This is a genomic window from Streptomyces mangrovisoli (assembly GCF_000974985.2).
Classification (GTDB): Bacteria; Actinomycetota; Actinomycetes; order Streptomycetales; family Streptomycetaceae; genus Streptomyces; species Streptomyces mangrovisoli.
In genome coordinates this window covers 57,672-115,342 of record NZ_LAVA02000097.1, presented here as the reverse complement: position 1 = coordinate 115,342, position 57,671 = coordinate 57,672, and the positions used below count along the sequence as shown (strand labels likewise).

At 71.9% G+C, this 57,671-nt stretch carries 40 protein-coding genes (2 of these 40 cut by a window edge); 27 read left to right on the top strand and 13 right to left on the bottom strand.

The genetic code is table 11. The features are described from left to right. Positions 1-2,295, bottom strand: partial view of a hypothetical protein gene (locus tag WN71_RS32905; RefSeq protein WP_052743198.1) — the 5' portion only. It extends 168 nt beyond the left edge of the window; 2,295 of the gene's 2,463 nt are visible here — the first part of the coding sequence; the start codon lies at positions 2,293-2,295; its stop codon lies beyond the left edge, outside the window. A gap of 1,010 nt (positions 2,296-3,305) precedes the next feature. Further along, entirely contained in the window at positions 3,306-3,917 is a 612-nt protein-coding gene (locus tag WN71_RS32895; protein WP_046591881.1) for a DUF4232 domain-containing protein, read from the bottom strand. A 507-nt stretch (positions 3,918-4,424) separates the two neighbouring features. Between WN71_RS32895 and WN71_RS32890 the strand changes: the two genes are divergently transcribed. The 7 genes from WN71_RS32890 to WN71_RS32860 all read left to right on the top strand — a co-directional run bounded on the left by WN71_RS32890 (position 4,425) and on the right by WN71_RS32860 (position 13,166). Further along, entirely contained in the window at positions 4,425-5,888 is a 1,464-nt protein-coding gene (locus WN71_RS32890) for a helix-turn-helix domain-containing protein (protein WP_046591882.1), read from the top strand. A gap of 93 nt (positions 5,889-5,981) precedes the next feature. Further along, positions 5,982-6,701: a hypothetical protein gene (locus WN71_RS42055; RefSeq protein ID WP_167382977.1), complete on the top strand. Its 720-nt coding sequence runs from the start codon at positions 5,982-5,984 to the stop codon at positions 6,699-6,701. Positions 6,702-7,140: 439 nt separating this feature from the next. After that, positions 7,141-7,590 (top strand): DUF6578 domain-containing protein, encoded by a 450-nt coding sequence (locus WN71_RS32880; protein ID WP_046591883.1) that lies wholly within the window; start codon positions 7,141-7,143, stop codon positions 7,588-7,590. A gap of 186 nt (positions 7,591-7,776) precedes the next feature. Then, positions 7,777-11,220 carry a CHAT domain-containing protein gene (locus WN71_RS32875; protein ID WP_079178297.1) on the top strand — a complete coding sequence of 1,148 codons (3,444 nt, stop codon included), beginning with the start codon at positions 7,777-7,779 and terminating at the stop codon, positions 11,218-11,220. Continuing rightward, entirely contained in the window at positions 11,220-12,332 is a 1,113-nt protein-coding gene (locus tag WN71_RS32870; RefSeq protein WP_046591885.1) for a tetratricopeptide repeat protein, read from the top strand. Before WN71_RS32875 ends, WN71_RS32870 begins: the two co-directional genes overlap by 1 nt. Next, the gene (locus tag WN71_RS32865; protein ID WP_046591886.1) at positions 12,329-12,985 is read left to right on the top strand and encodes a DUF6338 family protein; all 657 of its coding nucleotides are present in this window, start codon (positions 12,329-12,331) and stop codon (positions 12,983-12,985) included. Before WN71_RS32870 ends, WN71_RS32865 begins: the two co-directional genes overlap by 4 nt. Next, positions 12,972-13,166, top strand: coding sequence for a hypothetical protein (locus WN71_RS32860; RefSeq protein WP_046591887.1), 195 nt, complete (start codon positions 12,972-12,974; stop codon positions 13,164-13,166). The genes WN71_RS32865 and WN71_RS32860 overlap by 14 nt, the downstream gene beginning before the upstream one ends. 87 nt (positions 13,167-13,253) lie before the next feature. Here WN71_RS32860 and WN71_RS32855 read toward each other — a convergent pair whose 3' ends face one another. Both WN71_RS32855 and WN71_RS32850 read right to left on the bottom strand, forming a co-directional pair. After that, positions 13,254-15,536, bottom strand: coding sequence for a M4 family metallopeptidase (locus WN71_RS32855; protein WP_046591888.1), 2,283 nt, complete (start codon positions 15,534-15,536; stop codon positions 13,254-13,256). Positions 15,537-15,748: 212 nt separating this feature from the next. Beyond that, complete coding sequence (locus tag WN71_RS32850; protein ID WP_046591889.1) at positions 15,749-16,762, bottom strand: DMT family transporter; 1,014 nt, start codon at positions 16,760-16,762, stop codon at positions 15,749-15,751. A gap of 96 nt (positions 16,763-16,858) precedes the next feature. Here WN71_RS32850 and WN71_RS32845 point away from each other — a divergent pair, with 96 nt between their 5' ends. The 10 genes from WN71_RS32845 (at position 16,859) to WN71_RS32805 (ending at position 27,900) form a co-directional block, all read left to right on the top strand. After that, positions 16,859-17,749 carry a LysR family transcriptional regulator gene (locus WN71_RS32845; RefSeq protein ID WP_046591890.1) on the top strand — a complete coding sequence of 297 codons (891 nt, stop codon included), beginning with the start codon at positions 16,859-16,861 and terminating at the stop codon, positions 17,747-17,749. Positions 17,750-17,870: 121 nt separating this feature from the next. Then, on the top strand, positions 17,871-18,860 hold the full coding sequence (locus WN71_RS32840; RefSeq protein ID WP_046591891.1) for an AraC-like ligand-binding domain-containing protein: 990 nt from the start codon (positions 17,871-17,873) through the stop codon (positions 18,858-18,860). A gap of 112 nt (positions 18,861-18,972) precedes the next feature. Next, positions 18,973-19,428: a hypothetical protein gene (locus WN71_RS32835; RefSeq protein ID WP_046591892.1), complete on the top strand. Its 456-nt coding sequence runs from the start codon at positions 18,973-18,975 to the stop codon at positions 19,426-19,428. Between the two features lie 204 nt (positions 19,429-19,632). Continuing rightward, the gene (locus WN71_RS32830) at positions 19,633-20,364 is read left to right on the top strand and encodes a DUF6585 family protein (protein WP_046591893.1); all 732 of its coding nucleotides are present in this window, start codon (positions 19,633-19,635) and stop codon (positions 20,362-20,364) included. Between the two features lie 110 nt (positions 20,365-20,474). After that, positions 20,475-20,642, top strand: coding sequence for a hypothetical protein (locus WN71_RS42360; protein WP_206300202.1), 168 nt, complete (start codon positions 20,475-20,477; stop codon positions 20,640-20,642). 88 nt (positions 20,643-20,730) lie between these two features. Further along, a complete protein-coding gene (locus WN71_RS32825) occupies positions 20,731-21,690 on the top strand; it encodes a formate/nitrite transporter family protein (protein ID WP_052743200.1) in 960 nt (319 codons plus the stop codon). Between the two features lie 63 nt (positions 21,691-21,753). Then, on the top strand, positions 21,754-22,296 hold the full coding sequence (locus tag WN71_RS32820) for a GNAT family N-acetyltransferase (RefSeq protein ID WP_046591894.1): 543 nt from the start codon (positions 21,754-21,756) through the stop codon (positions 22,294-22,296). A 233-nt stretch (positions 22,297-22,529) separates the two neighbouring features. Then, on the top strand, positions 22,530-24,149 hold the full coding sequence (locus tag WN71_RS32815; RefSeq protein WP_046591895.1) for an outer membrane protein assembly factor BamB family protein: 1,620 nt from the start codon (positions 22,530-22,532) through the stop codon (positions 24,147-24,149). A gap of 209 nt (positions 24,150-24,358) precedes the next feature. Next, positions 24,359-26,452: a glycosyl hydrolase family 28-related protein gene (locus tag WN71_RS32810; protein WP_046591896.1), complete on the top strand. Its 2,094-nt coding sequence runs from the start codon at positions 24,359-24,361 to the stop codon at positions 26,450-26,452. A gap of 233 nt (positions 26,453-26,685) precedes the next feature. Continuing rightward, the gene (locus WN71_RS32805; protein ID WP_046591897.1) at positions 26,686-27,900 is read left to right on the top strand and encodes an MFS transporter; all 1,215 of its coding nucleotides are present in this window, start codon (positions 26,686-26,688) and stop codon (positions 27,898-27,900) included. A 43-nt stretch (positions 27,901-27,943) separates the two neighbouring features. On the opposite strand, the gene WN71_RS32800 is transcribed toward WN71_RS32805, so the two are convergent. Beyond that, complete coding sequence (locus tag WN71_RS32800; RefSeq protein ID WP_046591898.1) at positions 27,944-28,582, bottom strand: response regulator; 639 nt, start codon at positions 28,580-28,582, stop codon at positions 27,944-27,946. Beyond that, positions 28,579-29,883, bottom strand: a complete 1,305-nt coding sequence (locus WN71_RS32795; protein ID WP_079178296.1) for a sensor histidine kinase — start codon at positions 29,881-29,883, stop codon at positions 28,579-28,581. Before WN71_RS32795 ends, WN71_RS32800 begins: the two co-directional genes overlap by 4 nt. Before the next feature lie 172 nt (positions 29,884-30,055). Between WN71_RS32795 and WN71_RS32790 the strand changes: the two genes are divergently transcribed. The 3 genes from WN71_RS32790 to WN71_RS32780 all read left to right on the top strand — a co-directional run bounded on the left by WN71_RS32790 (position 30,056) and on the right by WN71_RS32780 (position 34,129). After that, the gene (locus WN71_RS32790) at positions 30,056-31,141 is read left to right on the top strand and encodes an ABC transporter permease (RefSeq protein ID WP_046591899.1); all 1,086 of its coding nucleotides are present in this window, start codon (positions 30,056-30,058) and stop codon (positions 31,139-31,141) included. Continuing rightward, entirely contained in the window at positions 31,138-31,848 is a 711-nt protein-coding gene (locus WN71_RS32785; RefSeq protein WP_046591900.1) for an ABC transporter ATP-binding protein, read from the top strand. The genes WN71_RS32790 and WN71_RS32785 overlap by 4 nt, the downstream gene beginning before the upstream one ends. 316 nt (positions 31,849-32,164) lie before the next feature. Beyond that, positions 32,165-34,129 (top strand): RICIN domain-containing protein, encoded by a 1,965-nt coding sequence (locus WN71_RS32780; protein ID WP_143074901.1) that lies wholly within the window; start codon positions 32,165-32,167, stop codon positions 34,127-34,129. Positions 34,130-34,238: 109 nt separating this feature from the next. On the opposite strand, the gene WN71_RS41605 is transcribed toward WN71_RS32780, so the two are convergent. The 6 genes from WN71_RS41605 to WN71_RS32750 form a co-directional block, all read right to left on the bottom strand. Continuing rightward, positions 34,239-34,874, bottom strand: a complete 636-nt coding sequence (locus tag WN71_RS41605; protein ID WP_143074900.1) for a hypothetical protein — start codon at positions 34,872-34,874, stop codon at positions 34,239-34,241. Positions 34,875-34,885: 11 nt separating this feature from the next. Continuing rightward, positions 34,886-36,658: a hypothetical protein gene (locus tag WN71_RS32770; protein ID WP_046591902.1), complete on the bottom strand. Its 1,773-nt coding sequence runs from the start codon at positions 36,656-36,658 to the stop codon at positions 34,886-34,888. 963 nt (positions 36,659-37,621) lie between these two features. Then, positions 37,622-41,077 (bottom strand): SAV_2336 N-terminal domain-related protein, encoded by a 3,456-nt coding sequence (locus tag WN71_RS32765; protein ID WP_052743202.1) that lies wholly within the window; start codon positions 41,075-41,077, stop codon positions 37,622-37,624. Beyond that, a complete protein-coding gene (locus tag WN71_RS32760) occupies positions 41,074-42,177 on the bottom strand; it encodes an AAA family ATPase (RefSeq protein ID WP_046591903.1) in 1,104 nt (367 codons plus the stop codon). Before WN71_RS32760 ends, WN71_RS32765 begins: the two co-directional genes overlap by 4 nt. Further along, positions 42,174-44,123 carry a VMAP-C domain-containing protein gene (locus WN71_RS32755; protein WP_046591904.1) on the bottom strand — a complete coding sequence of 650 codons (1,950 nt, stop codon included), beginning with the start codon at positions 44,121-44,123 and terminating at the stop codon, positions 42,174-42,176. The genes WN71_RS32760 and WN71_RS32755 overlap by 4 nt, the downstream gene beginning before the upstream one ends. A 45-nt stretch (positions 44,124-44,168) precedes the next feature. Continuing rightward, the gene (locus WN71_RS32750; RefSeq protein WP_052743203.1) at positions 44,169-44,552 is read right to left on the bottom strand and encodes a CU044_2847 family protein; all 384 of its coding nucleotides are present in this window, start codon (positions 44,550-44,552) and stop codon (positions 44,169-44,171) included. A gap of 400 nt (positions 44,553-44,952) precedes the next feature. On the opposite strand from WN71_RS32750, the gene WN71_RS32745 reads away from it, so the two are divergent. From WN71_RS32745 to fxsT, 7 genes are all read left to right on the top strand, one after another. Beyond that, on the top strand, positions 44,953-45,441 hold the full coding sequence (locus tag WN71_RS32745; RefSeq protein WP_046591905.1) for a CU044_2847 family protein: 489 nt from the start codon (positions 44,953-44,955) through the stop codon (positions 45,439-45,441). Next, positions 45,434-47,497 (top strand): VMAP-C domain-containing protein, encoded by a 2,064-nt coding sequence (locus WN71_RS32740; protein ID WP_046591906.1) that lies wholly within the window; start codon positions 45,434-45,436, stop codon positions 47,495-47,497. The genes WN71_RS32745 and WN71_RS32740 overlap by 8 nt, the downstream gene beginning before the upstream one ends. Before the next feature lie 218 nt (positions 47,498-47,715). Beyond that, positions 47,716-48,747 (top strand): AAA family ATPase, encoded by a 1,032-nt coding sequence (locus WN71_RS32735; protein WP_046591907.1) that lies wholly within the window; start codon positions 47,716-47,718, stop codon positions 48,745-48,747. Between the two features lie 21 nt (positions 48,748-48,768). Then, on the top strand, positions 48,769-52,119 hold the full coding sequence (locus tag WN71_RS42050) for an SAV_2336 N-terminal domain-related protein (RefSeq protein ID WP_046591908.1): 3,351 nt from the start codon (positions 48,769-48,771) through the stop codon (positions 52,117-52,119). Beyond that, a complete protein-coding gene (locus WN71_RS32725; RefSeq protein WP_046591909.1) occupies positions 52,116-52,319 on the top strand; it encodes a YxD-tail cyclophane-containing RiPP peptide in 204 nt (67 codons plus the stop codon). The genes WN71_RS42050 and WN71_RS32725 overlap by 4 nt, the downstream gene beginning before the upstream one ends. Positions 52,320-52,531: 212 nt before the next feature. Beyond that, complete coding sequence (locus WN71_RS32720; protein WP_046591910.1) at positions 52,532-53,776, top strand: FxsB family cyclophane-forming radical SAM/SPASM peptide maturase; 1,245 nt, start codon at positions 52,532-52,534, stop codon at positions 53,774-53,776. A 98-nt stretch (positions 53,777-53,874) separates the two neighbouring features. Beyond that, a complete protein-coding gene (gene fxsT, locus WN71_RS32715) occupies positions 53,875-56,835 on the top strand; it encodes an FxSxx-COOH system tetratricopeptide repeat protein (protein WP_046591911.1) in 2,961 nt (986 codons plus the stop codon). A gap of 127 nt (positions 56,836-56,962) precedes the next feature. Here fxsT and WN71_RS32710 read toward each other — a convergent pair whose 3' ends face one another. Further along, a protein-coding gene (locus WN71_RS32710; RefSeq protein ID WP_046591912.1) for a zinc-binding dehydrogenase crosses the window boundary here: on the bottom strand, positions 56,963-57,671 show its 3' portion. 266 nt of this gene lie beyond the right edge of the window; 709 of the gene's 975 nt are visible here — the last part of the coding sequence; its start codon lies beyond the right edge, outside the window; it ends in the stop codon at positions 56,963-56,965.

Here is a 57,671-nt window from a genome sequence, read left to right as displayed (position 1 = left end):
CACCGACTGGTGGATGTCCTTGCGCTTCTCGTACGTGAGTTGCAGGTAGAACTCGACGGACACGGTGACGATCCCGAGCACGGACAGGAAGCCGTTGCAGCGTAGGTAGCCGGTGAGCGAGGCGTCCGTGTCGGAGAGCGAGAAGCGGATGCCCGCCATCACCGAGACCCCGCCGCTCGCGACCCCGAGATCGAGCGCCACGGCACCGCCGAACTCGATGGCACCTTCGATCTGCCGGACCCCTCGGGCCGCGTCGACCAGCAGCGAGAAGTAGCCACCGCCGCCGAACAGGGACACGGTGACGATGAACGGATGCTCTCGCTCGGCGACAGAGAAGCGGAACGTGACGCCCGTCCCGTCGTCGAACGGGATCTTGAGTTCGGCCAGCACCGCGACGTTCGACAGGGTGAAGACGCCGATGCCGATGGTGGGGAGGGTGAGCTTGTAGCCCGCGGTGACGCCGCCGGGACCGACGTCGACGTACGCGCCCGCCCCGAAGACGTCGGCGGGCAGCGCGCTGCGCAGGGTGTTGATGAATTCCAGCGCGCCCTCGAACTTCACCTCCACCCCGTCGGCCGTCACGTCGGGCTTCTTGCCCGGGCCGGTCCTGAACCTGAGGTCGGCGATCTCGACGCGGGCCACGTCGGCGAACTCCAGCGCGAAGTCGCTCAACCGGCCTTCCACGGTGGTCCGGGCGGCGCCGTCCTGCGAACGGACGGTGCGGGCGTCCAGAGTCAGCGTGGCGTTGCGGGCGTCGATGACGTCCGGCAGCTCGCCCTTCTCGGGCGGGGCTTGCGGATTGGCCAGCCGGGTCTTCCACACGTAGCGGAGTTCCTTGCTCTTTCCGTCGGCCAGATCGCGGATGCGCAGTACCGGTACCGGCAGTACGCCGTCCGCGGCGTCCAGGGCGTGCTGGATCTGGTCGTCGGTGTAATTCTGTACGGCGGTGAGGTCGTCCTTCACGAGAGTCCTGAGGACCCGTCCGAGATCGATGAGCCCGAGCAGCCTGGCTCCGGCGAATGCCTTCACGATGTCGCTGTGTTGTGCCGCGTCGACGATGGCGCCGGTCTCGTCCGCCTTGAAGACGTCGGGGACGACGCCGGCTTGGGCGGTGACGAGTTTGAGGGCGGACTTGGGACTGGCGATCCCGCCGGCCTTCTCGGCCCCGAGCGTGAGGTCGACCGGGGCCTGAAGATCGAGATAGGCGCCGGCCGGGTGGCGCTGCATGGTCTGCTTGAGGTAGGTGGAGTTGAAGGTGACGTCGAGGAAGCCGGCGTTCGGGGCGAACTGCTCGACTGCGGCGACGCGGACCGTGGCGGCCCTCACGTGGGGTAGCCCGACCTCCATGTGGTCGCCTCCCGGTTCGGCACCGATGGTCCCGAACCCGAAGGTCAGTGTGTCCACCGCGTGGCAGGTGCTGCCGGGTGCGCCGGCGGGCGGTTGTGCCATGGCCATCGACTGACCGCCCATGGATCGTCTGGTTCGGTCCTTGGCCGGGTCCGGGCTCTGCGGTTTCTCCGCGTAACGGGCCTCCAGCATCGGTTCCTTCACGCCGTGGGGCACGAACACCAGGGGCATCGTGAAGCTGACCTTCCGCCCTTCGTGGTCCGTGCCGATGACCGTGAACTCGTGGTCGTCGCCGGAGCTCTTCAGTGTGACCCAGAAGGAGGCGTTGTCCGGTGGCTCCTCGATCACGGGGGTGGTGCGGTCGGTGATGTGCAGCGTACGGAAGGGCATCTCGCGCCCCTCGTAGGTGAACCCGGCCGATCCGTAGTCCACTTCCGGCTGTTTGAGGACGACGTGATCCTCCCGGTGGAGGTAGGCGACGATGCCGTCGTCCGGGCGGGCGACGAAGACCCGTTTGAACTCCGTGACGCACAGGGCCTCATGACCCGTGCAGAGGCGGCCGGGGTGGACGACATGGACGTACTGATCACGTCCCAGGCCCGTGATGTGGTCGTATGCCGTCAAGCCGGGCAGCGGCCGACCGGCCACCTCGTACGCCGACCTGTCGGTTTCCGGCGCTTCTTCCCAGGCGCCGTGCAGGTGCGCCGAGGCGCCCAGGGCGGTGACGATGAACTGCTCGGCGCGCAGCGGCGCGCTCGGGACGTCGATGGGGGCGCCACCGGGGCCGATGAGTTCGTCCCGGCTGGTGAGGGTGACAAGGTCCTGGAGGTCCGCGGCGCCGAGAGGACTGTCAGGGGGTGGCGTGCCGGCGTCGCCGGCCGTCGCGAAGGCCCGGAGCAGAACCTGGTTGTTGCTGTTGTCGCCGCCGAGCAGTCGCGCGTGCCACAACGCCAGGCGTCCGCCTGCCGGTTGGGGGGGGGCGGGGAAGCCAGCCAGGTCACCGGCTCGTCGTAGGTGATCAGCAGGCGAGTGGGGAACTCGACGACGCTCCTGGGGACGCCCTGGAAGACCGTGGTCCCCGGTGTGTCCGGGGTGTGCATTCCGACCGGCACCGTCAGCGGCACGAGATGCTTCCAGTCCAGCAGCGCGGCCAGCGAAAGGTCCAGGCCGGCCGCGTCGCCCGGTACCGAGAAGGCCAGCCAGGTCGCTCCCGCGGTGGTGGCCGGCACCGAGCCGGGTACGGCGTCGAGCGAGAGCGGAGCCTCTTCCAGCACGTGCTGCGGTGGCAGCCCGGCGAGGACGAAAGCGGGCTTCGCCGGGTCTCGCCGTACCAGGCGGTGGCCGTCGAACCGCAGATTGACCAGGCCGAGGTCGACGACGAGCATGTCCGACGGCCGCGTCACCCGGAACGGTCCCTCCGTGACATCCGCGCAGCCCTGCGCAGGCGCGTCCGCGGGCTTGTCGGGGCAGCGGTGCCTGTCGGTGGCATCGGGAGGGTCATGCGGGCCGTGCGGGTCATGCGGATCATTCGGATCGGCGGGGCCGGGGCCGTCGTGCTCATCGGGATGCGGGTGCTCGCCCGTGAAGGGAGGGCGGTGCCTGCCGAACCAGCCGCCTCCGCCCCCGCCCCAGCCGGGTCCGTCGTCGCCGTGATTGCCGTGGTCGTCGTGTCCGCCGCCGGGATGGTTCCGCAGTTCCTCCCAGGGCCCCGGGACAGAGGGACGACCTGTGTGGAATGACATGGGAAACGCCTCGTCCGAGGTCGTGGATGGGGGCGCGACGTACTCCGCCGCCGATCACCTCTCTTCCATGTTCACGCCGCTCACCGAGGCTCGCAATCGCAGTCCCCTGCGGCGGTCCGGTCGGCGCCGGGCCGACCTCCGGTGGGGCCCAGCAGCCTCAACGGCTTCCGGGCCCTGCGGAGTTGGGCGGTCACTGCGGGTTGAGGGTTCGATCCTTCACTTGGACATGATGAAGTCCAGTGCGTAGCCGGGAGCGGTCGTCCAGTAGGTGACCCGCTGGCCGTCGTTGGCGTACAACGTGTCGACGGGCATGGGGACATCGATCGACTTGCCGGCACTGCTCCCCGGCTGCGGACCCTGGAGGGTGAGCGTGATGCTCTTCGCCTCGTACTCGTCCATGGGGCCGTTGACGAGCAGTGCGGCATACGCCTCCGCACCGGGGGCGAGGGTGACGGGCACCCCGGGGGTCGGGTCGCTCTCCTTGATCACCGGGGCCGTGGTCCGGCCCGCGCCGAGCCGCACCAAGGGGTAGCGGTAGAGGTTGCACGCCCTGTCGCCGGCGTTCTGAACGGTGAGGAGGAGGTGCCTGGCGTCCGTGGCGTCCGCCGGCTCCTTCACGGCGGAGACCCCGAGGTCCTTCTGGGAGCAGGCGCCGACGGTGCTCTTCGCGCCACTGCCGCCCGTGTGGTGGGTGACCGCGGCACGGGCCTTCGCGCCGGTCGTCCGCGGCCCGTCGGCGGAGGCATGGGCCGACACACCACAGCCAAGGGCGAGGACGAGACCCGTGGCCACGGTTACGCGGCGGGCCAGGGCGGACTTCACGTTCATGGATGTCTTCCTTTGCGGTCGGTACGAGGTCGTATCGGTCGGCACGAGGTCGCGCACGCACGGCGTCCGGATCCGAGGACGGGTGCCGTGGCACTGCCGGGCGCTACGGCCCCTCGGCTGCTGCGACGGCCACAGCGTCGGACGCCCCGGGTCCCTGGGACAACAGCCATCCCGTGGCCCGCAACGATGGGACGGTCCCACCCCGCACGACCTGCGGAGACTCGTGAGTCTGGGATGCCGGTGCGGGACGGGCAGCACCGAGGCCGACGGCGGTACACCCGAGGGGACACTCGGCGGGGCGGGTGAGGCGCGACACCACGACCGGCCGACCGGCCGCGTCCCGAGGGCTCAACTCGGGGGCGGGTGACGGAGATCTCGTAGCGGCGGATGGTGCGACCGGGGAACCGCTCCAGCCGTACCGGCGTGCAGGTATGCGAAGTACCTGGCTGCCCGCCCGGAGCGGGCCATGGCGGCGCAGGCCGATGAACGGATGCGAGCACGGACCAGATGGATGCATGCCGCGACGACGTGTCGGAGTTCGCGTTTCTCCTGACGCGTCTGAAGGAGCGTACGGACCGCAGCTACGCGGCGCTCGCCCGTCGTCTGGACATGAACGCCTCGACGCTGCACCGCTATTGCGCCGGCGAGATGGTTCCGTTGGAGTTCGCCACCGTCGAACGGTTCGCCGAACTCTGCGCGGCCTCTCCCGAAGAGCGCCGGGAGTTGCACCGCAGGTGGATCCTGGCGGTCGCGGAACGGCAGCGCCGACGCTCGTCGCGTGCCCGGCGCGTACCGGGGCCTCGCGGCACGACGAGCGGTCCCGCGGACCCGGCATCCGGCGGCTTGGACGGCCTGGGCGGCGTGGACGGTCTGGACGGACAGGTCGGTCCCGACGCCCTGGGCGACCATGACACCCCGGACGCCCGGCGTGAGGCGACGCCCGAGCGGCTCTCGGCGCCCGAGTCGCTGCGGGGACCCACGCCCGAGGCGGACGGACGGCAGCGAGCCCGAAGCCCTCGGCGACTGCCCCTGAGATCCATGGCCATGGCGGCCTCGCTCGTCGTCCTGCCGGCCGGTCTCACCGCATCCGCCGGCAGACCCCCCGTCGGACCCACTGCGTCCGCCGCCTCAGAACCCCTCACCCCGCGACTCTCGGCATCGTCCCGGCCGCGCGCCGGCAGGACCGACGTGCCCGCCGTCCCCTCCCCGGAAGGTACGGAGCCGTCGGCCACCGTCCGGACCTCGGGGAGCCCCTCGGCGCCGGCCGCCCACGGTGGCGGAGACGCGTCGAAGGACCCGGAGAACACCGGCACGGCGCCCTCGGCCGGCCCGCTCACCTGGACGGCCGACTCCCATGTCTGGCGGCTCGAATGCGACCACGACTACGTCATCGCCAAGCCGCCGGAGCAGGTGCCGCCGCCGATGCCGGCGGACGCGGCGGCCTGGGCCTCGTCCCTGGGCGCGGTCCACGGGCGCACCACCGACCTGCGGATCACGGTGCAGGGCAGAGGCTCCGCCGAGGTCGTCCTGACAGCGCTGCACGTGCGCATGGCCGACCGCGCAGCCCCGGCCCGCCAGGGCATCGCCTACTCCATGTACGAGGGCTGTGGCGCCGTCCTGATCCCCCGCTACTTCTCGGTCGACCTCGACGCGCCCCGGCCCCTGGTCCGTTCGGTGCCCGGCAACGACCCGGACAGACCGGCTCCCGCGATCGACTTTCCCTACCGGGTGTCCCTGCAGAAGCCCGAGGTCCTGTTCCTCTCCGCGCGTACCGGCTCCTGCACGTGCGACTGGTACGTCGATCTCGACTGGTCCGCGCAGGGCCGAACCGGCACGGTACGGATCGACGACCACGGCCGCCCGTTCCGCACCACGACGATCGACGGGCTCCCGCACTACTGGTACCGCCGTCCCCAGGGCTGGGTCCCCATGACCACCACTTCGCATGCCGGCCCCGATGCGGCAGGCTGACGAGCTATGAGGGGCTTCCGGATTCGGGGTACTCGGTGGGGCGGCTGGTGGCTCGTGATCGGCGTGGCCCTCGGGGTGTCCACTCTGTCCTGGGTGTCCCGGCTGCTGCCGGGAGTGGTGGGCGGAGCGGTGGTCGCGGTTGGGGCCACGGTGGGTGCGGCGCTGACGCAGCGGGGGCAGCACCTTGTCGAGGAAACGGTGCGTCAGCGCACCGAGTTCACGAGCCGGCTCCTGGTGGACCATCGGGGGAAGCCGCCGCGCGTCGCGGATGTCGACGATCTGATCGAGCTCGGCGTCCACCCGGCCGCGCCGAAGGCCGGCTCGAGGGCCGGGGCGGATCAGGGCGTTTCCGTCGTCCAGGTGCCGCCCTTCGTGCGGCGCGATCGCAGCGACGACCTCGAGGAGGCCCTGCGAGCCCACCGCTTCGTCCTGGTCGTCGGCGAGTCGACGGCGGGCAAGTCCCGGGCCGCGTTCGAAGCAGTGAAAGCCGTCCTCCCGGAGGCGGTGCTCGTCGGCAATCACCCACTCACCCGCGACACTCGTGCTCGGCTTGATCACCCGGACGCGGAGATCTGGCTCTACGACGCACCTTCCTGCTCACCTCGTGTGTGCGGTCGTGGGGACATCGCGACGACGTCCGGGACCGGTGCACGCGGTTCCGGGGGAGGCTGTCGTGCTTTGACCAGGGAGGTCCACAGCCGAGCCGACGCGCAGGAAGCCTACGGGGTCATGACCACTCGCCCCATGGCTGGGCCTGCCCGGTGTCGCTACGCCGACCGCACGCTACCGTGCATCCCGGGGAGGCGGGCATGAACGACCGGGAGCTGCTCGAATTCGAGCCGATGTGGACTACTGAGCGTGATCGCTGGGAGCTCTGGCGCACGAGCCTGGGCTACTGCCGATCTTGAAGAGTGATCCACCCATGGCCGAGGTCATCTGCGATGACGACCTGGCGGACCAAGTGGTCGCGAGGATGCTTGCCGCAGGTGTCGCAGTCGTTTCCCTTTCCGAGCAGTAGTGCTTCGTTAGGTTCGTGTTCTGGGTCCGCTGGTGGTGAGGGCACGGCCAGAACCCCACGGTCGTCAGCTTGGCGGCCCACGCCGACGAGCACCGGAGAGACTGGCCCGGGTACGGGGGAGTTGCACGGAAGCCGGAAGGGCAGCGGTGTCGTTGGTGGCCCTGCGGAGCGTGCGTCGGTGTGACCCGCGCCGACTCGTGGAGGAAGCCGGCTCGGTCCGCTGACAATGGCGGCATGGGTTTGACGATCTGGGTCGACGACTGGCAGATGCAGTGCTGCGGGAAGACCTTTCGGCAGGGGGACGCCGTCTCGTGGACGCTGCTGGAGGTCGATCCGGAGGACTACGCCGACGTCGTGGGCGACGAACGGGCGGCCGGGATCGATTTTCGCGAGGAACATCACGGTCAGGACGAGGGGCACGCGCCGACCCGGCTCCAGGTGCTGGCCATCTCCGAGGTGCACTGCCGCTACGCCACACCGGCCGGCAGTTCGACGAATGTGCTCGCGCCTGTCCCCGGGTCGGCCGTCCTGGTCTCGGTGGAGCAGGGGAACGGGTGGGCGAAGGCGCAGCCGGGCGTCAGCTTCGCGGGCTACCTGGTGACCGCCCGGCCTGCCCCGGACATGCCGGAGACCGCTGGTCGCCGTAGCCGCCGTAGCCGCCGTGGCAGCCAGGAAAGCCGCTGAAGTCGCTGAAGCAGTGGCGACTTTCGTCCAACTGCTTGGGGCGCAGGCCATGTCTCGTGCTGGAGGTGCTGGAGGTACTGGCCCCGCGCTGGACACATACGAAGACCCCCGCGTGAGGCGTTTTGCGGGATCCCGACGTGACTGTCCCCGTACGTCCCTACAGTGAACCGGGGATTGAGGGGGCTGATGGACTACTCGATTCAAGTCCGGCACGGTTGGCGGTGTCGGAGGTGCGGCGAAGACGTCCGGGACGGCACGTACATGGTCGTCGACGCCTTGGCGCGGCCCGACCTCGTGCAGGGAGTGATCAAGGGGGAGGTTCCTGCGGTTGTCTGCCCGCGTTGTGGGGCGAGGAGGCGCCGGCCCTTCCCGCTGCTGGTGTACCGCGCCGACGCACAGCGGCAGTTGGTCTACTTCTGTCCGCCCCACACCTCGTCCGAGAGCGACCAGGCCAACGAGAAGATCTACGTCGAGGCGCTGCTCGACCAGCTCGGGCCGGTGAGCGCGGAGGAGGCCGAGAAGTCCGGTGTCCTGTCCGTGATGTTCGACGCGGCACGCGGACTGCTGGCGCCTGCCGGGCGCCGCGGAGCGGCCGGCGGCACGGGTCCGCGCCGGTACAGGGTCAAAGCCCCGCGCTCCGCACCGCCGCCCGAAGTGCTGCGGATCGCCGAGGAGATGATGACGATCGGACGCGCCGGGCTCGGCCGGAGCTTGAGCGACAGGCCTGTCGCCGCCGAGCTGACACGGCTGGCGGAGCGCGGGCTGGAGCTGCTCGGCGACTGTCACCAGCCAGAGTTGCGCGGCGCCTTCGAGATCGAGTTGGGCAAGGCGCTGAGCAGCGTGAACCGGGGGAACGACATCGTCGGCCTCGAACGGGCCATCGGCCTGCTGCTGCGGGGAGCGCAGCGCATTTCGAGGCGGAAGGAACCGGCGCGCTGGGCCGCGGTCCGGTACGAGCTGGCGCGTGCTTACGGCCAGCGCTACACGGGCGACGTCCACGCCAACCAGAACCTGGCGATCCGGCACCTGCGGACGGTGCTTGAGGAGGCGGGGCACGAGCTGAAGCGCGAGACATGGGCGCGGGTCCGCAGCGAGCTGGCCAAGGTGTTGATCGATCAGGGTACGCAGTCCGCACCCGGCCAGATCGAAGAGGCGATCGGCCTCCTGGAACCGGTCGTCGCCCGGCTCGACCCCGCCCGGTACAAGGACCTGTGGTGCGACGCCCAGAGTCACCTCGCCGGTGCCTACAACGTCCGGCAGCAGGGCGATCCCGCCGTCAACAGCGAGCATGTGGTGCGGCTGTACGAAGAGTTGAACACCTTCGAATCGGAGGAGCTCGACCCCGAGCAGTGGGCCAACACACAGGCCCGGCTGGCGGTCTCGCTCTCCAGGAGGATGCGGGGAGACCGGCGGGAGAACAGCCTTCGCGCACGCGAGCACCTGCTGCGGGCGCTCGCCGTCTACGAACGGGTCGGGGACCGCGCGGAGGCGTCGAGCACCTACGACAAACTGGCCATCGTCGCAGGCAAGCTCGGCGAGTACGAGGAGGAGATCCGCTGCCACGAGGCCGCTCTCGCGGACCGGCCGAGGATCAACGCCCCCCATCTGTGGGCACGCAGCATGTCCAAGCTCGGCTGGGCCCGCCTCGGGCAGGCCGAGCGAGGTGAGGCGGACGACCCTGCCGCGACCGCGCGACGGGGACTGGCGCACATCGAAGACGCCCTCGCGGCCTACGAGGGGCTGCCGACCGGGTTCGAACTCGGTTTCCAGCTGATCTCGTTGGCGGATGCCTGCCGGCTCTGCCGCACGCTGGACCCCTCCCGTGAAGACGAGTTACGGGAACGGGAGCTGTCCGCTCTGCGGGAGGCGATGGGACGGGCGAACGGCCGCTGGGACCTGATGGCATGGGCGGCGGAGAAGCTCGGTCACGCGCTGGCCGAGCGGGGCGACTGGTGCGCGGCGGCCGACGCGTACCAGCGGGCGGTGGAGGCGGACGAACAGCTCTTCCGCGTCTGCCTGGTGACGTCCTCACGTGAGTCCAGGCTGAACACGGCCGGCGATCTGCACCAGCGCGCCGCCTACGCGCTCGCCCGTGGGGGCCGGCCGGAGGAAGCGCTGCTCTGCCTGGAACGCGGTAGAACCCGCAGCTTCAATCTGGTCCTGTCACCGGATCACGACCAGCTCCAGCAGCTGGCGCGGGCGGAACCGGAGGTCCACGCCGGCTATGTGCGGGCCGCCGAGACCGTACACGCCCTGGAGGCCCGCAACCGGGAGCTGGGCCGTGGGGGAGAGCCGGCGGACGGCGGGCGGGAGATCGACTCGGCCGAGTACGAGCTGGGCGGACCCCTCGACGAGGCGCGGGCGGAGCTGGCCGCCGCCCTGGCTCGGGTGAGGGAGGTCCCCGGGATGGCGTCCTTCCTGCGGGAAGCGACACGGGCCGACATCCTGGGCGCCGCGCGGCCCGGTGAACCCCTCTGCTACATCGCGACGACGAACGCCGGAAGCATCGCCCTGATCGTCCGGCACGAGACCGATCCCGGAGCCCGTGTCGAAGCCGTCGAGTCGACGCTCACCGCCGCCGACGCCCGTGTGCTCGCCGACGCCTTCGCCCGGACCGTGCGCGAGAGGGGAGGGGAGCTGCGGGAACTGCTCCCGCGGCTCGGCAAGGAGCTGGTCGGGCCCGTCGCCGAGGCCCTCGGCTCGGCGACCGCGGTGGTCGTGGTGGCCTGCGGTCCCACCGCCCACCTGCCCCTGCACGCCGCGCACCTTCCCTCGACGAACGAACCGCTCCTCGCGACCTGCGCGGTGGCGTACGCACCGTCGGCGCGCCTGCTCCTCGCGGCCAGGCGCCGCGCCGCGGCACCGCAGCCCGAGCCCTTCCTCGTGGCGGCGTCCACCCCGGGCCAGGACGGAGGGCTCCTCGCCGCCGAGGAGGCGGAGACGCTTCGAAGGCTGTTCGCGGCCGGTGAGAGCCGGGACCCGACCGGCAGTCCGTCCGGCAAGGAGGGGTCGTGCACCAGCGGGGACCTGCTTGGCGCGCTGCGCGGCGGCACGCACGTCCACCTGGCCTGTCACGGCGCCTACGACCCCGCCGATCCGCTCGCCTCGCGGCTCGACCTCGGCGGCGAGCGGCTCACTCTGGCCGATCTGCTGAACACGCGTCCCCGGCCGCTGGAGCGGGCCCGGTTGGTGACCCTTTCGGCGTGCGACACCGGACTCGTCGACCCCCGACTGCCGGACGAGGCGATCGGGCTGCCCACCGGCATCCTGCTGGCCGGCGGCGCGGGCGTCGTCTGCACGCGCTGGAAGACGAACGACACGGCCGCGGTGCTGCTGATGATCGCGTTCTACCGGAGGCTCCTCGGCCACGGCATCACGCAGCCGTCCTACGGCAGCCCGTCCGGCGCCATCGAGTCGCGGCCGTACGACGACCCGCCCGGCGGTCCCGAATCACCCGGGCCGGCGCTGCGAGCCGCCCAGTTGTGGCTGCGCTCGGTCACCGTGCCCGAACTGCTCGGCCAGGACTGGCTCCCCGCCGAGATCCGACGGCGGCTGATGTCCCCCCGCGTGCCCCTGCGTCCCTTCCAACACCCCTATCTGTGGGCACCGTTCAGCCTGGTGGGAGCGTGATGACCGAGCCATCCGACACGTCCTGGGCCGATGTCGAGCAGATGCCCGCCTACGAACGGGTCGCACACTTCGTACTCGTCGACCACCCGGCCGTCCGGCAAGACCTCTCGGACGGAGAGGTGGCCGGCACACTCGGTCTGCTCTGTCATGCGTACGCCGAGGAGGAGCGCTACGACGAGGCCGTCACCGCCGGGTTGCGGGCCCTGCGGCTCGCCAGGGAAAGGGCCGCGGACGACTCCGGGCTGCTTGCTCACGTCCTGCTGAACCTCGGGGTGGCCCACAGCCGGAACGGCGATCTCGAGAAGGGCCTTGCCGCGTACCTGGAGGGCTGGACGCACGCCCGCCGCGGCGGCGACGAGCAGACTCTGATGAAGGCCGGTACGAACGCCCTGCTGGCCCTGGAGTCGGGAAGGCCGGTGGGAGATGCCGAGTTCGCCTTCCTCAAGGACTGCGACGCGGTCTTCGAGGCCGCGGACAGACTGTCGGAAGCCGCGCGTGCCTCCCGGCTGTTCGGGGAGGCGCTCCTCGTCCGCGGACACGTGGCGGACGCCATCGCCGTGCTGGACCGGGTCCTGGTGACGACCGAATCGCTCGGTTCGGCCCGGACCTTGAGAGCGGAGACGACACGGCTGCTCGAGGAGGCGGACCGGAGGATCGCGGAGGCGGACCGGCGGCGGCACCCCGCCGCGACGACCGGGCGCCGGGTACCGCCCGGGGACGGCGCAGCCGACTCGCCGCGTCTGGGCCCCGGCGTCCTGCGCGAGGTGCGCGCCCTCGTCGACGACGGTGTGGAGAGCACGTTGCGCCGCATCGTGCCGCGCACGAGGACGTGCTTCTCCCGCGCCGTGACCCTCCTGGAGCGGCGCCGCACGACGCGGGAACGTCTCCTGGCGGCCTTCCTCCTCCTCGTCGGCGCCCGGCTCGCGCACCACGAGGAGGACGAGCCGACGGCGATCGAGCTGTTGAGCCAGGCCGAGAAGGAGCTGGACCTGCTCAAGCCGTCATCGGCCAACTGGGTCAAGGCTCGCGCCCACGACCTGGATCTCGGCGAACTGAGCGCACTGGCCCGGAACGTGGCCGCCGGGGCGCGCGAGGAGGAGAACCGGCCATGACACCGAGCACCGTGGAGCAGTTGGCGATTCTCGTGCTGCTGATCCTGCCCGGCACCTCCTATCTCTTCGCGAGGGAGCGACTGCTGGGCATCCGCGAGGCCGAGCAGGAGGTGAACAACCGCTTCCTGCGCGCGCTCGGCGTCGGAGTCCTGCTCGACGCCGCCTATCTGATCGCCGTCGGCCCCCACCTCGTGCGGCTGCTGCGGGGCGGCGCGAAGGACCGCGCCCTGGCCGGTGTCGCGGACCAGCCGCGGGCGGCCGGTCTGTGGCTGCTGGTCCTCGTCGTGGTCGTGCCGACGCTGGTGGCGTGGGGGGAAGCACGCTGGGTACGGCGGCGCCGTGCCGCCGTGCACGAGGAGACGCCCACCGCGTGGGACGCCCTCTTCCAGGACCGCGGAGCATGCTTCGTCCGGGTCCGGCTGAAGAACGGGGGATGGGCCGGGGGTTGGTACGGCAGACGGTCGTGCGCTTCTTCCTATCCGCAGCCGGGCGACCTCTACCTGGAGTCCCAGTACCGGATGGAGCCGGACGGCACCTTCGGCCCCCGGATGCCCGGCACGGCCGGGTTGTACGTCCGGGCCGCCGACGTCGACCTCCTTGAATTCCACGAACCGCGCCGAGACACCCGAGGAGACACCGATGGCGCTGCCTGACCCCGCCGGCCATGACGACTACGAGGAACTCGACGACGACTTCGCGACCTGGGCGGGCCCGCCGCGCGGCATCCACCATCCCGACCAAGAGGATGTGACGGAGGAGCAGGCCTTGCCTCCGCAGGGGCCGGCCGGCGTCTCCACCACCGCGGACGGGGCCGGGGACACGTCATCGCAGTGACCCGGCTGGGCCGGCCGTCGACGTGCGAGCCGGCCTCTGACCTCGCCCCCGGCAGGCCGCCGGGGGCGAACGATCAGGAGGGGGCGGTCACGGAGTGAGCTGCCACTGCTGGATGTACCCGACGTCGTACGCGGCGGTGTCCTGGACCCGCAGCTTCCAGGTGCCGGTGACGGGCTGGGCGGAGGCGTCGACCGTGAAGGTCTGGTCGACGTTGTCGGCGCTGCCGCCGCTGTGGTTCAGCAGCGAGTAGACGGTCCCGTCGGGCCCGACCAGGGAGACCGTCAGATCCCCGCGGTAGGTGTGGACGATCTTGACGTAGACCTGGGTGGTGGCCGAGGCGTTCCCGGGCTGCCCGGTGATGACGATCGGCGACTCGACGGCGGCCCCGGCGTCGGGGATGTCCACCCTGGTGCCGTTGGCGAAGACGTTCGCCACCCGCCAGGTGAAGGCCACCGAGACCGACGCGCCCGTGGTGTCGGTGACCGTCACGGTCACGGCGCTGGTGCCGAGGGTGGTCGGGACCCCGGAGATCAGCCCGGTGTCGTCGATGGTCAGCCCGTCCGGCAGGCCGGTGGCCGTATAGGTCAGCCCAGCCCCGGAGTGGGTGGTGTAGGCGCTCGTCCGGAGGGAGACCTGCTGCCCGACCCCGCTGATCTGGTCGTCGATCGGGGCCACGTTCACGCCCGGCGCGATCCGGTCGCCGACGTGGATCGCGGCCCAGGCGGCGGCGACGGCGAGGTAGGTGTCGCTGTACGCGCCGAAGAGGTCGGCCGCGGCCTGGAGGGTGGCGGTGCGCGCCCCGGCGTAGTCGGTGCTGGAGGTCATGTACGTGGTCAGGGCCCGGTACCAGATCCGCTGGGCGTTCTCGATGCCGATGCCCGTGACGGGCACGCCGTCGTACGTCGGACTGTCGTAGGAGACACCGTTGACGGTCTTGGCGCCGCTGCCCTCCGAGAGCAGGTAGAAGAAGTGGTTGGCCGGTCCGGAGGAGTAGTGCACGTCGACGCCGCCCAGCGAGGAGTCCCAGTAGTCGCGGGACGCCCCGTCCTTGGAGGGCTGGTCCATGTAGCGCAGCGGGGTGCCGTCGCCGTTGATGTCGATCTTCTCGCCGACGAGGTAGTCGGGGGGATCGGCCGGCAGGTCGGCGTGGAACTCGACCGCGGCGGCGAAGATGTCCGAGGTCGCCTCGTTGAGGCCGCCGGACTCGCCGGAGTAGGCGAGGCCCGCGGTGGCCGCGGTGACGCCGTGGCTCATCTCGTGGGCGGCCACATCGAGGGCGGTGAGCGGGTGCGCGTTGCCCGCGCCGTCCCCGTACGTCATGCAGAAGCAGCTGTCGGACCAGAACGCGTTGACGTAGTTGTTGCCGTAGTGGGCCCGGCTGTAGGCGGCCACGCCGTCGTTGCGGATGCCGTCGCGGCCGAAGACGTCCTTGTAGTAGTCCCAGGTGGCGGCGGCGCCGTAGGCGACGTCCACGCCGGCGGTCTGCCGGTCGCTCTGGGTGCCGTCGCCCCAGACATCGTTGTCATCCGTGAAGAGGGTGCCCGTGCCGGACGTCCCCTGGTTGAGGTCGTAGGTGCGGTGGCCCGCGCGGTCGCCGTCCACGAGCTGGTAGACGGATCCCGACGGTGTGGTGCCGAGCGGAACGGTCCCGCTGTACTGGCCCGTGCCCGTACCGGTGCGCACCGCCTGGTAGTCGAAGAGGGTCTTGCCCGAGGTGGCGTCGGTGATGACGTGCAACTCGCTCGGGGTGCCGTCGTCCTGGGTGCCGCCGACCACCGACTCCCAGGCCGGCACCGGCTTTTGCGCGGCCGCCCAGACGACGCGGCGGGGGGTGCCGTCGAGCGCGGGGTGCCTGGCGTCGTCCTTCGCGGCGACCGTGAGCGCCGTGCGGGCGGCGGTCGAGGAGGTGACGCGGGTGGCGGTGGTCGGTATCTCGATGCGGGACGCGGCGGTCTCGGAGACGGTGGTCAGACCGTCCTTCTGATGGACGACGAGGTCGCCGCCGAGGACCGGCAGACCCGCGTACGTTCGCTCGTAACGGGTGTGCGTGGTGCCGTCGGCGTCCTTCTCGACGTCCTTGACGACCAGCTTCTCCCGTGGGCCGAGGGCGAGGAGCTCGGCGGTGGGGCCTGCCGCGGCGGTCGCGCTCTTGAGCAGTGCGGCGTGCGCGGCGGGGGACAGCCTCGCCGGGGCCCCGCCCGCCCGGGGGGTGGCGTGGATCTTCGCGTGTTCGCCGCCGCGGCTCTGGTCGGTGGGGGCGGCGGAGGCGAGGCCGGTCTGCAGTCCGGTGGCGAGGAGGGCGGCGGCGCCCGCGAGGGCCACCGACGTACGCGGTCGCCGTCGGTGCGGGGAGCGGGGGGAGGGGGACAAGGGGTTCTCCTTCAAGGCGATGATCGGCCGTGGTCGAGGCCGAGAGGGCGGGCCGGCGAGGTACGGCCGGCTGCCGACGCGCTGAGCAGAGAAGGGCGTTGCGCGAGGCGGCCCGCGAGGGGCGTGTCGGAACTCGGCGACGCGTGAGAGACGTGCGAGTGAGGGGGGCGGTGAATGTTCAGGAGAAGATTGCCATCACTCGCCTTGACTTGTCATGGAAGTGACAAGTCAACGGCTGAAACTGGCTCAGGCTTGCTTGATGTCAACCCCCGCGACGGGTCGCTTGAGGACAACGCCACTGCGGGCGCCTTGAGTTCGGTCTCGGTCCGCGACGGCTGCGGACCTCGCTCACGCCACCGCGTCGCCGCCACCCCCGCGAGCACCACGGCTGCCCCCGCGACGACACGCGGGCCCACTTCCTCGTGGAGGACGGCGGCGCCCAGCGCCACCGAGACGACCGGCAGGAGATAGCCGACGGTGGCCGCGCTGGTCGCTCCCTCGTCCGCGACGAGCCGGTAGCTGAGATAGAAGGTGAGCCCGGTGCTGCAGATGCCGAGGACGGTGACGGCGAGTACGGCCCGCGCGTCGACGGCGAAGTGCGCCGTGGCGCTGCCCGCCAGGGCGGCCGGAGCCGACAGGGCAGTGGCGGCGAGGAGTTGGGCCGCGGACAGGGTCAGGGGATCGGTCCCCCGGCCGGTCAGCCGGCTTCCCATGTAGGCGAAGCCGACCGCGTAGCTCGCTGCCGCCGCGAGCAGGGCGAGCGTGCCCCCGCTCAGGAGTCCGGCGCTCTCCCAGGGTGCGAAGATGAGCAGGGTTCCGGCGAATCCGAGTGCCAGCCCGCCCAGTCGGACCGGATGCGTTCCGCGCGCCGTGCCGAGGGCGGCGCCGAGCAGCACGGACCACAGCGGAGTCGTCGCGTGCAGCACGCCGGCCAGTCCGGAGTCGACGGTCCGCTCACCCACCGCGAAGAGCAGGAACGGCAGCGCGTTGCAGAAGAGGGCGGCCACGGCGAGGCGCCCCCATGTCCGGCGGTCCCGTGGCAGCGGTCGGCCGGCGGCCCGGGCCAGGGCCAGCAGGACGGCCGAGCCGAGGGCGGAACGGGCGAAAGCGATCTGGAACGGCGTGAGTCCGCTGTCCAGGGCCAACTTGATCCACAGGAATGCCGACCCCCACAGCAGTGCGAGCACGGCGATACGTACGAGCGAGCCACTTCGGCCGTCGGTCACTCTGTCCTCCTCGCGCCATCGATCGGCTTCGAATGCTGCCGGGCGGTTCACAACAGGACAAGCGAAGGGTTCTTCACGACCTTTAAGCTCAGCTGCATGATTGACGTGCGACGCATGCAAGTCCTCCGCGCGGTCGTCACCAGCGGTTCGATCACCGCGGCGGCCGCGAATCTGGGGTACACCCCGTCCGCGGTCAGCCAGCAGGTGGCGGCGCTGGAGAAGCAGGCCGGGACGGCGCTGCTCGAACGAGTCGGCCGCGGTGTCCTGCCCACGGAGGCGGGCCGGTTGCTCAGCGACCACGCGGCCGTCATCGGCAGGCAGGTCGCCGACGCCGAGCGGGCGCTGGCCGACCTGCGGGCGCGTGCCGAAGGGCTGCTGTCGATCCGCTACTTCGCCACGGCCGGGGCCGCCCTCATGGCACCGGCCCTCGCCCGGTTCCGGCAGGAACACCCCGGCATCCGGATCGACCTCAGGATGACCGACCCCCGCGACCCGCTGACCGAGGTGACCGAGGGCCGGGCCGATCTCGCCCTGGTGGTCCGCTCACCCGACCGGCATCACCAGGGCATTCGCTTCGTCCATCTGCTGGACGACCCCTACCGCGCGGTCCTGCCCGGCGGGCACCGGCTCGCCGGCAAGCGGGTCCTGGACCTGGCCGACCTCGCCGACGAGCCGTGGGTCCGCAGCGACGGGCCCGGCCCCTGCCTGGACGCCGTCGTCGACAGTTGCGCCGCGGCGGGCTTCAGCCCGAACTTCGTGGTGGAGAGCGAGGATCACGCGACGGCGCAGGGCTTCGTGGCGGCCGGCCTCGGGATCAGTCTCATTCCGGCGACCGGACTGACGAGCCGTCATGCAAGTGTCGTCGTACGCAAGTTGCGCAGGCCGGAACCGGTCAGGGCGATTTACGCGGCCGTACAGGACACGACACCGCCGAGACCCGCGCTCCACGCGCTGCTCGACGCGCTTCGGGACGTGGCCCTGCGCTGACCGGCCCTTCATCTCCCGGGACACCGGACCGACTTGACCGCCGACCGCCGACCGCCGACCGCCGTGGCCGCGTGCGACGATTCCGGCCAGGTACACGACCGGAGCCCAGGGACAGGACGCGATGATCGGGAGCGAGTTCCGCAGTGATGACCTGCCGGAGGCGGACAGGTTCGACTTCTGGCGGGAGATGGTCAGCCGGACCCGGTCGCCCTGCGACATCACCAGCACCCACCTCACGGACTTCTGGGCGCGCCACCGCCTGATGGAGCTGGGGCCCGCGACCGTGTGGCCGACCTCGTTCAAGCCGACGCGCTATCGGCGGAGCCCCAGGCTCGTCCGTCAGTCGGACCCCGAGCTGTATCACCTGACGCTGCTGCTCGACGGGCGGATGGCGCTCGACCACGCGGGCCGGGCCGAGGTGTTCGGCCCCGGCGACCTGCACATCGCCGACAGCTCCCAGCCGTACGACCTCAGGCCGGCGGACCAGGACGACCGCGTCGCGGTCCGCGGCATCGGCGTCGACCTGCCGAAGGACCTGCTGCCCCTGCCGCCGCACCGGGTCCGGGAGTTGCTGGGCCGGGCCCTGCCGGGGCGCGGGGGAGCCGCCGTCCTGCTCACCGAGTTCCTGCTCGGCGTCGAGCGTCAGGCCGACCGGCTGGAGCCGTACGACGCGCCCCGGCTCGGCACCGTCGTCGTCGACCTGGTGGCGGCCTGGCTGGCCCATGTCCTGGACGCCGAAGCGGTGTTGCCCCCGGAGAGCCGCCAGCAGGTCATGGCCCGACGGGTCCAGGCGTTCATACGGCGCAACCTCCACGACCCGGAGCTGACACCTCCCGCGATCGCCGACGCCCATCACATCTCGGTCAGTTACCTGCATCGGCTCTTCCCCCGGTACGCCGGGGGCGAGACCGTCGCGGCCTGCATCCGGCGGCTGCGGCTGGAGGGGGCCAGCCGCGACCTGGCCGACCTCGCGCAGCGCACCACGGCGATCCATGCGGTCGGCGCCCGCTGGGGCATTCCCCGCGCCTCCGACTTCACCCGCTCGTTCCGTGCCGCCTACGGCCTGTCGCCCAAGGAGTACCGGTTCCAGGCTCTGGCCGGTGCCGAATGAGGGGAACCGTCGACGCAGTGCCAATCACCCGTGGACGCAGTGCCAACACGAGATGATCCAACTCGGGCAGTCTCGACGGGTGAACACCGCACCCACTGAGGGAGACCCCCCGATGAAGAAGAGACAGAGGAATCGCGCCGTCACCTTCCTGGCCGCGGCCGCCCTGGCCGGCGCGAGCTCCCTCACGCTCGGATCGACCGACGCCGCCGCGGCCGGCTTCACGTTCGAGAAGAGCGCCGTGTCCTCCAACGGCAGCTTCACCATCGCCGCCTACTACGGCGGCACCTACGCGGGCATCATGGAATGGAACGCCGACCCCATCCAGGGCGGCGACATCCCCGGCGACGCCTTCAAGGTGGGCGACTACTACGCCGACGGGTACGGCATGGGAGCCAGCATGATCTCCCCGGTGACGGGGCGCCAGGCCACCACGCGCGGCCACACGTCGCCCTACGAGAGCGCCTGGAACAGCGGCGACCTGGCCGAGGGGACGACGGTCTACATCCAGCTCTGCGCGGTCAAGGGCGAGGCCTTCTCGTGCAGCCTCGCCTACAGCGGCCACGCGTGACGGCCCACTGACCGGTCCACTGGCGGCCTGCCCTCGGCGCACGGGGGTCGAGGGCAGGCAAGGGCTCGCGGGGGACACCGGCGATCCCGGCGTCTCGTAGGGACACCGGCGATCCCCGCGGCGGATGCCATCCGTTACGCTGCGCGAGCCCCGGCGCCGACAGCGCCGGAACCCGTCCCCCTGTTCCGAGAGTGAAGCGCCATCATGGACGACCGCATCCCCGACGACATAGCCGGCCTCGCCACGGCCGAGGGCCTCGGCCGCCATCGCGGCACGTTCCTGCCGAAACGGCTGGGCGTGCTGATGATCTGCAACTTGCTCTTTCTGACCGTCGTCGGGTTGTTCATCTTCGTGCTCCCCGGGCTCCTGTTCGCCTGGATGCTGGTGCAGACCCCCAATTTCTCCCGCAAGTCCGCCGCTCGTCGGCTGTACTTCTTCGAGCAGGGGATGATCGAGACCGACCGCAAGGGGCAGCCCGCCGCCTTCCGCTGGGACTCGATGATGGCGCTTCAGGCGATCACCGAGCGGTACGTCAACGGCATCCACGTCGCCACGAAGTACCAGTACACCCTCCACAAGGGGGACGGCACGGTCCGCAAGGTCACCGACTTCTACGCCGAGCCCGAGCGGTGGGGGCCGTTCATCCAGCAGGAGATCGCCACGGCGCAACTGCCGGGCATGCTGCAGATGTTGGAGGCGGGCCGGACGTTCACCTTCGGCGACATGTCCCTCGACCGCGGCGGGGTCACGGCGGCCAAGCGCGGCGCCATGACGTGGTCGGAGATCGAGGACGTGCGCGTCAACAACGGCGTGGTGGCGCTGCGGAAGTCCGGCAAGTGGCTCTCCTGGTCGAGCAAGCGCGTGAAGGACATTCCCAACTTCCTGCTCTTCCTCGCCCTGGTGGACCACCTCCGCCGCACCTCCGCCGTCCGCTGAACCGGGATCCTGTTCCCGGGGAGACCGCCTGGCGCGGGGCCGGCATCATCCGGCCGGGCGGTCCAGCGGGTTGGCCCGGACGCGCTCGGCGAGGCCACATGTGCCGGACGATGACCTCCGACAGCCGCTGCCTGCGCTCGACCGGCCACCCGGCACCCGCCGCGAACACCCAGGCCACGTGTCCGCCGGCCGCCTCGAAGTCGACCGTGTGGCTGTCGAACTCCGCCACCGGGCCGAAGTCGTGCGGCAGCGCGGCCACGTACAGCCCGGTCTGCTGAACGGCCCGGGACAAACGGGCTGAAGGTCCCGCATGCTCGGGACCATATCGCCTTAAACGGGACGGGTGGGGCGCATAGTCTCGACCGTATGCCCCTGACGATTCCCGACACCATTGCCGCATCCGTGGACCTGGCCGTGAAGAAGGCCCGGCTGGTTCGCTCACCCGCCCGTTACCTGGTCTCCGCGATGCTCGCCGGTGTCTACATCGGTATCGGCGAGGTTTTGATGCTCAGCGTCGCGGGGCCGCTCGAGGCGGGGCACTCCGGTGCCGTCAAGCTGGTCGAGGGCATGGTGTTCCCCGTCGCCCTGACCCTGGTGATGTTCGCCGGCGCCGACCTGTTCACCAGCCAGTGCATGACCATGACGTTCGGCACGCTCAGCCGCCGCACCACCTGGCTCGACACGGCGCGGATCTGGGGGATGTCCCTGGTCGGCAACCTGACGGGGACGGTGTTCTTCGCGCTGATCATAGGCGCGGCAGGGACCGTCAAGTCCGGGCCCTCCGCCGCCCTGCTGGGCAGCCTGCTGGCCGCGAAGGAAGTCGAGACAGGGGGACAGCTGTTCGCGCGGGCCATGCTCTGCAACATGCTGGTCTGCCTGGCCGTGTGGATGTTCACCCGGACGACCAGTGACGGGGCCAAGGCCTTCATGGTGTGGATTCCCGTGTTCGCCTTCGTCTCCAGCGGCTTCGAGCACAGCATCGCCAACATGTCGCTGTTCTCGCTCGGCATCGTCAACGGTCAGGCAAGCGTCGGCGACCTCGCCCACAACCTCGCCTTCACCGTCCCGGGCAACATCGTGGGCGGCGCGGTCCTGGTGGCCGGGGCGTATTGGTTCTCGAACCGCGGCACCTCGAAGTCGGTCAAGGCCGTCGACGTCCCCGAACAGCCGTCCCTCCCCGCTGTGGACACCGTCCCCGAACAGCCGTCCCTCCCCGCTGTGGACACCGTCCCCGAACAGCCGTCCCTCCCCGCGGTGGACACCGTCCCCGACGAGCTGCCCCTCCCCGCCGCGGACCCCGCCCCCCGGACCCTCACGGCGGTCTGAGCCCGGCGTTCAGCCCCGCCGGTTATCCTGCCTCGTTCGAACAGGCCAGGGAGGTCCCGCACCATGAGCAGCACCATGTCGTCGTTTCCCGAGCGGATCGAGCTCTCGGGGGAGGGTCTCGTCCTGCGGGACTGGACGGAGGCGGACCTGACGGCGATGCCGGAGCTGTTCGACCACCCCGACATCGCGTACTGGACGCCGATCGTCTCCCCCTTCGACGACGCCGCCGCCCGCGCACGCCTGGACCGGGCCCGTCAGCTGCGGGCGGAGGGCACCGCCGTCCTGCTCGCGATCACGGTCGACGGCGGAGCACCGCTCGGCGAGGTGATGGTGCGCCGTTCCCCAGAAGGCACGGAGATCGGCTACGCGGTGGGCCCGGCGCACCGTGGTCAGGGGCTCGCGGCGCGCGCGGTACGGGTGATGGCCGCGTACGCCTTCGAGCAGCTGGCCGCAGAGCAGGTGATCCTGGAGCTGGAGGCCGAGAACGCGGCCAGCGTCGCCGTGGCGACCAAGGCGGGCTTCACCCTGCTCGACGTTCCGCTGATCACCGGCGAGGAGAAGGGCCGCCCCTTCACCCTCCAGACCTGGGGTCTCGACCGAACCTGACCGCAACGGGCGTCCCTGACCGACCCGGACCGCCCCTGAGCCGGGCCGCCCGCCCCCCGAGGCCGCCCGCACATCCCGCACCTACCAAGCCCGCCAAGCCGCCCGAGGCGGAGCGTGCCGCCCGCCGCCGGATATCCGATGGCGCGCGCGGCGACAGAACAGAGAGCATGAACGGCCGCCGTCCCGCGCGAGGGACGGCGGCCTTTGCCGTGCGCCCCTTGGAGGAAGTCTGCATGACCGTACTGCCGCTGGTCCGACGTGTGCTGGGCGACGGGCCCTTCGCCGAGACCGGATTGCCGAGCCTGGCCGTCATCGACGAAGGCGCGCGCAGGATCGCCGTGGCCGGTGACATCGGGCGGCTCCAGTGGAGCGGCTCCGGGACGGCGGACGCACGCTGGACGGGCGACCGGATCGGTGTCTACGACCGGGACACGCTGCGCTGCGAACACCTCGTGCGGTCGAGGTACCCCGTGCACGCGGCGGCCTTCCACCCCACGCTGCCGCTGCTGGCCGTCGGCACGGGCTCCTACGACGGCGGCTACTCCTTCGAAGGCGAACTCCTCCTGGTTCACCTGGACTCCGGCACCGTGGTGTCCGCGCTGCGCCACGCGCGGGAGGTGCTGAGCGTCGCATGGTGCGGTCCGGGGCGGCTGCGTCTGGTTCTGTCCCCGTGCGACGACTGGGAGAACGACGACGCGCATCAGCAGGGGCACACGGTCGTGCTCACGCGGGCCGACTGGACGGCGGTGGGCCCGAGGACCGTCGGACCGGACGAGCTGGCGGCACCCGTGGGGCCGGCCGCACGACCGGATCACCGGGCCGAGGCACGTCGTCTGATCGCGGAGGCCGCCGCCGAGGTCGGTCGGCAGTGGTCACCCCGGCGCCGGGTGTGGGCCGTCCGGAGCGGCGCGGACGGCCGGGTGCTGGCCGCGCTCGACGGGGTCCTGGCGGAGTCGTGGCTGCCGTCGGGGGAGCGGGAATGGGCGGTCGCGGACGAGGAGGGCGGCCGCCAACTGGTCCCCGCCCCCGACGGGACCTCGGTGTGGACCAACGCCGAACGCCGCATGCGCCGACGCGACGGGGTGTGGGAACGGCCGGCGCCGCGGATCGCGCGCGTGGCCCTCGACACCGGGCAGGTCCTGGAGACCCTGGACCTGGAGGAGGCCGGGGTGCTGGTCGCGGGCGGCAGCAGGGTGGTGCTGAGACCGACGGACCACCGGCGTCGGCGCCCCCGAAAGCAGACGATGTACGGCCTCGACGATCGGCAGGAGGGCCCGGAGGTCGGCGGCTTCGACCTGTTCAACCATCCGTTCGACGTCCGGCGCGCCAGCCGGCCGTACGTCCTGGTGGGCCGGCGCCCGGACGCGCCGCACAAGGACAAGTGGGTCGTGGCCGTGGGCGCCGACGGGACCACGCGGCGGCTCTTCCCGCACTCCTGGGAGCCCCGGGAGCACCACTTCGGCGGCCCGGCGGCCGAGATCGGGCAGAGCCTGGTGTACGCGGGAGCGGTCCACGACGGGGCGGGTCTCCAGCCCGGTGGCGCGTATGTCGTACGGCGCTCCCTGGACGGCGCGGTGCGGTGGCAGTACCGCGTCGACCATGCGGCCACCGCGCTCGACGTCGACGAGGACACGGTCTACGTCGCGGACAACTCCGGCGCCCGGACCGCGCTGGACGCCGACGACGGCACGGTGCGGTGGCAGACCCGACTGGAGATCGACGGGACGCCGACGACGGCGCTGTCTCTCGCGGTGGCCCCGCGCGGGACCCTGCTCGTCGGGACGGTCGACGGCCGGATCCTGGAGTGCTCGGTCCGGCGTGCGGGGCGGGCGAACGCGCTCCCGAGCGGGTGAGTCGCGCGCAAGAAGCGCAAGCTGCGCAAGAAATCGACGTAGACTTGCAGAATCCTAACTGAATGCTGGAAATATGTGCCCTGCGTCTTGTCCGGTTCTCGCTGCGCGCCCTAATGTCCCGGTACGCAGCGGCACGGCTCCCTGACGGCCGTGCCGCCGCGCACCGAGCTGCCCTCGGTGTCCTCCGCTCCCAGAGAAACGAGACCCCGATGGCGCGACACCCCCTCCCCGCGGCCGCCGACCGGCTCCGGGGCCGTACGCGAAGACCGGCGCGCACGGTCGTGGCCGTGACCGCGGCCGCCGCAGCTCTCGTGCTCGGCTTCGGCGCTCCGGCTCCCGCGGCCGCGGGGCACGGCGGCGGCGCGGGCGCCCCGGCCGTGACCCGGGCCGGACTCGACCCCGCCCTCGTCACGGGGCGCGGCGCCGCGGTGGACTTCGTCGAGCAGGAGGCGGAGAGCGCGGCGACGAACGGCACCGTCATCGGTCCGGACCGCACCGCCTACACCCTGCCCTCCGAGGCGTCCGGCCGCGCGGCGGTGCGGCTGAAGCCGGGCCAGTACGTCGAGTTCACCCTGCCGCGCGCCGCCGACGCGCTCACCGTGCGCTACAGCATTCCCGACGCCCCGCAGGGCGGCGGCATCACCGCGCCCCTCGACGTCACCGTGGACGGCGGTCACCGCACCACGATGACCCTCACCTCGCAGTACTCCTGGCTCTACAACCAGTACCCGTTCAGCAACGACCCCCAGGGCGACCTGCTGCACCCCGACTGGTGGATCACCGAGTGCGGCTGCGTCCCGGCCTCCACCACCCCGGCGCCCACCATCGACAAGCCGTTCCGGCCCAGCCACTTCTACGACGAACAGCGACTGCTGCTCGGAAAGAGGTACGCCGCAGGAGACACCGTCCGCCTCACCGCGCCCAGGAACACCGCCGCGGCCTGGACGGTCGTCGATCTGCTCGACACGCAGCTCGTCGGCGCCCCGCACGTCGAGAAGAACGCCGCGAACGTCCTCGCCTTCGGCGCCGACCCCACCGGCCGGCACGACGCGGCCGACGCCATCGACCGGGCCATCGCCTACGCCAAGAAGCGCCACCTCAAGGTGTACCTGCCACCGGGCACGTACCAGGTGAACCACCACATCGTCGTCGACGACGTCACCATCGTCGGCGCCGGCAGCTGGTACACGATCGTCAAGGGCCACCAGGTCACGCTCGGCACCCCCGCCCCCGACGGCTCGGTCCATACCGGCGTCGGCTTCTACGGCAAGGACGCGGCGGACGGCGGCAGCCACGACGTCCACCTGTCCGGCTTCGCCGTCGAGGGCGACGTACGCGAACGCGTCGACACCGACCAGGTCAACGCCATCGGTGGAGCGCTCAGCGACTCGACGGTCGACGGCCTCTACCTCCACCACACCAAGGTCGGCATGTGGTTCGACGGCCCGATGACCGGTCTGCGCGTCACCCGCACCCAGATCGCCGACCAGATCGCCGACGGCATCAACTTCCACACCGGCGTCACCGACTCCAGCGTCTCGGACACCTTCGTCCGCAACACCGGCGACGACGGGCTCGCCATGTGGTCGGAGAAGACGGCCGACGCCCGCAACGTCTTCGCCCACAACACCGTGCAGAGCCCGGTCCTCGCCAACGGCATCGCGCTCTACGGCGGCACCGACAACACCGTCACCGGCAACCTGATCGCCGACCCCGTCCGGGAGGGCAGCGCCATCCAGGTCGGATCCCGCTTCGGGGCCGAACCGTTCACCGGCCGACTGGGGATCACCGACAACACCACGGTCCGCTCGGGGCCGTTCGAGCTCAACTGGAAGATCGGCCTCGGCGCCATCTGGTTCTACGCCCTGGAACGGGACATCGACGCCGACATCCAGGTCACCGGCGACCACTTCCTCGACAACACCTACAACGCGATCATGCTCGTCTCCGACTTCCCGGTGAAGGACAAGTACGCGATCCGAGGGGTCCGCTTCAAGGACATCCAGGTGGACGGCACCGGCACCTCCGTCCTCAGCGCCCGCTCCGCGGGCTCGGCGTCCTTCGAGAACGTCGACGCCCGCAACGTCGGCGCGGTCGGCGTCAACAACTGCGGCTCCTTCAACTTCCCCACCACCGGATCCGAGTTCACGGTGAACGACCTCGGCGGCAACGACGGCGGCGGCACCACCGGACCCTGGCTGGCGTCCTGGGAACTGCCGAACACCATCACTTGCGACGACCGGCCCGCGGTGGTCCCGCCACCGGCCCCCGCGCCCTGGCCGGGCACGCCCGCCACCGACTGATCCCTGCCCAACCGACTGCCGCGGCGGCGACCGATCCCCATCGGCCGCCGCCGCGGTCTGCCGTCGTACGACCTCGTACGACCTCGTACGGTCCCTGCCGGGACGGATGCGTGGGCTCAGCAGTTATTCTTGTGGGCTGGCCGGGGCCGACCGCCGCACTCGCTGCGCGGACGTGTCCGCACCACACCGCTCCGTTCCCCGGCCCGTCGCCCTTCGAAAGGTTCTCCCGCACCATGCCCTTGGCTCTGCTGGCCCTGGCTGTCGTCGCATTCGGCATCGGCACGACCGAGTTCGCCACGATGGGGCTGCTGCCCCAGATCGCCGACGGGATCGGTGTCTCCGTACCGCACGCCGGCAACGTCGTGTCGGCGTACGCGCTCGGTGTCGTCGTCGGCGCCCCGCTGCTCACGGGCATAGGCGCGCGCGTCCCGCACAAGCGGCTGCTGCTGCTCCTGACCGGCCTGTTCGTGATCGGCAACACGGCATCCGCCCTCGCGCCCGGCTTCGGCACGCTCTTCGCCGCCCGCTTCCTGGCGGGCCTGCCGCACGGCGCGCTGTTCGGCGTCGGCGCCGTCGTCGCCTCGCGGCTGGTCGCCGCCGACCGGGCGGCCCGCGCCGTGTCGAAGATGTTCCTCGGACTCACCATCGCCAACATCATCGGAGTGCCGCTCGCCACCGCCCTCGGACAGCACCTGGGCTGGCGTGCCGCCTACGGGGCGGTCGCCGTCATCGGCCTGGTCGCGCTGGCCGCGCTGGCCGCCTTCGTCCCGCACCAGCCGCGCGGCGAGCAGTCCGGCATCCGGCACGAGCTGCGGGCGATGGGCAACAAGCAGGTCGTCATCGGTCTGGCCACGGCCGTCGTGGGTTTCGGCGGCTTCTTCGCCGTGTACAGCTACCTCGTCCCGATGCTCACGCACCTGACCGGGATCTCCGACACGTCGACGACCTGGGTGCTCGCGCTCTACGGCGTCGGCATGACGCTCGGCACCCTGATCGCCGGACCGCTCACCGACCGCGCGCTGCGCCCGACGATGTACTGGGGGCTCGTCCTGCTGGCGGCGGCCCTGGTGACGTTCTACTTCGCGGTCCACAGCACCGTGCCCGCGCTGGTGATGATCACCTTCATCGGCGCGATGGGGTCCCTCATCACCACGCCGATCCAGATGCTGCTCATGGCCAAGGCCAAGGACGCCCCGACGATGGCGGCGGCCTCCAACCACTCGGCCTTCAACCTGGCCAACGCGGGCGGTGCCTGGCTCGGCGGCCTGGTCATCTCCGCCGGCTGGGGCTGGGCCTCCCCCAACCTGGTCGGCGCGGTGCTCGCGGTGGCCGGTCTGGGTCTCGCCTTCACGGGCGGTGTCATGGACCGGGGCGCGCGGCGCTCCGAGGTGATCACGCAGGCGTCGCCGGTGGCCGGGCAGGAGACGCCGGTCCCTACGGCGGACTGAGCGGCCGCCCGGGACCGGTCGCGGACGACCGGGAGCGCGGGTTCTACCGCCGCCGGATGAGGCCGAGCTCCGTGGCGACGGCCACGGCGGCGGTGCGGGAGTCGACGTCGAGCTTGGCGTAGATGCGGGCCAGGTGGGACTTGACGGTTCCCTCGGTCAGGTGGAGGCGGTCGCCGACGGCCTGGTTGGACAGGCCCTCGGCGACCTGAGAGAGGACTTCGGTCTCGCGCCGGGTCAGGGCGGTGCCCGGTTCGCGGAGCCGGTGCATCAGGCGGTCCGCGACCCTGGGGGCCAAGGTGGTGCGGCCCGCCGCGGCGGTGCGCACGGCGGCGGCCAGGTCCTCCGGCGGGGCGTCCTTGAGCAGGTAGCCGGTGGCGCCGGCTTCGATGGCGGGCAGGGTGTCGGCGTCGGAGTCGTAGGTCGTGACGATCAGCACCCGGGGGGCGCCCGGCCGCGCGGTGATCCGGGCGGTGGCCTCCGCACCGCCCATGCCCCGGCCGAACTGGAGATCCATCAGTACGACGTCGATGTCGCCCTCGGCGGCGCGGGCGACGGCGTCCTCGGCGGTGGCGGCCTCGGCCATGACGACGAGACCGGGTTCGGTCTCCAGCACGGCGCGCAGCCCGGCCCGTACGACGGGGTGGTCGTCGGCCAGCAGCAGACGGATGGGGGTGTCGATCACGGTCGGGCCTCGGGCTGGGTGTCGCGGGGGGTGTTGAGCCGGGTGTCGTGCCGCGTCTCGGGCCGGGGCTCGGCATGGACCCCCGAGCGGGTCTCGGGCCGGGGCTCGGCCGGTGGGACGAGGGGCACGCGGGCGGTGAGGGCGGTGCCGCGGTCGGGGGCGGATGCGACGGTGAACGTGCCGCCCAGGGCCTGGGCGCGGGCCCGCATCCCGGTCAGCCCGAACCCGCCGGCCTCCGGGTTCGGCACGGGCAGCCGGGCCGGATCGAACCCGCGGCCGTTGTCGACGAGGTCGAGGGCGACCTGGTCACCGAGGTAGGTGAGCGTGACGTCGGCGGTGGTGGCCTCGGCGTGGGCGACGGTGTTCGCGAGGGCGGACTGGGCGATGCGCAGCAGTGCGACCTCGTGCGCGGTGGCCAGCGGGGCCGGGTCGCCCGTGAGGTGGAAGCGCGCGGTCAGCGGGTGCCGGGCGGACGTCGCGGCGCACAGGCGGTCCAGGGCGCCGGCCAGGTTGGTGCCCTCCAGCGTGGGCGGGGTGAGGGCGGCGACGAAGCGGCGGGCCTCGGCGAGGTTGTCCACGGCGGCCTGCCGCGCCTGGCCGACGTAGCGGGCCGCGTTGTCCGGGGCGTGGGGCAGCGCCCGTTCGGCGGCGCGCAGCAGCAGTTGGATGCTGGAGAGTCCCTGCGCGAGGGTGTCGTGGATCTCGCGGGCCAGACGGTCGCGTTCTGCCAGCACACCGGCGGTGTGCTGGGCGGCGGCGAGGTCGGCGCGGGTGGCCACGAGCTCCTCGATCAGTCTGCGGCGTTGCTCGCTCTCCCGGTAGAGGGCCTGATATCCCCACACCACGGCGACCGCCACGGCGGCGCCGAGCGCGGGCCCGATGGCCATGGCGGGGCTGAAGGAGTCCTGGTGGGCGGCGAACCCGGCGACGGCGACGGCGGCCGTGGCGGCCACGGCCGCCAGTCCGGCGCGGCGGGGAAGCAGGTGCAGCTGGAGGAAGTACAGCGGGAACGCCACCCATACGGCGTCGGGCGACAGGACGAGCAGCCCGACCCAGCAGACACCCACGGCAGCCAGCCACAGGGCGGCGGCCCGCCGTGAGCGCCGTACGCGCGGCAGAGTGGACCCGGCCGCGTACACCAGGCCGCAGACCACCGACGCGGCGACGATCACACCGGCATGGGCCGGGCCGTCCACGACGGCCCGGCCGGCGGTCAGGGCGAGCAGACCGAGGACCAGCAGGTGCAGGCACCAGGTCAGGGTCCGGGTGGTCGGGGTCGGGGCGGGGGCGGCGGTGTTCACAGTGCGTCCCACATTACGGAGCCCGGCACGTCGAGGCCTCTGTCGAAAGGTGGAACCCGGGGGCCGACTTCCGGCCCGCCAAGTGCGGTCCTGCGCCGGACGCGCACGGACGGGGGCGGCCGCGAGGGTGGAGCCGTACCGCTTCCACCGCCGGAAAGGACAGGCCGAGGCCGTGTTCGTCGCCTGGAGAGACCTCAAGTTCGCCAAGGGGCGCTTCGCCCTGATGGGGACCGTCATCGTGCTGATCACCCTGCTGGTCGGGCTGCTGTCCGGGCTGACGGCCGGGCTGGGGCAGCAGAACACCTCCGCGATCACGGGCCTGCCCGCCGACCGGATCGCCTTCCAGGCCCCCCGCGGCGGGCAGGACCTGTCGTACGCCGATTCCACCGTCACCGAGCGGCAGTGGACGCGGTGGTCCGAGGCACCCGGTGTCGAGAGCGCCGACCCGCTGGGCATCACCGTCACCAAGGCCACCGCGGGAGACAGGAGCACCGGCGTCGCTGCCTTCGGCGTGGAGCCGGGCTCCCGCCTCGCCCCCGACGGCGACAAGATCGACGATCGCGCGGTGGTGCTGTCCACCACGGCCGCCGACGACCTCGGCGTGACGCCAGGCGATCCCCTGGACGTGGCAGGTCAGCGGCTGACGGTGGCCGCCGTCCGCGGCGACGCCTTCTTCAGCCACACCCCGGTCGTCTGGACCAGCCTGGACGTCTGGCAAAAGACCGCGCCGCCCGGCGGCGGCAACGGGGCGAGAGCCACCGTCATCGCGCTGGACACCACCTCTCGCGCCGACGTGGCCGCGACCGACCACCGGGCCGGCACCGTCACGGTCACCGTCGAGGACTCGCTGTCCGCGATCGGCTCCTACACCTCCGAGAACGGGTCCCTGCTGCTGATGCGCGGCTTTCTCTTCGCCATCTCGGCCCTGGTCATCGGGGCCTTCTTCACCGTCTGGACCATCCAGCGCAGCGGCGACGTCGCCGTCCTCAAGGCGCTGGGCGCCTCCACCGCGGGCCTGCTCCGGGACGCCCTCGGCCAGGCCGTGGTCCTGCTCGCCGGCGGCACCCTGCTCGGCACCGGCATCGCCACCGCCCTGGGCGCGCTGGTGGCCGGCTCGGCCGTGCCGTTCCTGCTCACCCCGGCGATCGTCCTGATCCCCGCCGCGGTGATGATCGCCCTCGGCGCGCTCGGGGCCGGACTGTCCGTCCGCCGCATCACCTCCGTCGACCCGCTGACCGCCCTGGGGAGCGCCCGATGAGCCTGAACCTGACCGGGATCACCCTCACCTACCCCGACGGCGACTCCCGCCTGACCGCTCTCGACCAGGTCACGCTCGACGTGCCGCGGGGCACGCTGGCCGCCGTGGTGGGCCCCTCCGGGTCCGGCAAGTCCAGCCTCCTCGCGGTCGCCGCCACCCTGATCACCCCCGACTCCGGAACCGTCACCGTCGACGGCACCGACACCACCGGCCTGCCCCGCGGCGAACTCGCCGCACTGCGCCGCCACCGGATCGGCATCGTCTTCCAGCAGCCCAACCTGCTGCCCTCCCTCACCGCCGTCGAACAGCTCCAGGTGATGGCCCGGATCGACGGCCGGAGGCCGCGCACCGCCCAAAGTCGTGCGAGGGAACTGCTCGACGCGGTGGGACTGGCCGACCAGGCGAGCCGCCGCCCCCACCAGCTCTCCGGCGGTCAGCGCCAGCGCGTCAACATCGCCCGCGCCCTGATGAACGACCCCACGGTGCTCCTGGTGGACGAACCCACCAGCGCCCTCGACCACGAGCGGGGCGCCACCGTCATCGACCTGATCACCCGCCTCACCCACGAGCGGTCCACGGCCACCGTCCTGGTCACCCACGACCGCACCCATCTCACCGCAGCGGACCGGATCGCCGAAGTCCACGACGGGCGTCTACGCCTGACGGCCCCGCTGGGCCAGGACGGCCCTGGGCGTTACGTCGTATGAGGACCCGAGAGTAGACATCTACGGACATGCCGGTCCTATTGTCATGGCGCCGGAGCGCGAGCAAGCTGTGCCGCGATGCCCGGTGCCGGGGGACGGCCAGGAGGCCGGGGCGGGGGAGAAGCCGTACGGCCGGGCCGTTCGCCGCCGGCGAGGACGGCGCGGTGAGCCATGCGCGCACGACCTCGAGCACGGCGCTCACGGCGCGCCCGGACCGGACGCGGCGCACATCACGAGCCCGGACCGGGCGCTGCGCGCACCACGGGCCCGGACCGGGCGACAGCCGAATCGGCAGTGGAACAGACGCAAGGGGGAGACCATGGCAAATGACCAGAACTTACCCGTGCACGGTGGGATCGTCGTGGGGCCCGAGCCGGGCAAGCCGGGCGAGTCGACCGAACCGGCCGTAGGGGGCGCGCGGGGCGAGTCGGCCGGGCGGGCCGCGGGGAGCCCCCGCGGCGGATCGGCCGAGCAGGTGGCCCGGGGCGCGCGGGGCGCGTCGCCGTCGGGACCCGGCCGTATCGTCCAGCGGTTCGGCCGTCTGGGCATCCTGGAGACCGCGCCGGACGGGAGCGCCCGGACCGACCCCGGGTCGGTCCGCGCGAGCGCCGACGACCTCACCCCGGACGACCTCGAAGGGCTATCGGACACCGAACGCCTGGCCGTCGAGGCGCTGCGGCTACGGGAGTCGGCGGACTTCCGGGCCGCGAAGCAGCAGCGCACCCGGGACGGCGAGTCCTGGGACCTGGGCGACTGCACCGGATTCGTCGCGCCGCCGGAGGCCGGACTCACCGCGGCCGCGGTGACGCGGCCCACCAGCGCGCAGTTCGAGGGCAGGGTCGGGCTGGGTGTCGTCTTCGTCAGCGGACCCGGCGAACTGGCCATCTCCGCGGCGGAACAGGCGAAGATCGTCGCGGAACTCCAGGAAGGGATCGGCTGGTACATCACCGTCGCTCCGGCCACGGTGGGCCTGTCCTACGTGTGGACCGTCGCGACGGTCGACCTCGACCTGCCCAAGGCCGACCTCGACCTGGACGCCCGCGAGCAGTACTGGCTGGCACCGACCCTCAAACAACTCCGGACGCAGACGGTCCTGGACTACGTGGAAGACCTGCGCAACAGCCATGCCACGGACTGGGCCTACTGCGCCTTCTTCACCAAGTACCCTCTCCGGCACCCGGGTTACGCCCAGCTGGGCGGCCCGTACCTGGTCATGGACACCTCCGGGAGCACCTGGGGACCGGACAACATCGACCGCGTCTTCGCGCACGAGACCGGGCACATCTTCGGCTGCCCCGACGAGTACGAGAAGGCCCCCTGCGCCTGCGGCGACCTGTTCGGGCGGTTCAACGTGCCGAACGGGAACTGCGAGACCCGGGCGGCGGGGCGCGGCGTCCCGTGCATCATGAAGGTGAACGACTTCCAGCTCTGCGACTACACCCCGAGCCACCTGGGCTGGTCGGTCCAGGGCCCGCTGCTCAACCACAACAGCAGCCTGGTGGCCGACATCGCCGGTGGCAGCCGGGGCGACGGGGCCGCGGCCCTCCAGTGGCCGTACGCGGCCGGCAGCAACCAGCGCTTCCACCTCCAGGCCGTCGGCAACGGCGAGTTGCGCGTGGTGGCGGACCACTCCGGCAAGGTGCTCACCGTCTCGGGCGGCTCCACCCAGGAGGGCGCGGACGTCGTGCAGTGGGTCTGGGACGACCGCGACCACCAGCGGTTCACCCTGGAGGACGCCGGCGGTGGCGTGTACCGGCTCAGGGCCAAGCACTCCGGCCTGGTGCTCGACGTCGCCGCCCCGCAGGGCAAGAACGGCAGCCGGCTGGTGCAGTCGACGTACACCGGGGTGCCCCACCAGCAGTGGACGTACCGCGGTCAATGGATCATGGCGCTGCACTCCGGCAAGGTGATGGACGTACGCGGCGGCAGCGTGGACGACGGGGCACAGGGCGTCCAGTTCTCCCCCGGGGTGGGGGACAACCAGCGGTTCCTGGTCGAATCCGTGGGCGACGGCTACGTGCGCCTGGTGGCCGCACACTCCGGCAAGGTGCTCGACGTGGCCGGCGGCTCTCAGGACAACGGGGCCCAGCTCGTCCAATGGCCGTGGTCCGGCGGCGACAACCAACGCTTCCAGATCATCCCGGTCTCGGACGGCTACAGCCGCATCGTCGCCAAACACTCCGGCAAGGTGCTGGACGTCCAGTACTCGTCGGTCGACGACAGCGTCTCGGTGGTCCAGTGGGACTGGAACCTGGGGGCGAACCAGCGTTGGAAGCTGCTGTAGCTCGCGCGTGGTTCGCGGATGACGAGACTGGCCCGGCGGGCCATGGAGCCCGCCGGGCCAGTCTCGCCGCCATGGTCCTGCACCCTGTACGGGTCGGTCGCTGGTGGCGTCACGCCGTGAAGACGGCGAGAGCGAGCGACACCGTGCCGGCGGGTGCCTGCCCAGCATGGATCTGCAGTTGGCTGAGGTCCTCCACGCCCAATGTCCAGCGGCCGTGCTGGAGATGGGAGGGAAGCGTGACCAGCCCGACCGCGACGCCGTGATCTGCCGTGACGAGGCGCTGAGTTCGGCCGCCGGGGCCGTTGAGGACGAACAGGACGTTGTGGCTCGCGGCGCCGAATCCACCGGCGGCCACGGTGATGCGCTGTCCGGCCGTGAAGCCGGAGGCGTCGATGAGCAGGGGACTGACCTTCGTCGGCGCGGCCCGATTGACCAGACTCTGGGCGACCTTGGTCGCTTCGGCCTTCTCGGGCAGCGGCACGCGGTGCAGCTTCTCAGGGTCCAGGTGCGTGACGGACTCGACACGAAGCTTGCCCGGGAGAGCATTGGCCTTGTCCGTGGAGCTGCTCTCCTGGAATCCGGGAGGCAGGGCCCGCTTGGCCGCATTGGAGCGGGCAGTCGATCCGCTCGGTGAGCCGTCGGCATCCGAGGGCGCCGGATGGCTGCTGCAGCCGGTGACGGCCAGGACGGTGACAAGGACCCCGATCAGAGCGTGCGATGTCTTGTATCGGAAACGATCAAACATGGGTACGGACCTCACAGAACGAAGAGAAAGAGCAGAAGATCGGAGGCTTCGAGCTCGATGGCCCCGGTGGCGACCTCTCCCTCGATCGCCGCCGCTTCCGCGGCCGTGACCTCGGAAGCCACGGCTTCGGATGCCGTCGCTTCCGCAGCGGCCGCCGCTTCGGGCAGGGAACTGTCCGCTTCGAGGGCCTCCGCCAGACCGCTGCGGGTGCTTTCATAGGCGGCTCGTTCCGCCGCCTCCGACACGGTCACCCCGTCGAAGTGAGCGGCTTCGGCGGCGATGCCCTCCACCGCGTCCCCGCTGACCTGCTCGGACACATCCTGTATCGCGGCTTCCTCCGTCATGCCCATGGCTTCGTCTTCGGCGATCTTCTCCTCGAACTCCTTGAGGGGCACCCCGACCGACACCTCCAGGGAGGGGCCGAAGCTGGCCTGGAGGAGAGCATCGTCGTGGGAGACCAACGTGACCTCTTCCTGGGCGGCGACGAACTCCGCTGAGGCGATGTTCAGCGAGAGGGACGCGTCGCCCTTACCGGAGAAGGCCAGAGAGAGGGAGGGGTCCGCCTCGAGCTGCTTGAACGCCATCTTCTTGAACTCGTGCTTCACCTTCTGGCCTCGAGGGGCACCAGGCAAAGAGGTCCAGGCGGCCGCGGCCGCGGAGTACGTGAACGGCCCGAAGACCGAACGTGCTCCTTCCTTCGCCGTCGCGCCGAGCGACATCACTCCGTCGTCGAAGCCGTCGGGTGTGCGCAGTGCCGTAGTCACTCCGTGGGCGCACAGCTTGATGGCACCGGGAACGTAGCTCACCGAGATCTCGCCGGGTATGGGGAGGGAGAGGTTTCTCCCCGAGACGGGGATCTTCTTCGAGGAAATCAGACCGAGTTCGCGCTCCACCGACACGGCGGCGTTCGGCTTGCACTCCGGGTCGTCCTCGGATGCCGCATCAGACGATGCGACGCCCAGCCCCTGATGCACCGCGTCGATCTCGGCCTGGACGGAGGCGATCCGGGCAGCCTGTGCGGCGAATTCGTCCAATGCGGCGGCGCACACCGAACGCTGCGCGGCGGGAAGTGTGCAGGAGCCCTGCACCGCGGACACCTGCCAGCCGTCGGACCCGGTCGTGTCAGCGGCCACCAGGACGTGTGTCGTCTCTCCCGGCTCGGCAGGTCCCCCCAGGGCGTGGTCCGGTGACCCGGTCGCCGGGAAGGACACCAGGGCGGCCTGTGTCTTGGCAACCCCGGTGGAGATCGGCACCACGGTTTCGTCGGCGGACGGCGTGGTGCACTGTTCTCCCTCCACGTGCGGGATCGATCGGAAGTAGGAGCAGGCGAGGTCGACGTTCCCCATGATGCCGCCTATGGAGAAGTCGAATTCGAGCGCTGGTGTGATTTCGTAGGGGTCCGTGAGGGTGACGGTGTACATGCCGTCCGCACCGGCGGCCACGTCGCAGGCATAGCCGGCCGGTCCGATGACGTAGCGGAGGAGGCCGTCTTCGCTCAGGGGGTCCTGCGCGCCGTAGACGGTTGCGCCTCGCGGCAGTTCGATGGCCGCGGAGAGTCGAACCGTCTGCGGGATCGGCTGCGACGGGGCATCGATTGACAGGCCCGTCTCGGGAATGGGGCAGGGTGTCACAGCTACGGGATCGGATTCGCTGTCCGACGCGGAAGCGTCGGCCGCCGACGCGGAGTAGGTCAGGGTCACCGCGAGTGCCACGACGAACCAGCGCCAGCCGTGATGCCTGCGAAGAGGCACACGTTCAGACGCGGTCGCTTCGGCGTTCCGCATGGGTGATTCCTTCACGGAGTCCGGTGGTGCGGACCGTCGGAAGAACCGGGGCATGTCGCATCGCTCCCTGCTGCGCATTCATGACGTGGTTGAGGGGAGAGCCGTGGCTGAACGCCGAGCGCTGCGTGGAGCGGCGGCGCGGCCGACCGCCTGGCAGGCACGGGTCTCGGTACGGGGTAAGGCCGTTCACTCGACGGGCCCGGACTGTCGCGGGTGAGGTCGACTGTCGGCGACTTGCGGTGGGTTGGGTCGTGGGCGGCGATCCGGCCGGCCTGCGAGGGGCGGGCGATGGCGGTCGCCCGAGCTGCCCTGCCTTCGATGACGGACTCAACGGCCCATATCGCCGGGGGCCCTGCTGTCCTCAGTGGCCGTGCGTAGTAGTGGCCGCCTCCACCGTGGCGTCATGGTTCACGGCGCATGACGGACGGCCTTCGACCGCGAGACCGCGGGTGCGGGGACGGAGACATGACACTTCCCATGAATGGCCAGGGCGGGAAACGGAACCGGCTCCTGTCGGGGTGACGGGATCGGGAGTGCCGCAGCGCGAGGGAGCGGCCTTCGAGTGGCGATCTTGATTGCATAGGGCAGCTTTCGCAAGCGCCATGCCCGGTTGGCGCAACAAGATCCGTATTGTGTGCACGATGTGAAGCACATGTGTTGATCCTGTGTGGCCGGATAGGGAGAACCGGCGCGACAGGGCCTCTCGGGGCGGCCTGGGTAGGAACCCCCGCCTGTGTGGATCTGTGCCTTCAGTGTGATGGCGAGATGATCGGGAACGGTTGAGGGGTGTTCACAGTTTCTCCATATCCCGGCTATGATCATCTCGTCGAGGTCGGCCCTGTGGTCCTGGATCGCGTGGGATGAGTCGTACGTAGGCCGGGTCGAGGCGAGCGGATCTGCCGACTGCCCGGATCAACGGCCCCAGTTCAGCTGACGGCCGAGGAGCTGCCGTAGTCGGTCGTCTTACGTCCCCGACCCGGTCCGGGGAGTGGTGCGTGAGAGCCATCTCATCAGCGTGGCCACGTCGACCGAACGCGCCCCCGGGCGGCGGGTGACGTCGACGTTCAGCACAGCGCTTTGTGACGCGACGACGATCGGACGGTCGTGCGGCTCCGCGGCCACCATCCGCCAGATGAACTCATCATCACGGACGCCGGGTGCGGGGATCAGCACCCGCACTCCTCGTGGCGCGGCGAGGGGTGGACGCCCGAGCAGGTCGACGTGATCGAAGACGCAGGTGATCTCGACGCCCGTCGGTTCGGCGCGTTGCGAGAGCCGCTCCAGCAGCCTCATCGGCCCCTCGTCCGGCGGCAGTTCGCCGTAGGCCTCCATGATGACGCTGTGGCCGTCGACGATCAGATGTGCCCGCGGCGATGCCAGCACTCGGTCCAGGGCGTCGTCATGGGTCGAGGCACGCGGGGGGTGGTGCTCGAGGCGCAGGACTTCCACGTCGGCGCCCAGTTCGGGGAGGGGGCGCCGTGTCGTGTCCTCCGTGATGACGAGTCGTACGCCGGGCAGAGTTCGCAGGGGGTCGACCAGTTCGGCCAGGATTTTGCGGCGCCTGCTGGTGGACACCTCGTAGAGGTGGTCCAGGAGCACGGCCACCGTGAACGGGGCCGCGGCCAGTTGGGACATCACCGCCCTCGAAGCGTCGCCGGGCAGAGCGAGCTGAGTGGCCAGACTCGCCCACAAGCCGCTGATGTCGGGTGCGGACCTGATCGTGGCAGCGTTGAGGAGCACGGTCCTGAGGCGCCCGATCGGTGCGCGCCCCGCGGCCTCGGCTTCGAGGAGGCTGCGTTCGAGCATCAGCAGGAGCACCGACTTGCCGGTGCCGGCAACACCGTTCACGATTCTGGGCCGGTGGTCCTCCGGATGCCGCAACAGCCAGTCGGTCAGGGCCTTGAGCGCCTCTGCCTGTTCTGTGCGAGGGAGGGTTTCGGCGGGGAGCGGGCTCAGCGGCTCCGGCAGGTGGTGGTCGGGGAAGAACCGTCGGAACGCGAACCAGGAGGTGCTCGGGCTCAGGGTGATCATCGCGGGGTCGCTCACCCCCGGGTTCTGGTCCACCATCCTCGTGCGGATGCGCGAGGCGAACTCCATCAGGTCGTACGGGGCGACGAAACCGCGTCTCGTCCTCGACAGTTCCACGGTCAGGCCGCGGGCGAAGTCGCTCCCCGAGTGGTCCGCCAGTACCTGCCGGCAGGTGAGCACCCACAGAGGCGGGAGGCTGCCCGCGGCGACGGGAGGGTCGACGAGAACAGCCGGGAAACTGGTGTCGAGAACGAACATCAAGGCGCCCGGATGCCCGGCGAAGGCCTGGTGCAGTCGAGAGATGGTGATCCCGCTGATCCTCGATCCGGTCTGCTCGCTGTCGGAGGTCAGCAGCGTGGCCTCCCTGCCCGAGCGGGCTGTGCGACCCGCGAAATAGACGACCACCGATTCGGCCTTCGCCGCGCTCTGGCTCGCCGCCCACCCCTTGATGGAACGCAGCACGGTCGACGCCGCGGGGTCGTTCGCGAGTTCGGGCAGGACGGTGGTGTATCCGAGTGCCTCGAACTCAGTGCGAACCCTGGCCACGTCCTCGGCCACGCCTGCGAACCGTGTCGGGGGGCCGCCCCGGATCCGTGAGACGCCGATGGTGATCAGGACGTGGCGAACGTTGCGGCTTCGCTTGGAGGTCGGGGGCTGGGTCTGCGAGACGGTCACGGTTGGCACGACGGTGCCTGCCGCGCCCGGCACCGCGTCCTCGGCCGAGGCCGTTGGCCGCTGCGGGGCACGGGTCTCTGGCGCGGGCAACGGAGTTGTCGCCACAACCGCCGACGCCCTGCGCCGCCGACGGCGGTTCACCAGGCTCCGTACCTCCGCCCAGTGCCGGGCTCCGGCCGGCAGGAGCAGGGGGCCTGCCGGATCGGCGATCGCCGCCGTGAAGCGTGCGGACCCGGCCGGCAGGTTGCGTTCGACGTAGGCGGAGACGTTGGCGACGACCTGATCGGCCTCGTCCCGGCGCAGGGTGCTGAGCAGCCGCTCGCGGATGCCGGGCGCGAACTCGTAGGCCTGCTGCAACGGGTCGGGGTCGGTGTCGCCGCCGGGCAGCCTGCGCAGGACGCCGCTGTACACGATCGCCGCCAGATCCGACGGCGGACTGTCCGGAAGCATGACCGACTGGACCAGCCGCATGACGGCGAGGTTGAGCGGTGCCGCGGACAGGTAGGCCGCGAGCCGGAAGGGTCCCGGTTGTGCCTGCGCCAGGAACTCCTCGAAGCTGACGGGCGCTTCGGCGGGCGGCGGTGGGAGGGCGTCGGGGGCTGCGGCCCCGGCGGCGGGCAGTCGTACGGCCGCGCCGTCGAACTCGCCGACGCCGGCGACGGCGCGGGCCCAGGGGGCGAGCCACTCCGGGCTGAGGGCCAGCACCGGTACGGGGATCTCGCCGGGTTGCGGGGTGCGGGAACCGAGGGCGTACGGGGTGAAGTGCAACCGGGTGGGCAGGCCGTCGGCCTGGCTGCTGCGGAAGCGTCCCGGCTCCGGTGCCAGGGCCGTCTGCCCCCACAGGTTCTCGGGCAGGGTCTGAAGGACGGCGGCCGGTCCGCTGCGGGCCCACAGGCGGAGTGTGCCGCGCAGGCTTTCGCCGCCCCAGCCCGGGGCGACCCCGTCGGTGAGGACCAGGGTGACGGTGCGGCCGGTCGGGTCGCTCACGGTTGCGGGTGAGCGCAGTGTCCCGCGCGGCCCGGTCGAGAGCCCGGGCGTGCCGTCGGGTTGGCGGCGCAGCCAGTAGGTGCGGATGTCCCGGAAGGCGCCGAGTTCCCGCAGTACGCCGAGCAGTTCGCGGCCCAGCGGTTGCCACAGGGCGGCGCTGTCGCCGTGTGCGTCGATGACGAGGACGAGGTCGAGCCAGCGGTCCCGGGCGGGGACGAGGACGGGCAGCCATCGGACTTCGTGGGCGATGCGGTCGGCGGTGGCGTCCTCGTCGACGACCAGACGAGTCCTCGACGGCACGCGGCGTTTGAGCGGTCGCAGCGATCTGCCGAGGGCGCGTCGGTGCGGGAGCGCGGGTGCCGCGGCGACGCGGACGGGAGAGCCGGGGTGGAGCAGGGCGTGCCCTTCGGCCGGAGTGTCGGTGTCCGGCAGGAACAGGCGGTCGCCCTGTTCGTCCGCATCGCCCTCGGAGGCTTCTTCGGGGGAGCCGTCCCCCGCCCCCGTGGCGGCAGTCGACGTCGGGGGTGCGTCGGCCGAGGCGTCCGGGACGGGCAGGTGCGGTCGCACGACGGCCCCTTCGGGCAGCTGGGCGGCCAGCCACAGCAGCTCGGCGATCTCACGGGGACCGGCGGGCGGCCCCTGCGGGTCGAGGGCGCCGAGCAGCGCGCCGAGTGCGGGAGTGCCGAGCAGCGCTCCGAGCGCGGGGGTGCCACGGCCGTCGTGCGTCACTCGGCGGGTGCCGTCACGTTCAGATGCTGGAGCACCAGACGCGCGATGCCGCCGGGGTCGGGTGCGCCGCCCTGGACGGTGCGGCTCATCAGGTACACGGCGTTGAGGAGTTGGTCGGTGGCGAGTTCACCGGTCGCCGCCCGCTCCATGAACAGCCGGATGATCTCTTCCGCCTGGTCGTCGGCGCCCGGCAGGTGGGCGCGGACGATGGCCCTCAGGCGTGGCTCGTCCTCGCTGAGGGAGGGCAGGTGCAGGCGGATGCAGCGGCGCAGGAAGGCGGGCGGGAACTCGCGTTCCCCGTTGCTGGTCAGGATGACGAGCGGGAAGGCCCGGCAGCGGACCATGCCGCGGTGCACGCGGATGTCGGGGCCGCCGCCCGACGGCCTGATCATGACGGTTTCGTGGGTGTCCGCGGCGCGTGCCAGTTCGGGGATCTCGAACCCGCCCTCCTCGAAGACGTCGAGGAGGTCGTTGGGCAGGTCGATGTCGCTCTTGTCGATCTCGTCGATCAGCAGGACGCGAGGCAGCGCGTAGGGGGCCAGCGCGGTGCCCAGCGGGCCGAGGCTCACATAGCGGCCGAGATCCGTGGGCCGCGGTTTCGCGGGCCTGGCCTGGCGCGCAAGGCGCTGTGCGGTTGCGGCCGTGCGGTTCCCGGCGAGCGCGTTCGTGCGGTCGGCGGCGAACCCGGCCGCACGGTTCCGGGCGAGCCCGGCCTCCTCCAGGCGGCCCAGCGAGTCGTAGCGGTAGAGCCCGTCGCGCAGGGTGGTCTTGCTGTTCACGGGCCAGCGCAGCACCGAGCCCAGTTTCAGTTCGCTCGCCACCGCGTCCGCGAGGGTCGACTTGCCGACGCCCGGATCTCCGGTGACCAGCAGCGGCCTGCGTACGTACAGCGCGGTGTTCACCGCCTCGATCGTGCTGTCGTCGGCCTGGTAGGCGGCCGCCTTGGGCAGGCGGAGCCGGCCCTGTGCGGTGGGCGTGCGGTCGAACGGCACCACCGGGTCCGTCTCGTCGCCGAAGTCGCGCCACGGCGGGGGAGCGGGCAGGCGGTCGATGCCGTCGTGCGGCTCACCGACGCCCTGGTAGATCCTCCACTCGCTCAACGGGTCTGTCCTTCCTCGACGGGTGCGGCCGGGACCAGGGCGGTGCGGGGTATCCGCCGGCTCGGGTCGTCCCACAGGACGACGACCCGGCCGCCGATGTGGTCCCCGTCCTCCGGGTCCTGCTGGGCTTCGTTGCGCAGTCTGCGAATCCGGCCGGGGACGTCGTCCCGCGTGGTGTCGGCGAGGGACTCGCGCGCGCGGGCCAGGAAATCCGGCCGCGGACAGGCGTCCCGGCCCGGTATGCCGCAGGGGCTGTCGCAGACCGAGGCGTCGGGCGTCGAGTCTCGCCGCCACACCATCATCGGCACTCCGGAGGTGAGCGCGACCGTGTAGGCGTCGCCGACGGGTGGCCGGCTCGGTGCCCCGGCCAGTGCCAGCGCGGCCAGGGCCGGATCCAGGTCGAAGGTGGCGTCGAGCGCCCCTTGGCGCTGGCGGTCCCGTCCGCAGACGCAGACCAACGCCTCACCCACCCGCCTGCCTTCCAGGCGGCGCCAGCGTTCCTCCCAGACGGCGTGCAGGCGCGGTGTCTCGTGACGCTCCAGCGGCCGTACGACGAGGTCGTACTTGCCGCCGAGCGACCAGAAGTCGAAGTCCGGCCACAGCCGCCACGCGGCGAAGTCCACGTCGACGACCTCGCGCGGCAGGATCAACTCGATCAGGCCCCGGTTCCGCGGGGTGTCTCCCATCAGGTCGATCTGTGCGGCCAGCAGGCCGGCGAGCCGGGCGAGGGCCTCGTCGAGGGGGAGCGCCGAGGTCTCGGGCGCGCCCGGAACGATGTCGTGCTCGGACCGGAATCGCCACACCATGACGTGGTACAGGCTTCGGTCCCGCAGCGAGTGGCGGACCCTGCCGATCACGGACGGTCGGCGGGCCGGGGCACCGGTGTCCGCCAGCCGTTCGCGGGTCTTGTCGGCCAGTCCGATCCGGCCCGCCACGACGAGGACCTGATCGCGCAGTTCTCCTGCGGCGCCGTCCATGGCAGCCGGGGGCCTGGACAGTTCGCGGGCGAGGTCGGCGCAGAAGGCGATTTCGTAGGGGAGTTCACCGGCGGGCGGGTCCGTGCGGGCGGTCAGTTCCGTGTAGACGTCGTGGTGGGTGAGCAGCGGCCGCTCGGGCAGCGGGGTGCCCGGTGGCGCGGCCTTGAGGAAGGCCGCCGCGTGCGACCCGACGGCGTCGCGGGACTTGGGCAGTGCGGACAGCAGCGAGAGGAAACGCCGGTCGTCCGCGCGGTACTGGGGTGCCTCGTCGTCGTGGACGCGCTCCACCTGGTCGGACAGGTCGCGCCAGCGCCGGTCGTCCTGGTGGAAGCGGTCGTGTGCGTCGATGACGGTCCGGTACACCTCCGGATCGAGCAGCCGCAGCGCGTCGACCGTCACCGCGTATCCGCCCATGTCGGAGTCCTCGAGACGCGTGGCCTTGACGACGGCGCACACGGCGCCGCTGGTCAGGTCGAGCACGGGACCGCCGGAATGCCCGGGAGGGATCTCACCCGCCACGAGTTCGAGGAGGGGTCCTGCCGGGTCGTGGGTACGGCCCCCCGCGGTCAGTGTCACCAGGCGTGGCGCGGGGGAGCCGAGCCGGAGCGTGTCCGTGTACCCCGTGGCCGCCAGCGGCGCGCCCGGCGACGGCCAGGTCATGTCGAGCCATACGCAGGGATGGCTGTCGGGTGGTTCGAGGAGCTCGACGATCGCGAGGTCGGGGAACGCGTAGAGCAGACCGCCTCGTTCCGGGCTGTCCGCCGATGCCGCCCTGACCACGGCCTGGTACTCCTGCCCGCACCAGTGGACTTGAGCGGGCGGGCCCGCCTCGCCGCCGGCGACGTGGGCATTGGTGAGGACGAAGCCGGGGGCGACGAAGAAGCCGGTTCCCTCGGTCGCGCCGTCGACGAACACACGGCATCGCTCCAGCAGTTGCTGGAGGGCGGCGACCGGATTGAATCCGCGCATGACGACCGAGGGGCGCTCAGGCGGTGACGACGGCGCGGAGGTGCGTCATGCCTGGCCGGGGGAGGGTGCCGTGACGGTCGGTTGGGGCTGGGGCTGCGCGGGGACGGCCGGGGTGGGGGTCGTCGTCCACTTCAGCGCGACCTTGAAGGTGGCCTTCCCGCCGACGCCCGTCAACGCGGCGACCACTCCGTGCTTGCCCGCGGCCAGTTCCAGCCCGAACTCGACGTTGACCTCGTCGGGCTTGGCGTTCGCGACCGCGGCGCGGACGTTCTCCGCCACGGCGTGCAGTGACTCCTGGAAGCCCTCGATCCGCTGGACGACCTGGTCGCCGATCCCGGTGTCCCGCGGGCCGCGACCGGCGGGGCCGTCCACCATGGCCCAGATCACCTGGCCGTCCGGCATGGCGAGTTCGATCGGCTGCGGTGCCAAGGTCCCCCCTCGGTAACGGCGTTGCGGTGAAGCTGCCGGAGATTCTAGCCGGAGTCGATCTCGACGTGTGGCCGGAGGAAGCGAGAGCCCTGTTTTCGTGGGTGCCGCCTCCCGGATAATCCGGCCGGCTCTATCCGCCGGCCCTACCCGTGGCGGAGGCTCGAAAAGCAACGCCCTTTGACGAACGCGACAGCGGACGGGTGTGCGTCGACAGCCCGGCCCGCACGGGGTCCGACTACAGCAAGTCGGCCCGCAGGGAGGAAGGTTGCGGGAAATTGGTGAAGACACCTTCATGCGCCCGCATTGTCGGCGGTGTTCTGTCGCGGGAATTACCGGCGGCGGATAATCTGGACGGCCTTGCCGCTGAGAGGTGAGGCGACGCATGGGCCAGGGGGAAGCCATGGGGGAGCGGATTCAGGAGATCAGGCTGCCGGACGGCACGCCCGTGCTCGCGCGCCTGACGGTTCTGCCGCTGACGCCTGACGGCGCGAGCGCTCAGGGCGAGGGCGAGGGCGACGGTGAGCAGTACGACGCCGAGCCGTACGAGGGCGCGCCGCGCGACGGCGACCCGCGCCAAGGAGGGCCGTACGAGGCCGAGTCGTACGACGGTGAGCAGTACGACGACGTCGGCACCCTGGACGCGATAGCCGGGCGGGTGCTCGGGCTGCGTTCCCTCATCACCGGTATCGGCGCCTCCGTCCACGACGCCGCCAAGGCAGTCAAGCCGGACGAGATCAGTACCGAGTTCGCCGTCGAACTGGCCCTCAAGCCCAACAAGGCCATCGCCGCCGTCCTCGCCGACGGGGAGGCCAAGGCGTCCTTGACGGTCACCCTCACCTGGCACCTCGGCGGGCGCGACGCCGGCGGTGAGCAGGGGACGGATGCCTGAGCCCGCGTCCACGGGGGCCGGCCGGGCCCGACGGGCGCTGTACGGGCTGGCGCAGGCCGCGACCGTGCGGATCATGCCGCCGGACGACCATGGGCCGCAGGGGTGGGGCAGCGGCTTCTGTGTCGCCCCGGGATGGGTGTTGACCTGCGCCCATGTCCTGATCCGCCGGGACGCCGACGGGGTGCGCCGCTGGATGGGCGACCGGGTGCGGATCGGGTTCCAGGGCGGAAAGCGGTGGAGCGGCCGGGCGGTGTACGCGCTGCCGGGCCCGAAGGCCGTCGAACGCTGGGCGGCCCAGGCGGACGCGCTGGCCGCCAACGAGCAGGCCCTGTACCCGGATCTGGCGCTGGTCCGGCTCGACGGGGGCTTCCCGGAGCACGACTGCGTGTGGCTGACCGACCGGTCCGATCCCCCGCTGGGGCCGGTGGGGGACGAGACCACCGCGTTCGGCTGGTGGTTCGACCTGATCAGCGGCCAGTGGGAGGAGTGGTACGGCCACTGCGGGATCGCCGGCCGCAACGGGCGGAACATCTTCCGGCTGGGCAGCGGCAGTTCGGTCCCCTACGGGGTGTCCGGGGGGCCGGTCCTCGACGCGGTGCGCGGCGAGGTGGTCGGGGTGGTCAAGGCGAAGCGGCGGGGCCTGGACGGCGGGATCGCGGTGCAGTTGAGCGCCCTGCGCGCACTCGACGGTGCCGCACCGCTGTACGGCTCCGGACTGGGCCCCCGCCCGTACGCCGCCCTGCTGCGCGCGCACGACCGGTGGCATCACGCACGCCAGGATCCCCGGGACTCCGGAGGCGGCGAGGTCCGGGAGACCTGGGCGGACGTCCAGGCGGAGCTGGGCAGCAGCGTGTTCGGCTGGACGCCGGTGAGCCGGCTCAAGGCGCTGGAACTGCTGTCCGCGCTGCCGCCGCCCGACGGGCCGGACGCGGTCGAGGGGCGGGTGGCGCTGGCGCTGGGCGGCCCCGCCCTGCTTCGGCTGCCCGAGACGGAACCGCTGCTGACCTGGCGGGACGGACATGGCCAGCTCTACGATCCCGCGGGGCTGGCGGAGAAGCGGGTGTTCCTGCACTACCTGCTGCTGGCGGCGGGAGACCACGCAGACGCGGCGGCCCGCGCGGCCCGCGAGTGGGCCTGGGCGGAGGCGCGCCAGCTCCCCGCGACCGAACGGGTCCAGCTCGCCCGGTCGATGCCGGAACAGATCCCGACCCTGCTGCTGGAGATCGAGGAGACTCCCTTCTCGTACGGGGAGAGCCCCGCGTTCCACTGGTGGCTCCGGCTCGTCCGGGACGGCGGTGACGCCCCGGTGCTGCTCGACAAGGACGAGAGCGGGGACGGCGTGCCGGCCGGCCGCCTGGCCGACGTGCTGAAAGTGCCGTTGTACCGGGCCTTCGAGGCGCATCGCGCCGCCCGTCGCCTCGAAGTCGCCCTGCCTCCCGAGTACTTCGGCACCCCGGTGCACAACTGGCGTCTGTCGGGGGACCAGAGTGCCCCGATCGGGGCGCTGCGTGAGGTCGTACTGCGCGACGTGCTGCGCCGGGGGATGCGTCAGGACGACGAGCCGGAGCCGGACGACGCGCAGCGCCAGAAGAGCGCGAGCGACTGGCATCTGCGCTGGGCCGCGTCGAACGGCAGCCCGCTGCGGCCCCTGTACATCCCGGAACCCGGCCGACCGGGCCGCCCCGGACGTTCGGCCCACGCGCTGGCGGGGCAGATCCCGGTCCTGTGCCATCCGGCCGGGCACCCGGAGGGCCGGCTGATGCTGCAGGACGTGCTCACCAGCGGCCACGGCATCGCCCTGTGGCGGATCGGCGAGCACCAGGACCGTGCCTGCGGGGAGGAGTGCGTGCGATTCCGCGGCGCGGCGGCCCGGTTGATGGAGCGGACCCCTGCCGGGAGGCTGCCGGCGCGGTTGCTGCGCTGGCGGGCGGAGGCGTACTGGCGCGGCGACCCCGAGGCGATGGCGCTGCTCGCGCTCCTGCACGACGATCCGACCCGGCCGCTGCCGGCGCATCAGGAGGGGCCCGTCGAATCGCCGGGCGTGGACGCGCCGTGACGGCGCGCGCCGGTCGTGAGCGGGAGGACGAGCACGCGTGCGCCGCGCGTGCGGCCCCCGGGCCCGGTCACGATTCATAGGCCGGAATGTAGGGCGTTTCCGCTGTGCCACGGGGGTTAACCTCATAAGGTCACTACCTGTGTTCCCGCCCCCTGCCCGAGGTTCAGCCGCCCCCGAACACCAGCCCCGACCGGTCCTATTGTGACGAGGAGCCCGACGTGAGCGAGTGGCTGATCTACCGCGGAACCGGAGAGCCGCACGACGGGATGGACCGCATTCCGGCTCCGCCGCCATGGCGGAAATTCGACGGCGGCCCCCTGGTCGAGCCCCCGGAGGGGATCGGTACGGCCTCCACCCGCAGGCTGGGCGTGAACGCCGGCGGCGCCCGGCTCCACCGGCCCCGCGCGGAGGAGCTGGAGCTGATCAACGCGGCGCTGTATCTGCGCCGTCCCCTGCTGGTGACCGGCGATCCAGGCTCGGGCAAGAGCACCATCGCCCACGCCGTCGCCCACGAGCTGGGCCTGGGACGCGTGCTGTACTGGCCCGTCGTCTCCCGTACGTCGCTGCAGGACGGGCTCTACCGCTACGACGCCATCGCCCGCCTCCAGGATGTCCAACTGGCGCGTACGGAACCGGCGTTGGAGGCCGGAGGCGAGTCCGACCCGGCCGCGGCCATCGGACGGTACGTGCGCTTGGGACCGCTGGGGACCGCGCTGCTGCCCAACAAGCACCCCCGCGTCCTGCTCGTGGACGAACTCGACAAGAGTGACATCGACCTGCCCAACGACCTGCTGAACGTGCTGGAGGAGGGCGAGTTCGCCATCCCGGAGCTGGAGCGCATCGCCGACCGGGTGCCCGAGGTGCAGGTGCTCAGCGACGACGGGCGGCGGGTCACCGTGCGCGACGGACGGGTGCGCTGCGCGGCCTTCCCGTTCATCGTCCTGACCAGCAACGGCGAGCGTGACTTTCCCGCGCCGCTGCTGCGCCGCTGCATCCATCTCCAGCTTCCGCCGCCCGACCGGGAGCGGCTGGCCGCCATGGTGCGCGCCCACTTCGGTGAGACACCGGGCGGGACCCGCACCGCGGACGAGATCATAGAGATGTTCCTCGACCGGCCCTCCGGCGAAGTGCGCGCGGCAGACCAGTTGCTCAACGCCATCTACCTCGCCCAGATAGCCGCCCCCGAGGACCTGGGCGCGCGGACCCGCATCGCCGAACAGCTCATGCAGCCGCTCGACCGTACGAGGTGAACGGCGTTGTCCGCGGGGGGCATGGCCGACGACGGCGCCCAGCAGGAGGGCGCGCTCGAGCAGTTGATCGACCGCATGCGCGACAGCGGCCTGCGGCCCGACGCGCGCGGAATCGCGGACGCCCTGTGGCTGTCCCGCTGGCTTCCCCCGTCCGGGGAACCGGCCGCCGGAGCGGGGACCCCGGAGCCCGTTCAGGGGGGCGCACCGTCGCCGACGGGGCTCGAACGAACGGTTTCGGCCATCGATGGATCGGAATCGTTCGCCGGTGGTCGCGACACGACGACCGCCGCCCTGCGCATGGCCTCTCCGCAGGGCACGGAGGGCCGTGTCGACGAGGACCAGCCCACCCAGCTCGTCCGCGTCCCGACCGCCACCGCGTTCTCCGGGCTCCTGCCGCTCCAGCGTGCTCTGCGCCCCCTGCAGCGCTACCGTCCGCCCACTCCACCGCGCCGCCGGGAGCTGGACGAGAACGCCACGGCCGATGTCAGCGCGCGCTGCGGGCTGGTGGTGCCGGTCTTCCGAGGGGTGCACCGCAGGGAGACCACCATGCAGCTGCTGATGGACGTCTCGTCGTCCACGGTGGTGTGGGAGCAGCTGCTGGAGGAACTGCGCCAGGTCTGCGAACAGATCGGCGCCTTCCGCGATGTGCACGTGCACTTCCTGTACGACACGAACCCCCAGTACGCGCCGTACGCCGACGCGGGCACCGGTTCCGTCGCGGGGCCCGGCCCCGCACATGTCACCGGCCTGTCGGTCGGTGCCCGTCCCCCCACCGGGCATCCGGGCCGGCTGCCTCCGCTGCGCCCCGCCGACCAGTTGCGTGATCCCACCGGACGCCGCCTCACCCTGGTCGTGAGCGACTGCGCCGGGCCGCTGTGGCGCAGCGGCCGCGCCCAGCAGCTGCTGTACCACTGGGCGAGAGTGGCCCCGATCGCCGTCGTGCAGCCGCTGCCGCAGCGCATGTGGGGGCGCACGCATCTGCCCGCGCGCCCCGGCACCCTGACCCGGCGTGCGGGCGGCGACGCCCTGGGCGTCGCCGGGTGGGGCTTTCGTCCCCGCCGCGCCCAGGACCGGCCCGGGCGCGGCTCGTCGTCGGTGGCGGTGCCCGTGCTCAGCCCGACGAGGCCGGCGCTGGGGGCCTGGGCACGGCTGGTGGCCGGCCCGGCGGTGGCCGTCCCCGGGTCGGCGGCGGCCTGGGTGTACGCCGATCACCCCGGCGCCCGTGCGGGCTCGGGCGGCGCGGCCTCGAGCGATCCGGCCGCGCTGCTGGACGCCTTCAACTCCGCCGCGTCACCGGCCGCCCAGCAACTGGTGGTGTACTTCTCCGCCGTCCCGCTCGCCCTGCCCGTGATGCAGCTGGTCCAGCGGGCCATGCTGCCCCAGACCGGCCCCGCCGAACTGGCCGAGGTGCTGCTGGGCGGCGTGCTCACCCGTGCGACGGAGGACGACGGCGCGGCGGACGGCGGCCCGTGGTACACCTTCCGGCCCGGAGTCGGCGAACTGCTGCTGCGGCGGCTCGGCAGGGGCGAGGCGGCGCTGATCCTCAAGCACTGCTCGCGGTACGTGGAGCACCACTTCGGCCGCCGGGCCCGCAACTTCCCGGCCCTGGCGGCGGCCTACCTGGCCGGCTCGGTCCCGGCGGACGAGACCGACTCGGCGGTGGCGGCCGCGGGGGCCGACGAGGCGCTGCCCCCGGTGTCGCAGGTGCCGCAGTCGTTCGCGCACGTGGCGCGTCAGGTGCTCTTCCGCTTCCAGCCCCGCCCGCCCGCCGAACCGCGGCCGGTCCCCGACAGCGCCGGCGCCGACCCCACCCCCGTCTGGCGGCAGCGCGTCGACCAGGCACTGGGCCAGTGGCGGCGCGATCGCCTGGTCAGCCATCTCCTCCAGGCGGTCCAACTGCTGCGCGACCCCCCGGAACCCGCCCCCGACAGCCGTGCCGAACTCGCCGACGTCCTGATCACCCTCTGGGACGTCACCCACGACCCCCGTGCCCTGGCCGAGGCGGAGGAAGCCGCGGTGGCCGCCGTGGCCGCCGTACCGGGGCCGTACACCTCGTACGTGCGCGGCCGGGTCGACCGGCGGCGCGGCGACGACCATCTGGCCGCCGGCCGCGCCGCGGAGGCGGGCCGGGCCTTCGCCGACGCCGACGCCCGGCTCGCCGAGGCGGTCACGGGTCTTCTGGCAGCCCTCCAGGGCGGCTCCGGCGATCCTCGGGCGGCCCAGGACGCGGTGCTGGAGCACACCGACGTCCTCGAGCGCCGGGCCAGGCTCGGCGACGACCCCGGCGCCCCCGGCCGCGCCCTGGGCGAGCTGACCGGTCTGCGCCAGAGCTGGCCGCCGGGCCGTCAGGTCCCCGCCGCGGTGCTCTCCCGCCGGGCCCGTCTGCTGCTCGACCTGGCCGCCGCCGGCCCGGCCGGGCGCGCCGACGCCCAGATGGCCGTCGCCGAACTGGAGGCGGCCGCGCGCACCCTGGACGGGCCCGCGCTCGTCCCCGTCCTGTTCGATCTCGCGCGGGCGTACGAGCGTGTCGAGGGCGTGACCTCCGAGGCGGCCCTGGACGTCCTGTACCGTGCGCTGCGCGCCGCAGCGGGTTCCGACGCCGTGGAAGCCGACTGCCGCCGCCGCCTCGCGCGCAGCCTGCGCGCCCGCTGGGACGCGGGCGGTGATCGCAGCGAGCTCGCCCGAGCGGAGGAGAACGTGGCCATCGCCCAGAACGCGACCCGGGGCACGCCCGAGCACCCCGTGCTGCTGACCGAGTGGGGTGACATCCTGGTCGAACGCGTCCTCGCCGAAGCCGCCGACCCGGCCGAGGCGGCCCGCGCGGCCGGTGAGGCCGTCCGGGTCCTGCGTGAGGCGCTGCGCGAGACCCGCGAGTCCGACCCCGCCCTGCCGGGGCGGCGGGTGCTGTTCGGACACGCCCTGCACCTGCGGTACACGCACGGCGGCGCCCTCACCGACCTGTACGAGGCCGAGTGGGTCCTCGGCCTGGCCGCCCGCCAGGCCGTCAACGCCGACGACCACACCACCGCCGCGAAGGCGTGGCTCGAACACGGCGACGTCCAGCGCCTCTTGAGCGGCCGCATGGAATCCGCCGCCGCCTCCTACCTCCACGCCGCCGACGCCGCCCTGGAGTCCACGGCCCCGGACGCCGCCGTCCTCGCCGCCCGCGCCCACCACCTGCGCGGGGAGATCCTGGAAGCCGTCGCCGGACGCCCGGAGGCCTTGGACGCCTACCGTGCCGCCTGGGAACAATGGCGCGTCGCGGGCACCGCCAACGGCCCGCAGGCCGCGCTCACCCGGCGGCGCATCCTCGAACTCGAACGATCCGACAGGGGCGACGCGCCCGGGAGCCACGAAGGAGGACTTCAGTGAAGCTTGGGGTTGCCGACCCGTCGGCCCCGTCGCCCGGCCCGGCAGGCCTGCCGGACTTCACGGATGTGGATCTGGCCGGATGCGCGGGGTCGGAGCATCCGGTGCTCTCCGGCGTGGCGCGCAAACTGCTGCCACGAGCCGAGGAGGCGCACGCCTCCACCGTCGTGGCGTACTACGAGGACAGCCCCGAGGCGATGTGAGGCTCCGCCCGGACCCGGCGGCACGGGCCGCGACGGCGCCGTGACCGGGCGACCACGGGGCCGTGATGCCGGTGACCGCGGCTTCGTAAACCGGGCAACTACCGCTCCCTAATCGGTCAGATCCTGTCCCTGGGGGTTTGCCGCGCGCGCTCGGGCACCATGTCGCTCTCGTCGTACGACGCGTCGCGCACCACGGACCGAACGGGGGAAGGATGTCGGACGGGACCGTTCCGAAGGCGGCCGCGCAGCCGCCGGACCACTCCGTCGCCCCGTGGCCGCACCGCACGCTCGACGTACCGGCGCTGCGGGCCCGAGGACTGCCCCAGGTCCCCTTCCGTCAGTTCGTGCTCAAGGTCAACAGCCGCTGCAACCTCAACTGCGCCTACTGCTACGTCTACAACGCCGCCGACAGCAGCTGGCGGGACCGGCCCACCCGGCTTGAGGAAACGGTTCTTCGGCAAGTGGTCCACCGCATCGCCGAACATGTCCGCACACACCGCCTCACCGACATCCGTGTCGAACTCCACGGCGGTGAACCCCTGCTCTCCGGCCCCGCGTTCCTGCCGTACTGCGTCGGTCTGATCCGGGACGCCGTCGGCGAGGCGTCCGCCGGCCGGTGCGCGGTCCGCGCCTCGGTGCAGACCAACGCCACCGTGCTCACCGAGCCGATGATCGGCGAACTGGCGGACTCCGGGATACGGATCGGGGTCAGCCTCGACGGCGGCACCCCCGCAACCAACGCCCGGCGCGTCGACCATCAGGGCCGGCCCAGCTGGCCGCGCGCCGCACAGGGTCTCGCGCTGCTCTCCCGCCACCCCGCCGGCTACGCGGGCATCCTGTCGACCATCGACATCGGGCAGGACCCGGTGGAGACCTACACCTCCCTGCTGCAGTTCGCTCCGGCCTCCCTCGACTTCCTTCTGCCGCACGCCAATTGGTCGCATCCCCCGCCCGGGCACGACGGCCGCTCCACGCCGTACGGCGACTGGCTGGCGGCCGTGTTCGACCGCTGGTTCGACGCGGACCGCTTCGAGACCTCGATCCGGCTCTTCTCCGAGATCATCGCTCTCCTGCTCGGCCTGCGCAGCGCCACCGAAGCCGTCGGCACCTCGCCGGTCGCCACGGTCGTCGTCGACACCGACGGCGCCGTCGAGCAGGTCGACTCCCTCAAGTCGGCCTACCACGGAGCCCCCGCCACCGGCCTGGACGTCTTCCGGCACAGCTTCGACGACGCCCTCGACCTGCCCGGGTTCGTCGCCCGGCAGCTCGGCACCGCCGCCCTGTCCGAGAAGTGCCGCTCGTGCCCCGTGCAGCGCGTCTGCGGCGGCGGCAACTACGCGCATCGATACCGGGCCGGACGAGGCTTCGACCAGCCCTCGGTCTACTGCGCGGACCTGGAGAGGATCATCCGCCACATCGCCGCCCGGCTCGCCACCGCCCTGCCCGACGGCGTCTGACCCGCAGCGAAATGGAGCCGTTTGACGACGCTTCAGGCCCCACCGAGTGGGATATCGTTCCGAGTACCACGCGTGCGCGTTCCGTGACGGAGGGTCGGATGTCCGGGCTGCCGAGTTTCACCATCAGCTACGCCGGATTCAACCGGCCTTGGGCGGTGTGGATCGCCGACCAACTGGAGCGGCTGGGGCATTCCGCCTACCCCGTCCGCTGGAACCCACCGGTCAGCACACCCCTCGCCGAAGCGCTGGAGGACCTGCTCACCGCGGGAAACCAGGTGGTGCTGGTGCTCGACGACTGGTACTTCCAGCTCGGCCCGCGCTCCCAGGGCGAATGGACCGAGGCGCTCCGCCAGGTCGTGCCGCCCAACGCCGACCGCTTCGCCGCCGTCAGCGTCGCCACCCAGACGCTCCCCACCACGGCCGTCGCCCTGCGCCCGGTGGACGTACGCGACCTGGAATCGGGCGAGGCGCGCCGCAAGATACTGACCCGACTGGGCGTGGAACCCACCGCGGCACCCGTGAACGGCGACCGTCAGGGTCCCCGCTTCCCCAACGACCGGCCCACCGTCTTCGGCTCCCCGCGCCGCAACCACCGCTTCACCGGCCGCGAACCGATCCTCGACCGGGTGCACACCCTCTTCAACCAGGGCCCCGGTGGCGGCCGCGTCATGCTCCACGGCACCTCGGGCGTCGGCAAGAGCCAGATCGCCGCCGAGTACGCCCACCGTTTCGGCAACCACTACGACGTGGTCTGGTGGGTCAACGGCTCGCGCCGGGTGACCGCCCGTGACGACTTCGCGAGACTCGCCCAGGAGATGAAGCTCACCGTCGGTGAGTCCGTCGGCGAGCGCATCCGTGCCGTCCACGACGCCCTGGTCCGCGGCACCCCCCACCGGCGCTGGCTGGTGATCTTCGACGGCGTGGACGAACCCGAGGACATCCAGGTCGCCGATCTGCTGCCGGACGGACCGGGCCATGTGCTGATCACCACCCGCACCCGCGACTGGTCCTCGAGCGGTGACGCGGAGACGATCCAGGTCGAGCCCTTCGACCGGGACGAGAGCATCGCCTACATCCGCCGCCGGGCCAAGCGCCTGACGAACGAAGAGGCGAGCGACCTCGCCGCCGCCGTCCAGGACCTGCCGCTGCTCCTCGCCCAGACCGCCGCGTACCTCGAGGCGAACCCCGCCATGCCGGCCCGCGACTACGTGGACCAGATCCGGCAGAACCCGACGAACGTCGGCGTCCAGTACGCCGACTACCCGATGAGCTTCACCACCGCGTGGTCGATCACCTTCAACACCCTCAAGGACAAGCACCCGTCCGCGGTCGAACTGCTCAAGCTCTTCGTGTTCTTCTCGCCCGACGCGATCCCGGTCCGGCTGATCCAGACCACCCGCCCCGACAACCTGCCGGAGAACCTCGCCGACCTCGCCGCCGACCCGCTGCGCTGGAGCGCCGTTCTGCAACACCTCTCCGACGCGACCGCCGTACGCCTGGACTACCAGAGCACACCCGAGGTGCCCGCGGTCGAGACCGTGCAGATGCACCGGCTCTACCACACCTTCGTACGCAACACTTTGACGCCGGACCAGCACGACAGGATGGAGGCCACCGCCCAACGGGTGCTGGCCTCGGCCACGCCCAAGTCGCCCGACGACACCCGGGAATGGGCCAGGTACGCGCAGCTCATTCCGCACCTGGAGTTCTCCGGCGCGCTGCAGACCACCGACCGCGCGGTCCGCGAACTCGTGAAGGACTGCCTGGAGTGCCTCAAGGCGCGCGGGGAGTACAGCAGCGGACTGCAGATCTGCGAGCCCGTCGAGGCACGCTGGCGCAGCGACCTCGGACCCACCCACCGCGACACCCAGGTCGTGACCCTCCAGCACGCCAACATGCTGCGCCGCCTCGGCCGTTACCACGCGGCCGAGTCGGTCAGCCGGTCGCTCGTCGTCGCCCTCGGCGAACAGGAGCCGACGAGCACCCTGGACCTGCTGCGGGTCGAGGACAACCTCGCGGGCACCCTGATGGGCCTGGGCGCCTACCCCGAGGCACTGCGCACCTTCGAAGCGGTGTGGGGGGTCTACCGCCGCGAACTGGGCGAGGAGGAAGTCCTCACCCTCCAGACCCGGAGCAACATCGGTGTCGCCCTCACACTCCTCGGACGGTACGAGGAGGCAGCCGAGATCCACCGGACCATCCTGGCCTTCCGAGAACGCAAGATCCGCTCCAACCACCGCCTCACCCTCCTGTCGGGCTACCGGTACGCCTGGATGCTGCGCCTCCTCGGCCGCTACCCGGAGGCCCTCTCCCGCCAGGAGCAGAACGTCCGCAGGCATCACACCGTGATGAAGCAGTTCCATCCGCAGACGCTGCTGGCCGAGCACAACCTCGCGCTGTGCATGCGCCGTTCGGGAGATCTGCAGGGCGCCGCCGACACCATGGGCAGCGTCTGGCGCCGCTCGGTCCAGGTCCAGGGGCCGACGCACCCGGACGCCCTGCTGGTCGCCGCGGACTACGCCACCTTCACCAGGGAGCACGGCGACCTCGACCTCGCCCGCGACCTCGCGGAGAAGGTGTCCGCCGACTTCCTGCGCCTCCTCGGCCGCGACCACCCCTACTCCATCGGAACCCGCGGCAACCTCGGCCTGGTGATGTGGGAGTCGGGTGAGCGCAGCGAGGCGCTCAGCTATGCCGAACGTGCCTTCCACGACATGGCCCAGGCCGTCGGTGACGACCACCCCTGGGCCCTCGGCTGCGCACTGAACGCCTCCGGTGCCCGCAACCGCGTGGACGACGAGGAAGGCGCCCACGCCCTCAGCGCCGAGACCCTGGAGCGCGCCAAGCGGGCCCTGGGCGACACCCATCCCCTCACGCTGTCCTGCAAGGCGGCGCTCGCCGACGACCTGCGCGCGCTGCGTCGCACGCAGGAGGCCGGCAAGCTCGAACAGGCCGCCCTGCAGAGCCTGTCCGAGACCCTGGGCAGCCAGCACAGCCACACCCTGTCCGTACGGCGCCGCGAGCGGCCCTACTGGGACTTCGAACCGCAGCCCACCTGAGGAACGGCGCCCGGCCGGTCCGCGGTCGGCGTGCGGGAGCGGACCCGGTGGCCGTGTGCTGCGGTCACGGGTGCCGCGGTGGTGGTGCGACGCGGTCACGGGTGGCGCGGTGGTGGGCGTGACGCGGTCACGGTGTGAGGAGGACCGCGCCGATGCTCTCGCGGCTCTCGACGGCCGCGTGCGCCTCGGCGGCCCGGTCCAAGGGGAAGAGGCCGTGGACGCGGGGTACCAGTCCGCCGGCAGCGGCGGCGTGGAGCGCCTCCGCGGCGTCCTCGCGCTGTTCCCGGGCGGGCTTGGCGAAGGCGATGCCGAGCGCGCCGACGATGGTGAGCCCGCGGCGGCCGATCTCGTGCGCGTCCAGCGGCACCCAGGTGCCGGACGTGAATCCGTAGGAACCGAACCGGCCGCCCCCGCCCGCGGTGGCCGCCAGGGCCGCGGTGCCGATGCCGCCGCCGACCGCGTCCAGGGTGACGTCCGTGCCGCGGCCTCCGGTCGCCGCCTTCACCTCGGCGGCCCACCCGGGAGAGGAGTGGTCGACGACCACGTCGGCGCCGAACTCCCGCACGGCGGCCGTCTTTTCGGCGCCGCGCGCGGAGCCGACGACCATGCCGGCCCCCGCCGCCTTGGCCCGCTGCACCAGGAGCGAGCCGATCCGCCCGGCCGCGGCGGTGACGAGCACCGACTCGCCGGGGCACAGACGGACCGCGGACAACAGCCCCACGGCGACGGCCCCGGCCTGGAAGACCGCGACCGCGTGCTCCAGGGACAGACCCTCGGGCACGGCGTGGACGTTGCCGGAGCCGGCCAGGGCACGCTCGGCGTAGCCTCCGGTCATG

Bases quoted from the DNA above. Each gene is read 5' to 3' on its own strand.
- WN71_RS32875 (WP_079178297.1), top strand. From the start codon at position 7,777: ATGGACTACTCGATTCAAGTCCGGCACGGTTGGCGGTGTCGGAGGTGC.
- WN71_RS42050 (WP_046591908.1), top strand. From the start codon at position 48,769: ATGGCCGACGACGGCGCCCAGCAGGAGGGCGCGCTCGAGCAGTTGATC.
- WN71_RS32860 (WP_046591887.1), top strand. From the start codon at position 12,972: ATGGCGCTGCCTGACCCCGCCGGCCATGACGACTACGAGGAACTCGAC.
- WN71_RS32745 (WP_046591905.1), top strand. From the start codon at position 44,953: ATGGGGGAGCGGATTCAGGAGATCAGGCTGCCGGACGGCACGCCCGTG.
- WN71_RS32720 (WP_046591910.1), top strand. From the start codon at position 52,532: ATGTCGGACGGGACCGTTCCGAAGGCGGCCGCGCAGCCGCCGGACCAC.
- WN71_RS32880 (WP_046591883.1), top strand. From the start codon at position 7,141: ATGGGTTTGACGATCTGGGTCGACGACTGGCAGATGCAGTGCTGCGGG.
- WN71_RS32865 (WP_046591886.1), top strand. From the start codon at position 12,329: ATGACACCGAGCACCGTGGAGCAGTTGGCGATTCTCGTGCTGCTGATC.
- fxsT (WP_046591911.1), top strand. From the start codon at position 53,875: ATGTCCGGGCTGCCGAGTTTCACCATCAGCTACGCCGGATTCAACCGG.
- WN71_RS41605 (WP_143074900.1), bottom strand. From the start codon at position 34,874: ATGTTTGATCGTTTCCGATACAAGACATCGCACGCTCTGATCGGGGTC.
- WN71_RS32840 (WP_046591891.1), top strand. From the start codon at position 17,871: ATGATCGGGAGCGAGTTCCGCAGTGATGACCTGCCGGAGGCGGACAGG.
- WN71_RS32770 (WP_046591902.1), bottom strand. From the start codon at position 36,658: ATGCGGAACGCCGAAGCGACCGCGTCTGAACGTGTGCCTCTTCGCAGG.
- WN71_RS32835 (WP_046591892.1), top strand. From the start codon at position 18,973: ATGAAGAAGAGACAGAGGAATCGCGCCGTCACCTTCCTGGCCGCGGCC.
- WN71_RS32830 (WP_046591893.1), top strand. From the start codon at position 19,633: ATGGACGACCGCATCCCCGACGACATAGCCGGCCTCGCCACGGCCGAG.
- WN71_RS32870 (WP_046591885.1), top strand. From the start codon at position 11,220: ATGACCGAGCCATCCGACACGTCCTGGGCCGATGTCGAGCAGATGCCC.
- WN71_RS32815 (WP_046591895.1), top strand. From the start codon at position 22,530: ATGACCGTACTGCCGCTGGTCCGACGTGTGCTGGGCGACGGGCCCTTC.
- WN71_RS32820 (WP_046591894.1), top strand. From the start codon at position 21,754: ATGAGCAGCACCATGTCGTCGTTTCCCGAGCGGATCGAGCTCTCGGGG.
- WN71_RS42360 (WP_206300202.1), top strand. From the start codon at position 20,475: ATGACCTCCGACAGCCGCTGCCTGCGCTCGACCGGCCACCCGGCACCC.
- WN71_RS32785 (WP_046591900.1), top strand. From the start codon at position 31,138: ATGAGCCTGAACCTGACCGGGATCACCCTCACCTACCCCGACGGCGAC.
- WN71_RS32740 (WP_046591906.1), top strand. From the start codon at position 45,434: ATGCCTGAGCCCGCGTCCACGGGGGCCGGCCGGGCCCGACGGGCGCTG.
- WN71_RS32810 (WP_046591896.1), top strand. From the start codon at position 24,359: ATGGCGCGACACCCCCTCCCCGCGGCCGCCGACCGGCTCCGGGGCCGT.
- WN71_RS32780 (WP_143074901.1), top strand. From the start codon at position 32,165: ATGGCAAATGACCAGAACTTACCCGTGCACGGTGGGATCGTCGTGGGG.
- WN71_RS32845 (WP_046591890.1), top strand. From the start codon at position 16,859: ATGATTGACGTGCGACGCATGCAAGTCCTCCGCGCGGTCGTCACCAGC.
- WN71_RS32825 (WP_052743200.1), top strand. From the start codon at position 20,731: ATGCCCCTGACGATTCCCGACACCATTGCCGCATCCGTGGACCTGGCC.
- WN71_RS32890 (WP_046591882.1), top strand. From the start codon at position 4,425: ATGGATGCATGCCGCGACGACGTGTCGGAGTTCGCGTTTCTCCTGACG.
- WN71_RS32805 (WP_046591897.1), top strand. From the start codon at position 26,686: ATGCCCTTGGCTCTGCTGGCCCTGGCTGTCGTCGCATTCGGCATCGGC.
- WN71_RS32755 (WP_046591904.1), bottom strand. From the start codon at position 44,123: ATGCGCGGATTCAATCCGGTCGCCGCCCTCCAGCAACTGCTGGAGCGA.
- WN71_RS32895 (WP_046591881.1), bottom strand. From the start codon at position 3,917: ATGAACGTGAAGTCCGCCCTGGCCCGCCGCGTAACCGTGGCCACGGGT.